41 protein-coding genes and 2 tRNA genes are annotated in these 57,671 nt (G+C 32.0%); 27 read left to right on the forward strand and 16 right to left on the reverse strand.

Annotated elements, in window-relative coordinates:
• A partial coding sequence (locus CX675_RS20055) for a glycosyl hydrolase family 8 (protein ID WP_240723549.1) occupies positions 1-684 on the forward strand: 684 nt, incomplete at its 5' end.
• Between the two features lie 34 nt (positions 685-718).
• Here the strand turns inward: CX675_RS20055 and CX675_RS00210 are convergent.
• The 3 genes from CX675_RS00210 to CX675_RS00220 form a co-directional block, all read right to left on the reverse strand.
• Positions 719-1,210, reverse strand: coding sequence for a nuclear transport factor 2 family protein (locus tag CX675_RS00210; RefSeq protein ID WP_130733200.1), 492 nt, complete (start codon positions 1,208-1,210; stop codon positions 719-721).
• Between the two features lie 211 nt (positions 1,211-1,421).
• Positions 1,422-2,759 (reverse strand): ammonium transporter, encoded by a 1,338-nt coding sequence (locus CX675_RS00215; protein WP_130733201.1) that lies wholly within the window; start codon positions 2,757-2,759, stop codon positions 1,422-1,424.
• Between the two features lie 318 nt (positions 2,760-3,077).
• On the reverse strand, positions 3,078-4,310 hold the full coding sequence (locus CX675_RS00220; protein WP_130733202.1) for a glycosyl hydrolase family 18 protein: 1,233 nt from the start codon (positions 4,308-4,310) through the stop codon (positions 3,078-3,080).
• 579 nt (positions 4,311-4,889) lie between these two features.
• Here CX675_RS00220 and CX675_RS00225 point away from each other — a divergent pair.
• The gene (locus CX675_RS00225; RefSeq protein ID WP_130733203.1) at positions 4,890-5,237 is read left to right on the forward strand and encodes a hypothetical protein; all 348 of its coding nucleotides are present in this window, start codon (positions 4,890-4,892) and stop codon (positions 5,235-5,237) included.
• Between the two features lie 61 nt (positions 5,238-5,298).
• Here the strand turns inward: CX675_RS00225 and CX675_RS00230 are convergent, their stop codons facing one another.
• Genes CX675_RS00230 through CX675_RS00255 form a run of 6 tightly spaced genes read right to left on the reverse strand, consistent with a single transcriptional unit; the run spans position 5,299 to position 12,394 of the window.
• Complete coding sequence (locus CX675_RS00230) at positions 5,299-6,069, reverse strand: HNH endonuclease (protein WP_130733204.1); 771 nt, start codon at positions 6,067-6,069, stop codon at positions 5,299-5,301.
• A 5-nt stretch (positions 6,070-6,074) separates the two neighbouring features.
• A complete protein-coding gene (locus CX675_RS00235; protein WP_130733205.1) occupies positions 6,075-7,055 on the reverse strand; it encodes a PD-(D/E)XK motif protein in 981 nt (326 codons plus the stop codon).
• Positions 7,052-9,289, reverse strand: a complete 2,238-nt coding sequence (locus tag CX675_RS00240) for a Z1 domain-containing protein (protein ID WP_130733206.1) — start codon at positions 9,287-9,289, stop codon at positions 7,052-7,054. The genes CX675_RS00235 and CX675_RS00240 overlap by 4 nt, the downstream gene beginning before the upstream one ends.
• 7 nt (positions 9,290-9,296) lie before the next feature.
• Positions 9,297-10,790, reverse strand: a complete 1,494-nt coding sequence (locus CX675_RS00245; protein WP_240723550.1) for an ATP-binding protein — start codon at positions 10,788-10,790, stop codon at positions 9,297-9,299.
• 25 nt (positions 10,791-10,815) lie between these two features.
• A complete protein-coding gene (locus CX675_RS00250; RefSeq protein WP_130733208.1) occupies positions 10,816-12,183 on the reverse strand; it encodes a DNA cytosine methyltransferase in 1,368 nt (455 codons plus the stop codon).
• On the reverse strand, positions 12,173-12,394 hold the full coding sequence (locus tag CX675_RS00255) for a helix-turn-helix domain-containing protein (protein WP_130733209.1): 222 nt from the start codon (positions 12,392-12,394) through the stop codon (positions 12,173-12,175). Before CX675_RS00255 ends, CX675_RS00250 begins: the two co-directional genes overlap by 11 nt.
• A gap of 406 nt (positions 12,395-12,800) precedes the next feature.
• Here CX675_RS00255 and CX675_RS00260 point away from each other — a divergent pair, with 406 nt between their 5' ends.
• From CX675_RS00260 to CX675_RS00350, 20 genes are all read left to right on the forward strand, one after another.
• Positions 12,801-13,400, forward strand: coding sequence for a DUF4255 domain-containing protein (locus tag CX675_RS00260; protein WP_130733210.1), 600 nt, complete (start codon positions 12,801-12,803; stop codon positions 13,398-13,400).
• Positions 13,397-14,248: a hypothetical protein gene (locus CX675_RS00265; RefSeq protein ID WP_130733211.1), complete on the forward strand. Its 852-nt coding sequence runs from the start codon at positions 13,397-13,399 to the stop codon at positions 14,246-14,248. Before CX675_RS00260 ends, CX675_RS00265 begins: the two co-directional genes overlap by 4 nt.
• A gap of 11 nt (positions 14,249-14,259) precedes the next feature.
• Complete coding sequence (locus CX675_RS00270; RefSeq protein ID WP_130733212.1) at positions 14,260-16,335, forward strand: phage tail sheath C-terminal domain-containing protein; 2,076 nt, start codon at positions 14,260-14,262, stop codon at positions 16,333-16,335.
• A gap of 41 nt (positions 16,336-16,376) precedes the next feature.
• Positions 16,377-16,805, forward strand: coding sequence for a phage tail protein (locus CX675_RS00275; protein WP_130733213.1), 429 nt, complete (start codon positions 16,377-16,379; stop codon positions 16,803-16,805).
• A gap of 2 nt (positions 16,806-16,807) precedes the next feature.
• Positions 16,808-17,278: a phage tail protein gene (locus CX675_RS00280; RefSeq protein WP_130733214.1), complete on the forward strand. Its 471-nt coding sequence runs from the start codon at positions 16,808-16,810 to the stop codon at positions 17,276-17,278.
• A complete protein-coding gene (locus CX675_RS19670) occupies positions 17,278-17,433 on the forward strand; it encodes a DUF5908 family protein (protein ID WP_165395938.1) in 156 nt (51 codons plus the stop codon). The genes CX675_RS00280 and CX675_RS19670 overlap by 1 nt, the downstream gene beginning before the upstream one ends.
• A 2-nt stretch (positions 17,434-17,435) precedes the next feature.
• Positions 17,436-18,122 (forward strand): LysM peptidoglycan-binding domain-containing protein, encoded by a 687-nt coding sequence (locus CX675_RS00285; RefSeq protein WP_130733215.1) that lies wholly within the window; start codon positions 17,436-17,438, stop codon positions 18,120-18,122.
• On the forward strand, positions 18,123-19,868 hold the full coding sequence (gene vgrG, locus CX675_RS00290) for a type VI secretion system tip protein VgrG (protein WP_130733216.1): 1,746 nt from the start codon (positions 18,123-18,125) through the stop codon (positions 19,866-19,868).
• Positions 19,869-19,871: 3 nt separating this feature from the next.
• Positions 19,872-20,162 (forward strand): PAAR domain-containing protein, encoded by a 291-nt coding sequence (locus CX675_RS00295; RefSeq protein ID WP_130733217.1) that lies wholly within the window; start codon positions 19,872-19,874, stop codon positions 20,160-20,162.
• A gap of 2 nt (positions 20,163-20,164) precedes the next feature.
• Positions 20,165-20,575, forward strand: coding sequence for a GPW/gp25 family protein (locus CX675_RS00300; RefSeq protein ID WP_130733218.1), 411 nt, complete (start codon positions 20,165-20,167; stop codon positions 20,573-20,575).
• Between the two features lie 11 nt (positions 20,576-20,586).
• Positions 20,587-23,766 carry a baseplate J/gp47 family protein gene (locus CX675_RS00305; protein ID WP_130733219.1) on the forward strand — a complete coding sequence of 1,060 codons (3,180 nt, stop codon included), beginning with the start codon at positions 20,587-20,589 and terminating at the stop codon, positions 23,764-23,766.
• Positions 23,757-26,471, forward strand: a complete 2,715-nt coding sequence (locus tag CX675_RS00310) for a hypothetical protein (protein ID WP_130733220.1) — start codon at positions 23,757-23,759, stop codon at positions 26,469-26,471. Before CX675_RS00305 ends, CX675_RS00310 begins: the two co-directional genes overlap by 10 nt.
• Positions 26,472-26,484: 13 nt before the next feature.
• Positions 26,485-29,187 carry a hypothetical protein gene (locus CX675_RS00315; protein ID WP_130733221.1) on the forward strand — a complete coding sequence of 901 codons (2,703 nt, stop codon included), beginning with the start codon at positions 26,485-26,487 and terminating at the stop codon, positions 29,185-29,187.
• A gap of 207 nt (positions 29,188-29,394) precedes the next feature.
• A complete protein-coding gene (locus CX675_RS00320; protein WP_130733222.1) occupies positions 29,395-30,921 on the forward strand; it encodes a contractile injection system tape measure protein in 1,527 nt (508 codons plus the stop codon).
• A 12-nt stretch (positions 30,922-30,933) separates the two neighbouring features.
• On the forward strand, positions 30,934-31,668 hold the full coding sequence (locus tag CX675_RS00325) for a DUF4157 domain-containing protein (protein WP_130733223.1): 735 nt from the start codon (positions 30,934-30,936) through the stop codon (positions 31,666-31,668).
• Between the two features lie 18 nt (positions 31,669-31,686).
• Positions 31,687-35,889 (forward strand): DUF4157 domain-containing protein, encoded by a 4,203-nt coding sequence (locus CX675_RS00330; RefSeq protein ID WP_240723551.1) that lies wholly within the window; start codon positions 31,687-31,689, stop codon positions 35,887-35,889.
• Positions 35,890-35,899: 10 nt separating this feature from the next.
• Complete coding sequence (locus CX675_RS00335) at positions 35,900-36,556, forward strand: hypothetical protein (RefSeq protein WP_130733224.1); 657 nt, start codon at positions 35,900-35,902, stop codon at positions 36,554-36,556.
• A 33-nt stretch (positions 36,557-36,589) separates the two neighbouring features.
• On the forward strand, positions 36,590-40,906 hold the full coding sequence (locus CX675_RS00340; protein ID WP_130733225.1) for a DUF4157 domain-containing protein: 4,317 nt from the start codon (positions 36,590-36,592) through the stop codon (positions 40,904-40,906).
• A 1-nt stretch (position 40,907) separates the two neighbouring features.
• Positions 40,908-42,221 (forward strand): SMI1/KNR4 family protein, encoded by a 1,314-nt coding sequence (locus CX675_RS00345; RefSeq protein ID WP_130733226.1) that lies wholly within the window; start codon positions 40,908-40,910, stop codon positions 42,219-42,221.
• Positions 42,222-42,315: 94 nt separating this feature from the next.
• Entirely contained in the window at positions 42,316-43,620 is a 1,305-nt protein-coding gene (locus CX675_RS00350) for an ATP-binding protein (RefSeq protein ID WP_130733227.1), read from the forward strand.
• Positions 43,621-43,682: 62 nt separating this feature from the next.
• On the opposite strand, the gene CX675_RS00355 is transcribed toward CX675_RS00350, so the two are convergent.
• The 7 genes from CX675_RS00355 to CX675_RS00385 all read right to left on the reverse strand — a co-directional run bounded on the left by CX675_RS00355 (position 43,683) and on the right by CX675_RS00385 (position 50,386).
• Positions 43,683-43,756: transfer RNA gene (locus CX675_RS00355), tRNA-Asn, on the reverse strand.
• Between the two features lie 38 nt (positions 43,757-43,794).
• Positions 43,795-43,868, reverse strand: a tRNA-Asn gene (locus CX675_RS00360).
• Between the two features lie 72 nt (positions 43,869-43,940).
• Complete coding sequence (locus CX675_RS00365; protein ID WP_130733228.1) at positions 43,941-45,521, reverse strand: site-2 protease family protein; 1,581 nt, start codon at positions 45,519-45,521, stop codon at positions 43,941-43,943.
• A 72-nt stretch (positions 45,522-45,593) separates the two neighbouring features.
• A complete protein-coding gene (locus tag CX675_RS00370) occupies positions 45,594-47,507 on the reverse strand; it encodes a M1 family aminopeptidase (RefSeq protein ID WP_130733229.1) in 1,914 nt (637 codons plus the stop codon).
• A 51-nt stretch (positions 47,508-47,558) separates the two neighbouring features.
• Positions 47,559-48,128, reverse strand: a complete 570-nt coding sequence (locus tag CX675_RS00375) for a 5-formyltetrahydrofolate cyclo-ligase (protein WP_130733230.1) — start codon at positions 48,126-48,128, stop codon at positions 47,559-47,561.
• Entirely contained in the window at positions 48,125-49,360 is a 1,236-nt protein-coding gene (locus CX675_RS00380) for an aminotransferase class I/II-fold pyridoxal phosphate-dependent enzyme (RefSeq protein ID WP_130733231.1), read from the reverse strand. The genes CX675_RS00375 and CX675_RS00380 overlap by 4 nt, the downstream gene beginning before the upstream one ends.
• Positions 49,361-49,420: 60 nt before the next feature.
• A complete protein-coding gene (locus CX675_RS00385; RefSeq protein ID WP_130733232.1) occupies positions 49,421-50,386 on the reverse strand; it encodes a succinylglutamate desuccinylase/aspartoacylase family protein in 966 nt (321 codons plus the stop codon).
• A 147-nt stretch (positions 50,387-50,533) separates the two neighbouring features.
• Between CX675_RS00385 and uvrC the strand changes: the two genes are divergently transcribed.
• The 5 genes from uvrC (at position 50,534) to hppD (ending at position 57,489) form a co-directional block, all read left to right on the forward strand.
• Positions 50,534-52,330, forward strand: coding sequence for an excinuclease ABC subunit UvrC (uvrC, locus tag CX675_RS00390; RefSeq protein WP_130733233.1), 1,797 nt, complete (start codon positions 50,534-50,536; stop codon positions 52,328-52,330).
• 7 nt (positions 52,331-52,337) lie between these two features.
• Positions 52,338-54,548, forward strand: coding sequence for a patatin-like phospholipase family protein (locus CX675_RS00395; protein ID WP_130733234.1), 2,211 nt, complete (start codon positions 52,338-52,340; stop codon positions 54,546-54,548).
• Positions 54,549-54,713: 165 nt separating this feature from the next.
• Complete coding sequence (locus CX675_RS00400; RefSeq protein WP_130733235.1) at positions 54,714-55,871, forward strand: homogentisate 1,2-dioxygenase; 1,158 nt, start codon at positions 54,714-54,716, stop codon at positions 55,869-55,871.
• A 3-nt stretch (positions 55,872-55,874) separates the two neighbouring features.
• Complete coding sequence (locus CX675_RS00405) at positions 55,875-56,321, forward strand: CCC motif membrane protein (RefSeq protein WP_130733236.1); 447 nt, start codon at positions 55,875-55,877, stop codon at positions 56,319-56,321.
• A gap of 4 nt (positions 56,322-56,325) precedes the next feature.
• Positions 56,326-57,489, forward strand: coding sequence for a 4-hydroxyphenylpyruvate dioxygenase (gene hppD, locus CX675_RS00410; RefSeq protein ID WP_130733237.1), 1,164 nt, complete (start codon positions 56,326-56,328; stop codon positions 57,487-57,489).
• Positions 57,490-57,671: the final 182 nt, after the last annotated feature.

Below are 57,671 nucleotides of genomic sequence, written 5' to 3' on the forward strand. Positions count from 1 at the left end.
GATTGGTGTGAAGCTTCTGGAGCGTATTCTTCACAAAGTAGTGGCTATCATGCGCAAGGACATACCTATTATTATGATGCGGCTAGAACACCTTGGCGAATAGTAGTGGATTACCTATGGCATGGTACGAACGACGGAAAAATATATGCTAAAAAATGTTCCGATTTTGTGCGAGTAACTCTTGGAGGAACCGCTAATATTGTAGATGGTTATAACCAAAATGGGACAGTAACTGGACAATGGCATAACGCTACTTTTGTAGGGGCTTTTGCTTGTGCAGCTATGGCGGGTGAAAATCAGGCTCATTTAGATACTTCTTACACCGATTTGAAGAACTTAAATGAACCAAACGCTTATTTCAATCAAACGTTGAAAACGTTGTACCAATTTCTGTTAACAGGTAATTTTTATTTGCCTCCTACAGCAACACTTTCAAATACGACTTTTGAAAATACTGTCCTTGAAACCGCTATATATCCGAATCCAAACAACGGTGTTTTTACTATACAAGCTCCTATTCGTTCAAGTATTTCTATTTTAGATGTTCAAGGAAAAGAGGTTTTTAAAACAGAAACAACTCAGGGTTTACATTCGGTAGATATGAGTCAGTATTCTAAAGGAATCTATTTGGTAAAAATTACCCATGAAAACCAACAAGCCTTACAAAAAATAGTATTACACTAGAACGATACCAAAGCATACAAAACACCTAAAAGGATTACTTGGTGTATTTTTCAATTAAAGCATCTTCAATAGGTGCTTTAATTTTTATGATATCATCTACATTGTCGTTTGGTATGGTCATAGATAATACATAGTGTTTTATTTTCCAAGTTTTGTTCTCTTTGACTAATACACCACTTCCTCTACAAATCTTCATTTGGGTATTTAATAATTCATCAAACCAAGCTGTTTTGCCGTCTTTTGAAAAAAAAATATGTCTTTCTAATGGGGTAAAATTCCAAGCTTTTCCTCTGTCAAAATAGGGTTTGGCAAAGGCAATAAAAGCTTTTTTATCCCAATTTTCAGTAGCGTCTGTACCAATAAAAATAGATTCGTCTGATAAAGTATTAAAATAAACATCAAATTGTGCAGCAGCAGCAGCTTTGTGCCAATTATCTAATAATGTATTTATTACTGCTTCTTCTTTAGCTGTATTTTGACCAATAACCCATGTTGTAAAGCAAAGGAAAAGTACTATTTTCTTCATGTGAGTAAAAAAATTAAGTGTAAGATACCATCATTAAACAGCATCCTATTTCTTGTTATTATTTTATAAAAATAGTAAAAAGTTGGTACGCATACCATTTTGAACTACTATTTCAAAAAAATCACTAAAAGAAGGCTCTAGTTATACTCAACTTATAGTCGGCTTTGATACGACTTAGTAGCTTTTTGTTTTTGAAGCATAGTTTCAGTAGTTAGAATTTTTCACCATGTTGTGAAAGGTCTAACCCTAATTCTTCAAACTCTTCCGTTACTCTAAGAGGGATAATTATATTGGTAAACTTAAACAACAAATAAGCACCACCAAAGGTAAAAACAGAAACCAGTACTAAAGCAATCATGTGGTGACTAAAAACGCCCCAGCCACCATGTAGTAAACTGGCATCTTCACCATGCGCAAAAATAGCAGTTAAGATCATTCCCATGATACCGCCCACACCATGACAAGCAAAAACATCGAGAGTGTCGTCTATTTGTTTTAGTTTTTTCCAATACACCATTTTGTTAGATACAATAGCACCTATAAAACCAAAGAAAATACTTTCGGGAATACTTACAAAACCAGCAGCAGGTGTTATTACAACTAAACCAACTACCGCTCCAATACAAGCTCCTAAAGCAGAAACTTTTCGCCCGTTGATACGATCAAAAAAGATCCAAGTAATCATTGCTGAAGCAGATGCTATCGTAGTTGTAGCAAAAGCCATAGCAGCAGTACCATTGGCTGCTAATGCCGAACCAGCATTAAAACCAAACCAACCAAACCAAAGTAATCCGGTTCCTAAAAGTACAAAAGGAATATTAGTAGGAATATGTTCGCTGTTTTTACGTTTCCCCAAAACAATAACTCCAGCTAAGGCTGCAAAACCAGCGCTCATGTGCACTACCGTGCCGCCAGCAAAATCTTTTACACCAAAATAACTACCTAATAACCCATTAGGATGCCAAATCATATGACATAAAGGAGCATATATTAATAAAGTAAAAAGACAGATAAATAATAAAAAAGAAATAAATCGAATACGCTCTGCTAAAGCGCCCGTAATAATTGCAGGTGTAATAACGGCAAACTTCATTTGGAACAACGCAAATAAAATAAAAGGAATGGTAGAACCCAAAGTAGCGTTTGGGAGCATTTCTACTTGATCAAAAAAGATAAAATCTAAAGGATTACCAATAATACCATACGTTTGATCTCCGATTGTAATACCAATGCTTTCTCCAAAAGACAAACTAAATCCTACAACTACCCATAATAAACTGATAACGCCCAAACAGATAAAACTTTTTAACATGGTTGAAATCACGTTTTTTCTACCTACCATACCTCCATAAAAAAAGGAAAGTCCGGGTGTCATTAATAAAACCAAACAAGATGCGGTTAGTAACCAAGCCACATCGGCAAAATTAATTGCGGTTGTGTCTAAAAAGGTATCTGATATAGCGGCAGTTTGATGCGACCATAACAAAGAAGCTAAGGCTACAATTACAATGATTATAAAAGAGGCAATCCAACGTTTTTCTAATGTCATTTTTGTTTTATTTAGTATTTAACCCTATTTTTTATAGAGTAAAAATATAAAAATTGTTATTTTAAATAAATACTACCCTGTTAAAAATAATGTTTTGTTTAAAGAATTGTTATTTTGATAAAAAAAGACTGTTATTTTGAGAAATTCTTATTTTGAAAAGCTTATAGTATACTTAAAAAGTATTTTTTATAAAATAAGAACTTGTTATTCAATGGGTTATTTCTTTTTTTACGGTGTGGTTTGGGTACAAAAAAAACATCCCAAAAATCAAAACGATAGTTGGGATGTTTTACAAATCAAATTTTAAAAGAAAATGCGTTACTGTTTCATTATTTTTAGTGTCGTCTCTTTACCTTCTGAGCTAATTTTGGCTACATAAAGACCGTTAGTACAATCTGATAAATTTAAGACTACTTCAGAATTCTGAATACCACTTATAGTTTGTACTTTTTTTCCTAAAAAGTCATAAAGAACCACACTTTCAATCGTTTTTGCATTGGTCATAGCAATAGTAAGTTGGTCATGAGTTGGATTAGGAAACATTGTATACACCACGGGTTCAAAAGCAGCGGTGTTTAGTGTAGTCAGAGTAGTTGCAATAGTTGTTAATAACGAATATTGGTTGAAAGCATCTTGCCCTAGTTCCCAGATCATAATCCCACCTAAGCCTTCATTATGAGCAAGCGTTACTTTGTTTGCTATTGTAGGGCGACCGTTATAATATTCGTTATAACCATTTGGATCATTACCAATTTGGTCCACATCTGCATTCGCTGGATTATCGGCAACAATATCGCTATAATTTCTATCTGGTCCTGCTGTTGTAGCATTAATAAATGAATGACTGTAAAAAGGCACTCCTAAATTGAGTTTGTCTGCTGTAACATGCGATTTCCAAAAAGCAATTGCGCTTTGTGCTTGTGCATACGAACTATGTTGTCCTGGACTACCTGGTTGCCAAGGTCCGGTGTAATCATAGGCCATAATATTGATAAAATCGAAAGCCGCTAAAGCTTGTGGAGTAATCACACTAAATAAAGTACCACCCGGTAAAGCAGCCGTCATGAGTTTGTTTTCAGCATCTAGCGCTGTTTTTAATTCTAGGACAAACGGACTATAATTGGTATTACTAGTAAAATCCCATTCCAAATCCACATCGATACCAGCAATAGCATTGGTAACCGTATAATTAACCAATTGCGTAATAAAAGCCGCTCGCGAACTTGGAGAAGCCAAAACCGCATTCCAGTTGGCTACATTGACTACACCACCACCAATCGACAGTAAAATACTGATGTTTGGGTTAGAAGAAGCAATAGCTGTTTTTAGAGGGGTAATATCGGTTACGACCAAATTTCCAGAAGCATCTGGGTTACCAAAGGAATAGTTCACATGAGTGATTTTGGTAAAATCGATTTGATTAACCGCATACAAGCGATAATCGGGAACATAGCCAATCACGCGTGGTGTTTGAGCGGCTAGTAAGGTGCTCCAAAAAAGGAATAAGAAAGCACCCTTTTTTTTCAAAAGTGTTACTGTAGTTTTAAGCATGTTTGTTTTTGTTTGTAAGTAGTAAGCACTACTATGTTTGTTGTTTCAAACATAAACAGAATGTAGGGATTAAAAAAATATTTTAAACCAATGACGGTTTTTATTAAACGAATAGCGTTTTTTGAGGGATGAGTGGGTGTGGAGAAAGTCTTTTCTAATTTGGTTTTATACAAATTGAGTTTTGCTTATTACTAATTAAGTTTGGTTTGATATAAATTGAATTTTACTTATTACTAATTAAGTTTGGTTTATTAGTAATTGAGTTTGGTTTAAACCAAATTAAGTTTGGCTTTATACAAATTAAATTCGGTTTAATATAAATTAAGTTAGGTTTAATACGAATTAAATTTTGCTTTATAGAAATTAAGTTAGGTTTAATACAAATTAAATTAGGTTTATTGCTAACTCTATTTTGTTTCAGTCAAATAAAGTTAGGTTTGTTGTTTGTAAAACAGTGATTTAAAAATACATATACTATTTTTTTAATAGATAATTTTTTGTTAAAAGCGATTTTTTGGCATAGCAATTGCGCTATTATTCTTACATGAAAAATAATATCTAATTTAAAAATTTACAAACATGGCTAGAAGAAAATTAGCAAGAGTTTTAGATCTAGAAAAAGGAATGACTAGATTATCGGCGGTAAAAAGTATTGATGCTTCTTTAGATTTAGGCAACGGGATTAGTGTTCCAAATTATGAGACAGAAATTAATCTGTTAACAACAAAATTGAGTGCTTACAATACAGCATTAAGTACTATTGATGATTTGTACAATGAGTGTATTACTCAAATTGAAGTTTTGAAAGATTGGAATGAAAGAATCTTAACAGGAGTAGCTACCAAATATGGTAAAAACAGTTCGCAATATGAAATGGCAGGTGGAAAAAGAAAAAGCGAACGTAAAAAGGCTACTTCTAAAAAGTAATCTCTTAAGATTGTGTATTGAAAACCATCAGGTGTAGGCTTGGTGGTTTTTTGTTTGGTGGTTATTTTAGGAAAATGGTGTCTAAATGGTATTCTAGAAATTCTTTTCTAGGTAAATAGTTTAAAGGTTCGCTAATTTTAAGTTTATCAATAGGAGCAAAATGCATTTTATAAAATGGAGTTGTTATTTTATTTTTTAATGCTGTAGATAAAATGATTTCATAGTTTTGATTAATGCCAATGATTCCTTTGTCGAAAGCTTTATCATAAAGTGCAGAAAGACAAATTCCATTTTCAGGATTAAGTCTCTCTTTTTCATTTTTAGACCAAGGAACAATATGACTGGCTAATAATAATTCTGGAATATCAATACCTGTTATGGCACATTTTGTAGCATAGTTTGCCAAAACCATTTGTCTGAAAACCGATTGGTTTACTCTTGTTTTTACTTGACGAATTGCAGTTTCTCCTTTTAAACCTTGAATATCTGAAAGTATATCTAGATATTTATTTTCAATAGTAGTGTTTTCTTTTTGTGCTAAAATTTGTTCGCTTAGAAAGACTAATTCTTCTCTATTTTTATAAAATTCATCCCAAATGGGTTGGACTTGCTTTTTTCCATTTTCAAGTCCTTTAACACCTCTTGCTTGGTGGTATGGATCAACTGCAGCATAATTACTTAACCTCATGGCAACTGCATCGGCAGTTCTTCCAATAAGTTTTGACAAATTAATTATCTCAGGTGTAGTTTTGTTAAATTTACCAAAAGGTAACTTTAAATATAAATTTAAAGCTAAAATTAGTTCTTCGCGTGTCCAGAGGTTTTTAGCCATAAATTTTATAAGAATTTAAATAATATGTGATTTTTATATGTTGAAATACTTGATATGGGATTGACATTTGTCAAATCTGATTTATATTTTACTTCTGATACATTGTTAGGAATATGAACTTTCTCTATTTTGCCAATGTCCTGATGTCTGTAAAAACGTAATGACTGTTGAGCTATCTCATAATCGAATTTTACGCCAATGGAATATTCTAAAGAACTTCCAAGCGTTCTAAAAACAATAATGTTTAGCTTTTCAACTGTATCAAAGTCGTAATCAATCTTTTCAGAAATTCTGTCAATTAAATACTGAATGTTATTCCCTGAATTGTGTTGTTTTAAAAAAACCGAAGCGATTAAAACTTGTGTATCAGAAGGAGGGTTTAATTGTTCGGCTGAGAAAATATGTTTTCTCTCAAAGTTAGAACTGCTCTTAACTTCAATTCTTTCTTTTCCTGCGTTAAAATCAAATTTCTCCTCTGGTAGATTATGCCAATAATTTATGAGTTCTTTTGGATTGGTTGAATTTTCAATTAAAAATAACTCAGCCCAAAGTCCGTTTACTGTATTTGTTGGAGAATCTGTCAAAGTTTTAAATACTTCAACAAACTTTTTGAGTGAATCAATTATTTGTTGTTGAGTTGGATTTTGTCCAACTGTTTTTACAAGAGATTCAGATATTCTAATAAAGTATTTTTGTAAGTTTCTGTCACTGCAACGAAATGTAATAACAGTGAATGTTTGAAATTTGAAGGAATCATTTTCATAAATTTTACAGTCAAGATTTTGTTCAAGTTGCAAATATTTGAGGCGAAAATTTTTAAGACTTAAATCCTTAATTCTCTTTGATACAGAAAGTAATAAAATGGCATTTCCTTCAAAGTCAATTGCTACTCGAAAATTTGGGTATTGGGGGATAGCAATTGCATTGAAAACCTTTACATCATTTTCAGGCAAACTAAGAGAATCATATAGGTCTATTAAATTCATACTTGCCTTATTAAATCAACTCCCATATGTCCAGGAATCCATATTGCTAGGGTTGGCACGTTTTGAAAATCGGTATCTCTCAAATTCAAAAGGTGAATTTGAATTGTCAAAATATTTTCATCCTTAATTTCTGAATCACCTGGATAAATTACTTCTCCTGTTCGCGGGTTACGACCTTGAAATAGCTGTTGTATTTCATCATTTCGATTTAATCTACGAGTTCTTGGAGTCCAATTATCATAGGAATTTGTACTCATCAAGTAAACCAAACATTCTTCATCTGTGTGTTCCTCAATATATCCTTTTAAAATCCCTCTAAGGCTTGAGTAAGTTGCAGAATCACTTTCCCTTGTATAACGAAGATTGTTAAGTAAATGCTCCAAACATTCTTGAATTGTAATTCTTGCAACTAAATGTTTTTGTTCTTCCGTTCTATTTGGATGTCCTTCATCTTGATTAAAAATATCTGCTCGTGATTGTAGGAAGGCTAAAAGGGCATTTCTATTAGCTTCAATCAATTCATCTGTGTCGTGTGGTGCGTTAATTCTAAACCAATCATTGCCAAAAGTATCTCTATCTAAATCGTCATAAATGATGTTTCGTCTTGTTAGGTTTAACATTTGATTAAGCACTACCACTCTGTCCAAATCGTTTAGGTGTCTATCATTCAAATGAAATTCTAAAAGTCTATTTCTTACATCTTCTTCGTGTTCTACGATAAAATTGTAAGCATCAATAGTTACTTGGTCTAAGAAAACTCGACAATAGCCTAAATACCCTCTTTTATAGCCAAAAAATCTTGCTCTCTGTTGAATTGTATCAACGTTTCCTGTGCCAATATTTCTAGGCATATATGTTACGGTCAAACCTTCAACTGTAAATCCTCTATCCATTGATTGACCGCCTACTAAAATCCAAGAATAAAAGTCATTCCAAGGAATTTGTGGAGTTGCTCCATTTCGGGAATTGACTTCAACAATTTGGGTGTAGCGTAAAGCGTGAACCAAATCATTTCCTGTTAGCGTCTCAAAACTAGGCAAATCCGAAACGGTCATTTGCAATTGATTATATGAAGTTCTGAACTCGTCAATTAGTTCTCTTCTGTCTTCGTCATCATTACCTGAAAGTAACCTTTGCCAACTATTGCAAGTGTTTCTTATCCAATTTATAAATTCATTGTGGTCTCCTTGTAATCTTGAAGGATGAACAAGCATTGTTCTGTTTCTGTGATTGTTTTGCATTTCTCCTGCAACAACACCTAAAAAGAAAATCCGCAATGCACTTTTTAAACTCTCAGGGATTTCAAAAAGCGGATTGTTTGAAGATGGAATTTCATTTGGTGGTATCTCAGAAATAAGGTTTGGATTATTTCTAAAAAAATCAATTCCGCCTGTGTAATCAGGTCCGGGAGTTAAAAGTTTTATGAAATTAGGAGAAAGCCTATCCATTATATTTATGAATAGATTTGCTTGTGGTGTAGCGGTGTATTGTAAGAATGTGTGATGAGGGAAAACATTGCGAAGTGCGTTTATTCTTCGGTAAATAGTTGAAACTTGACTTTCTGTTAAAGTTTCAATATCAAGATTTTGTCGAGCTGCCCATCTTGCTCTAGTATTTAGACTTGCTTGGTCTCCTTCATCATCAATTATCAATGTTGGTACGCCATCTAGTGCTAACCCTGATAATATATTAACCAAATTTTGTAAATGTGAAGAATATTTCATCACTGTTATAAGAACAGTTCTGCATTTTTCTTTTGGAAAAGTTAAATCTTTCCATTGGTTCAAAGTGGTTTCAATAGTATCGGAGTCTTGAATTGTGCTAGGGTTTGACAACAAAGTCCACTTTCTATCAAAGCGAGTGTTTAATCTTAAATCATCTTCTAACCTCTTTGTTGACTGATTAACAAGATTAGTTGAAACACCTGCAATTACAATTACAATCTGATAGTTGTTATCTCTTGCTAATGCAGTCAGAGTAGTGAAAGAAAGAGTTTTTCCACTTTGGACATAACCAATTACAATTCCTGTTTCATTATTGGTTTGGTCATTTGGATTACCACACACCTGCATAATTCGGTATGTTTCATCCAATATTCTTTCGCCACTTTGATTTAAACTTCTGTCAGAATTAGTAAAACCCTTACTTCGCAAAAGTTCAGTGGTTTCATCACCTACAAATGGTTGCCAATCTCCATTTTGGTTTTGATTTTGTATTTCGATTATTTCTGTCATATCTGTATTATTTTGAGAGATTGGATATTAGTTCATTAAAATTTCTCCGAACTTCTCCTTGATTTTTGTAACTGTCCTTTGCAATGATTTCAGAAAGTCCTAAAGCTGCGATAATTCTTAAAATAGGTTCAATTTTATTGTTGTCAGCACCTGCAAATTCAATCATGAATGGATGTGTTAAAGAGAGTCTTATCCCTATTTTTCTTACTCCTTTTTCAAATAAACCATCTTTAATAAATCTATCACCAACTTCAATTAATTCTGTTAGCGAAGAGTCATAAGAAAGTTCAATTGATACTTTCCAATCAACTTTATTAAACCTTATGTCAAATTCTCTATGAAGTGTTTTTTCAGTTTTGGTTAATTCTATCTTTTCTTCAGGTTCAGTTACAGAAATTGAATTTACTACTTCGGCAACCGCTTGCGGTGCTTTCTTCTGAAAGTCATTTACTGTTTCATCAAGTGCTTTTACAGCTGCTTTATATTCTTTTTCAGTCGCTCTTACTCGATATTGTTCTGCTTGTTGGAGTAATGGGAAGTTTTTAGAACTAATATCTTCTTTAAGTAGTCTTAAGAAAATGTCTAGATTTTCATCCCATTGAATTCCTTTTTTAGTAAAATTTACACTGAATCCTTCCAAGTGAAGTTCTCCAAAAACTCTTTGATATCTATAACTGTTTGGAGCGCCAAAAATGAAATCTGGTCTAAAGCCGTTGTCAAAGCTACCTTCAATGACTCTTCCTCTACGAAATAAAGCAAAACCAGCTTCTGCTGTAGATGCCTTTTCTCGAATTGCAACAAAACCTTTAACACTTAGATTTTCTTCTAATTTAAAATCAATTTCCTTTCTCCATAAAATTGGTTTATCATCAGGTTTGTCATATTGAGGGGCATTTAAGATTTTTGGATCATCAAATTTTAATTCTTCATTGTTCAAAGTTAGTTTTAAAACTCCTTTTCGAATGAACTCTCTGTAAATACTTCGTAAATGGTCTTTTACTTTACCTACACCTTTTCTTCTAGGCATTCTGTTTACATTAAACAATTCTACGATAGTGAAATGATGTTTCTTTTCACAAGAGTTAATTTCGACATCTAATTCCTCTAACTTGTCCTCAAAAATCTTTTTCATATCGAAAGAAACTTTTTTCAGTTGAGTTTCTCCTAAAGCGGTTGACGAAACACACCAATTATCAGCAAACCAACAAGCTGCGGACTTCATACCCATACCAAATTCAGAAAGGCCCGAATTATCAGGGGGAATTTCCGCGGCACGAAATGCTCTTGTATAATCTGCTTCACCAATTCCTCCGGCATTGTCTCTTATTGTAATTCTATTCTCAGGTTCGTTGATTTCAACTTTTACAACAAGAACAAAATTGTCTCCCTCAATTTCTTTTAAAAGTTCTATATTTTTTAAGTAGCTATCAATTGCATTATCAATGAATTCTGCCAATGCAAACCAAGTCTCATATTCTATATGCTTAAGAACTGAGAGCATTGTAACTTGGGGTCGAATACTAACTTTAGTTTGCTGGTTCATATGATTTAGATAATGAATTATATGATTGGGGTTGATTAACAACTTCAATTAATTTCTTTTCTTCAACCAAAAGTTCAGTAGCAATGAGCTTTACAATTTTAGAATTTACTGCATTTCCTAAAGCTTTAAAAGCTGCATTATCATTCTCAGGTAGTTTTAAACCTGTTAAAGATTGAAGTTTCAATCCTTCTTTTTTTGTAATATATCTATTTTCCCATCCTATGATTGGAATCTGTGTATTTGTACAGACTAGAGAAGGGAAAAAATCAGATTTTTTAATCCTAATTCCTGATGCTCTGAATTGCAATAGATAATTATTGATTTTTCTTTCATTGTCTCCAACATTCCATTCTAACTTTTGCCAACTTTGAGATGGTAATTTTGAAATTTGTTTAACAGCAGCTTTTATAAATTTCTTATTGTTTTCATAAAATTGTCTGTTTTGTCTAATATATCGTTGTTTCCAATCAGGAAATTTAACTTCAACTCTTGAATAACTTGGTAAATTTGCTAATTGTTCTTCTTTAGTCATTCCTTTTAATGAAACACCAAAATTTCCTCTGTATTTACCTAATTCTTCAGACGTAAGTAAATGAGGATATTTTTCTTCAAAAGGATAATTAGCACCGAATTCCATTCCCCAAATAGGAAAACCTGGAAGTTTTACTTCTTTAGGTAAGGCATCTATTAGATCTTGCCAAAGTTGTATACAGTATTGATTTGATTTAGGGAGTTTTTTTGCAGTTTCAGGGTTGTGCTCAATAAAATTTTCAAGTTTAACAACTTTCTTTTTGTATCTATCTACCTTATCAAAACTAAAATGATCTAGTGAATTTGTTCCTAATGAACCAACAATGAATATTCTTTGTCTATGCTGAGGAATACCAAAGTCGTGTGGAGAATAGTCTTTATGATCTACTTCATATCCTAGTCTTTCAAATTCAACTTTCATTGCTTTCCATGTTTCTTCATTATTATGTTTGGCAATGAAGCGAACATTTTCTAATATAAAGTATTTAGGTTTTCTTGCTTCCAGTATTTTTACAATTTCATCGAATAGAGTTCCTCTTTCATCATCTCTTCCAAGTTGTTTACCCGCTTTTGAAAAGGGTTGACATGGGAAACCTGCACATAAAATATCGTGATCTGGAATTAATTCAATATTTTCTTTGACAATTTTTCTAATATCTCCGTGAATGTTTGTTTTTTTACCCCAATTTTTTTTGTATGTGTCACGTAAAACAGGGTCTAATTCACTTGCAAATACACACTCATGTCCTAGTTCATGTAATGCTTTATGAAATCCACCGAGTCCAGCAAAAAGATCAATAAATTTTAAATTATTTTTCATTTTCAAAGAAGTATTCAATTGGTTTTTTGTAAAAATTTGCTAAAATGAATAACTGTGAAGCACTTATTTTCTTTATTCCGTTTTCAATTTTTGATAAAGTACTTTGTTTGATTATTCCGTTTTCTTCTACTTTTTTTTGGGTTAAAAGCATCTCTTCTCTCGCTTTTACTAACTGATGCGAAATAAATTGATTGATTTTTTTTTCGTTCATAGAGAAATATTTTTAATATTCCATATTGCAATATTCGAAATTTAAACTCGGTATTCCATTTTGGAATATTTCTATCTTTTGGTAGATGTTTTATTTATCTTTTCTCACACCACAAAACCCGTAATATCACCTATATTCTTTTTTAGGTAGAAACACGGTAAAAGTTTTGAAGGAGGTATACTAACTTTATACCGTATTTTCAAGAAAATGCTGCCACTTTTCCACTTATTTATTCATAAGAATAGTGTTTGTAAATTCTTTTATTTCAGTGATTTAGAATAATAAACAGGAAAAATACCCGCTTAAAATACAGGAAAAATCCCCTTTTAAAAAGGAGTTTTTGCCTTGCTAAAAAATGATTAGTTCCATCTAGCTTTGAGCAAACAAACAGATAAACTATTCCACCATGATATTTGAAGCGGTTCAAATAATTGAAGAGCAGGTAAACGCATACTTTGAAGAATGCGGTTTAACAAAATCTGTTATTGCTGAAAATATAGGTATTTTGGAAACCAGTAGCGATGCTGTTTCAAGAATTGAAGATAAAGTAGCACTTACGTTATTAAACTTAGGGGAAGAAACCACACTTAAAAACGTTCCCAATCAAACTAAAGAAGGTTCCAAAGTTGTTTATAAAAATAACATTGTAAACCTGAACCTGTATATTCTTTTTAGTGCTAATCGCAGTACTTACATTAAATCATTAAACGATATTTCTAAAATTATTGAGTTTTTCCAAGGAAAGAAATTGTTTACACAAGCCAATACGGTGTATGATAGAAACAATACTTCGATGGCAAATATTGATAATTTTAGGTTTACCGTAGAATTATACACACCTACTTTTGAAGAAATGAACTTTATATGGGGTACGCTCGGTGGCAGACAATTGCCTTCTGCCTTATACAAAGTGAGTATGATTCAAATTGAACGAAATATTGTTCAAGGAGAAGGTCAGTTGATTCATAAAATTGATGGTATAACAAATCAATATATAAGTCAATGAGTTTTTCTATAACATATAAAACCCTTTGTGAAATAACCGTACTTCATAGTTATTTTTTAAACAGCGGTATTGAAGAATTTAGTGGCATGACCGATGTAAAAAAAGGGAAAATGCTGAAAAACTATAAATACAAAAATTTTTTAGAGATTATTCCTTCCGAAGCTACGGCTAAGTTATTAAGAAATAATCATTTGGTATTTATTCCTTTACACAACAGTATTAAAATAGGCGTTAAGGCGCATCCTGATAATGAAGATGTTACCTTTGCTAGTATTTCTTTAGATACTACTTTAGATTTTATCATTCGTATCAAAGATTATCTTTTTGAAAATTATACCGCAATTTCTCCTACTTCGCAGCAGTTGTTTTACATTAGTAATATAAAACCAGTAGATGAGCCCGTTAGTTTTAAATACATTCCTTTGGCTTCAGAAGCTGTTTTTATTAATGATGATTATAAAGTCTCTGATGTTTCGACTGCTAAAATTTTGGACTCTTTTGGAACCAATGAAAAAACAGGCATTTTTGGAGTTGTCTCATTAAAAATGCAAGCGGATAATAGCAATTTAAACCTACTTTCCCCACTTCAAGAAATCATTTCCCCTACACCTACTTTTAAAATTCATTTCGATAATAGAAAAACCTTTTGGAAATATAGTAAAACGAATAGCACATTTGAAGTAGAAACTACTTTAGAAAAACCATTAACACAAAATGGTTTTGTAGAAATTACTCCAGCCGATTTTACAACAAGTCCTCCAGAAGTGAATGACTTTCAATATCCTAATCCATCGGTTAGTTCCATTCAGAAAATAGCAAGTAAAATGTACTCACAAATATTCATCTAAAAAATAAAATTATGGCAACAACGTACAAAACACCTGGTGTTTATATTGAAGAAATTGTAAAGTTTCCTCCATCTATAGCCGAAGTAGCAACTGCAATTCCTGCTTTTATTGGTTATACGGAAAAAGCAACAGATAAATCGGATGGAGATTTATTAAACGAACCAAAACGAATTACTTCCCTGTTAGATTATGAAACGTATTTTGGTTCAGCTTATCCTGAAACTTCTATTTCTGTAGACATTACAGATACTTTATTAGATGGTAATTTACAACGCGATATTGTGGTAAATCAACCGAGTAATCCAAAACCATTTTTAATGTATTATGCACTACAAGTGTATTTTGCTAATGGTGGTGGTCCTTGTTATATTATTTCTGTGGATACTTTTGAAGATGAACTAGGGAATGAAAACTTAGTGGCGTTTTCAGCATTAAACGACGGATTGGATTTGTTGAGAAGTGAAGACGAACCTACCTTAATTGTTTTTCCAGATGCAAAAGCTTTAAGTGTGGACGATTTTTATGCATTATATAACAATGCGTTAATACAGTGTAAAGAAATGCAAGATCGATTTACTATTATCGATACGTATACTTGTGTAGAAAGTTTTGCTGATGCTGAAATAGCTAGAGATAAATTAAACTTAGAAAAAGATTATCTAAAATATGGTGCGGTATATTATCCTTATATACAAACGATTTTAGATTATGTTTATGATACGGATGATATCTTAATCAATCATGTTTCTTTTGATGCAGATGCGATGCCAACTGCCTTACAACAATTAACAGATGCTAATACTGCACTAACGCCTATTATTGAGAGTTTAAGAACCATATCTGATGATGATGTAGATGCTACTGACGATTTAGTAGAAGGGTCAATTGCAAATGTATTAACGTATATAGAAGATGCAACAGGATATAACAATACTGCTCCAGGTTCTGAAACGTTTACTGTGGCAAAAACACCTGCTTTTTCTTTGCTTTTAGATGCTTTAATTGCCGATTTGGAAAGCTTGGTAGAAACGAAAAAGGAAATTGTAAATGCTGCAAATGCTGCTATTGCATCAGTAGAAGAATTAAGTACTGCCGATGATAACATTATTACTACAAGAGATGCTTTTACTACGGTATTTGAAGGCACTGGTAAAATTGAAAATGTATTGAAAAACATTAACGATTTGGCTACCAAACTGAAAAAAGCAGATACCGATGTGAAAGTGGCTAATTTGGTAAAAACCAATGTTACTAATGTGATTGCTGAAGTAAAAAAACTAGTCGATTATACGCCAATTTTAGGGTTACCAAACAATAGTCTTGTGATTAATACCGATGTGTTTGCCAACTTAAATACATTAGTAAGCAATATTATAACAGAGGTAACAGTTGTTCAGGCTGTTGATGTTAATAATGGAGCCATGAATGGAAGGTATTTAGGAGATATTGAACCCTTAGAAAACGCTACGTTTAATAGTATCAAAGCTAAAATTGCCAATCTTCCATTGACGTTGCCACCTAGCGCAGCTATAGCTGGAGTTTATGCCAGAGTGGATAACGATAGAGGAGTTTGGAAAGCACCAGCCAATGTAGGGTTGAATTATGTGATTAAACCAACCTTAAAAATTACGAACGATCAACAAGATAATTTAAATGTAGATACTGTTGCCGGTAAATCTATTAATGCAATTAGAAGTTTTACAGGAAAAGGAACTTTGGTTTGGGGAGCCAGAACGTTAGCAGGGAACGATAATGAATGGCGCTATATTCCTGTGAGAAGATTTTTCAATATGGCTGAAGAATCTATCAAAAAAGCGACAGAACAATTTGTTTTTGAACCTAATGATGCCAATACTTGGATACGAGTAAGAGCTATGATTGAAAATTTCTTAATTCTACAATGGAGAGCTGGTGCTTTAGCTGGTGCAAAACCAGAACAAGCCTTCTATGTAAGAGTAGGTTTAGGACAAACCATGACAGCCGACGATATTTTAAACGGATATATGATTATCGAAATAGGGATGGCTGTGGTGCGTCCGGCAGAATTTATAATCCTTCGTTTTTCACACAAAATGCAAGAGGCTTAATAGTTAAAAAAAACATTGTAAAAAATTAAAATACTAGTATTATGAGTTATCCATTATCAAAGTTTCACTTCACGGTAGATTGGGGAGGAACACAAATAGGTTTTACAGAAGTTTCAGGTTTAGATTTAGAAACGGAAGTTATCGAATACCGTCAGGGTGCCAGTCCAGAATATTCTAAAATAAAAATGCCTGGCATGCAAAAGTTTTCAAATATCACACTAAAAAGAGGCACTTTTAAAAGTGACAACGAGTATTACAGTTGGTGGAATACGGTAAAACTAAACACCATTGAAAGACGCGATATTACGATAAAACTATTAAATGAAGAGCACACACCAGTGGTTACTTGGAAAGTTAAAAACGCTTGGCCAACAAAAATTCAATCAACTGATTTAAAGGCAGATGGAAATGAAGTAGCTATTGAGTCTATGGAATTAGTACATGAAGGGCTTTCTATTCAAAATGATTAATCATGGCTAAAACGTTAAGTAAAACGACTGAGTATTATCCACCAGTTGGTTTTCACTTTTCTGTAAAATTCGAAGGTCTTGGAACAGATGATAAAGATCACCAATTTCAATCCGTTTCTGGATTATCAGTAGATATTGAAACTGAAGAAATAGCAGAAGGAGGTGAAAATAGATTTAAATACAAGTTACCTGTAAAAACAAAGTTTCCCAATTTGGTTTTAAAAAGAGGTTTGTTAATCGATTCTAAAGTAATTAATTGGTGTAAAGATGCTATTGAAAACTTTGAATTTAAACCTGTAAACTTAATCGTAACACTCTTAAATGGGGAACATGAACCGTTACAATATTGGAAAGTAATTCATGCATATCCTATAAAATGGGCAGTTGAAGATTTTAATGCGCAAGAAAGTAAACTGGTAGTGGAAAGTTTTGAACTCACGTATAACTATTTCATTTTAAACAGAAACGAATAATGCCAATAGAAATTAAAGAGTTACACATTAAAATTAATGTTAACGAAAGTAGTAAAGCAAGCTCAAAAGCAGATACTGCTAGCAAAGATACCGATCTTGTTGGCGAATGTGTGGAACAAGTAATGAAAGTGATAGAGCGTAAAAAAGAACGATAATTATGAGCACTGGAGAATTAAAAAAACTGAAAGTCGTTGCTTATAGCGATCCAGAATTTAGTAGTAAAGTAGCCGATGGAGAGTTTGATACCTTACTGAATCCTGAGAAATATACATTTCATTATAAAATAGAGCAAGACGAACAGCAAGCGGCAGGAACAAGTACCGTTTCTCCACGGTTTAAAAAGACATTACCAGAAAATTTAGAACTAGAGTTTGTTTTCGATAGAACAGGTGTTATAGAAGGTAAAGAAGCTTTAGAAAGTGGCATCATAGACGATATTGAGAAGTTTAAAAAAGTTATTTTAGATTACAATGGAGATGAGCATAAGCCTAATTATTTAGTTATTTCCTGGGGAAGTTTACTATTTAAAGGTTCGCTTACAGAAATGGATATCGAGTTTAAACTTTTCAAACCAGATGGTACCCCCATACGAGCTGTGGCAAAAGCAAAGTTTACAGGCTTTGTGGAAGACGATTTAAGAGCGGCAAGAGAAAATAATAAATCTCCCGATTTAACTCACATAAGAATTGTAAAGGAAGGAGATACTTTGCCTTTAATGTCTTATAAAATTTATGGGGATTCTAAATATTATTTAGAAGTAGCCAAAGCGAATAATATTATCAATTTCAGAAAATTAAAAACAGGACAGGAAATTTTTTTTCCTCCTTTACAAAAGCAATCCTAGATGAATAATAGCGGAGTCATACAAACTAGTCAAAGCGCAGATTTAGTAACTCATAAAATTTTAATTGAAGGTGAAGAACTATCAAAAACCTATCAAGTAAAAAGTATTGTGGTGCATAATGAAGTCAATCGAATTCCGATGGCTCAGCTAGTTATTATTGATGGAGAAGCAGCTACTAGAGATTTTAAATTAAGTAATGAAGAATTATTAATTCCTGGTAAAAAAATAGAAATTACAGCAGGATATCATTCTGATGAAGAAACGATTTATAAAGGAATCGTAATTAAGCATACTATTAAAATTAAAGACGGGAATTCGTGTTTAATTATCGAATGTAAGGATGAAGCTGTAAAGTTAACGGTAGGTCGTAAGAGCAACTATTTTTATGAAGTTAAAGATAGTGAGGTTTTTGAAGAAATCATTGGCAAATACAATCTTGAAAATGAAGTGGAAGCTACAAATTTCACTCACAAAGAAATGGTACAATACAACACATCCGATTGGGATTTTATCGTTACCCGAGCACAGGCAAATGGAAAACTCTGTTTTGTTGAAAATGGTAAAATAACTATAAAAAAACCAGACGTTAGTACTGCATCGGTGGAGACCATTACTTTTGGAGCGACCATGTTAGATTTTGATGCCGAAATAGACGCTAGAAATCAATTTTCAAAAGTATCTTCTTATAGTTGGAATTATATCAATCAAGAATTAGTAGAAACAGAAGCCACTCATCCCAATATTTCTTTAAACGGGAATTTGGGCACTTCAGATTTGGCGGAAACAATCGCTTTGGAAAATTTTGAATTAAGACACGGTGGTGCCGTTTCTGATGTTGGTTTACAAGATTGGGCTGATGCAAAATTATTATTTCAAGAACTAGCAAAAGTAAGAGGAAGAGTTAAATTTCAAGGTATTTCAACGGTAAAACCAAATACCATTATCACTTTAGAAGGTGTAGGAGATCGTTTTAATGGTAGCGCTTATGTTACTGGTGTTTTTCATGAAATTTCAGAAGGAAATTGGACAATAGATGCGCAATTTGGTCTTAATCCTGAATGGTTTTCCGAAACGTATGATATTCACTCACCAGACGCATCAGGAATTATACCAGCGATTAAAGGGTTGCATATTGGGATTGTCTCACAACTACAGGATGATCCCGATGGAGAGGATCGCATTTTAGTGAAAATTCCTATTATCAATAATGAAGAGCAAGGTATTTGGTGTAGAGTAGCTTCCTTGGATGCAGGAGAAAACAGAGGGGCCTTTTTTAGACCAGAAATAGAAGATGAGGTAATTATTGGATTTATTAACGAAGATCCTAATCATGCAGTAGTCTTAGGAATGCTAAATAGTAGTGGAAAACCAGCACCTATTGTTGCCAGTGATGATAACAACGAAAAAGGTTTTGTAACCAGAAGTGAAATGAAGCTTTTATTCGATGATGATAAAAAAATAGTTTCTATTACCACTCCAGCGGGAAAGAAAATAGCACTAGACGAAGATGCTGGTACTATTGTTATTGAAGATGAGAATGCCAATGTTATTACGATGGATAGTAATGGAATTAAAATGGAAAGTGCAGGTAACATAGAGTTATTAGCTTCAGGAGATGTTACTATTGAAGGAACAAATGTTAATCTTACAGCGAATGCCCAATTAAAAGCTGAAGGAAGCGCAGGTATCGAAGTGTCTTCAAGTGCTACAGCAGTTTTAAAAGGAAGTATCGTACAAATAAATTAAAAAATGGGAGCACCAGCCGCTAGAATAACAGATATGCATGTTTGCTCAATGGTAACAGGAACAGTACCTCATGTAGGCGGGCCTATCATGCCAGCTGGAGAATCTACGGTTTTAATTGGAGGTTTACCAGCAGCACGCGTAGGTGATATGGCCATATGTACAGGACCACCAGATACTATTGCTGCAGGTTCTGGAACCGTTTTAATAGGTGGAAAACCAGCTGCAAGAATGGGCGATTCGATGGCGCATGGAGGTACAATTGTAGCTGGATTACCTACCGTTTTAATAGGATAATTATGGAAGATAGAAAAGCATTTTTAGGAACAGGATGGAGCTTTCCTCCAGAATTTAAAAAGACAACCCGAGCTGTTGTTATGATTTCTGATGAAGAGGATATTAAAAGTAGTTTGGAAATTTTATTGTCTACTAAAATAGGTGAACGTATCATGCAACCTAAATATGGTTGTAATATGGACGAATTGCTATTTGGATCTTTAGACCTAACGCTAAAAACCTATGTCTCTGAATTAATTCGAACAGCCATTCTATACCACGAACCTAGAATTGATGTGGAAAAAATTGATATTACGCAAGGAGATGATTTAAAAGGGGAGCTATTAGTGATTATTGACTATAAAATAAGAGCTACTAATTCTAGAATTAATATGGTGTATCCTTTCTATAAAGCTGAAGGAACCGATTTATAAAAACAGAAAGAATGAGTACTAATTGTAATACTATTGTAAGCGTTTTAACAAAAAATGGCACAGACCAAAAACAACGTTATATAGCAGCTTTACAGCCAAATAATACCCAATTATTAGATTTTGATATCTCTGATTGGATTTTATTTGCCTACAATTTTGCTTCTCATATTAATTATTTTGAAACCAATAATCCATCACAAAGTATAGACGATTGGACTTCTTTCTTTAATCAGTTGCAATTAGAAGGGAAAGATCCATCTTTTACCAAAAGTTTCGAATTGCAACGTATCAAAGAGGCACTCATAACCTTATTGGAAGATTATAAAAAAGAAGGAGCACTTACACCACATTTAACTCTTTTTGTTACGTTCTTACTATTATTGGAACAAAGTAAAAAAAGATTTAATGCGTTAACTAAGAGACATCTCGATTTTTACTATAAGGATATTCTCCATATTGAAAAATTACCAGCCAAACCAGATAAAGTGTATCTGCTATTTGAGTTAGCTAAAAATGCAACCCAACAAAGAATAGCTAAAGGGACTAGTTTTGATGGTGGTAAAGATGCAAACGGTAAAACTAGAATTTATAAATCTACCGATGAATTAATTGCAAATAAAGCAACGGTTAGTCTTCTAAAAAATATATATCACGATAAGGAACATAAAAAAATAGTGGTAAGTCCTATTGCCAATTCTTTGGATGGAATAGGCGGACAGTTTTCTACAGAAAACACTCAATATTGGCCTTTTGGACATGTAGATGCCTCGTATCCAGAATTACCAAATGCCACTTTAGGATTTGCTATTGCTTCTCCTATTTTAGTATTAAAAGAAGGCAAACGAAGTATAGAATTTGTATTTACTTTTAAAAACAATATTACAAACACGACTATAAATCAAGTAATAAATAACACTACGATTTACTTAACAACTCAAAAAGGGTGGTTTCAAGTGCCAGTAATATCGTCATCAGTAACTGTAAAAACAGGTTCTCCTTTTGTAACTTCTGTACAAAATAAAACTTTAAAAATAGCTTTTCAATTAGATGAAAATGTAGATGCCATTACTAATTATAATAGTAAAATTTTTGGAACAGGCTTTAATGATGAACTCCCTTTGGCTAAATTTATTATAAATACAGCTACTATTGATGGTTATGAATTGTATCGTTCTTTAGTCGTAAACACCTTAAAAGAAGTTACCATTAATGTAGATGTACAAAATATAAAAAGTGTAGTTCTTGAGAACGATAATAGTACTATAAATGAATCAAAACCATTTTTTCCGTTTACTACTATTCCTTTAGCAGGATCTAATTTTTATGTTCAATATGAAGAAGCCTTTTTAAAGCATTGGGAAAAAATTAATTTTACGATTACTTGGAAAAATACACCAAATAGTTTTTCCGAACATTATAAAGCCTATAAACAAGGAGCTGTAAATACAATTAGTACAAAAGGGTTTATTGATCTTTTATTAAAAGATGAAAGCTCATTTATAACGGATGGAGCTATTGTTACTGGCGATGATTATTTTAAATATGATTTAGAAATTTTATCTAGTAACATTTGGACTAAATTAAACTCGCAACCAGCAACATTATTTACTAAGAGTGGTACTAGTTTTAAAACAGAGGTTAGTGTAACCAATTCAAAATATGAAACTGCTAAAAAAGGAAAAATAAGAATCCTTTCTAAACACTCTTTTTTACATCAGTTGTATCCCAAAATTTATGCGTTAGCCTTAGCAAGTAAAAAAACAAATATTGTTATACCAAATGAGCCTTATACTCCTTTAGCAGAAAATATAGTATTGCATTACAATGCTTCTGAAACCAGCTATTTTGTAAAACAAGACTCTGAATCATTGGAAGAAACGTATAAAAAAAATAAAACGACTTTGTTTCATATTCATCCGTTTGGTTTTTCAGAAGAACATTCTTATTTAAAATCAAATTTAGATTTTGTTACCGATAAGAACACGAGTCTTTTACCAATCTATTGTGCGGGTGGTGAATTGTTTATTGGTTTGGGAAACACCAAAGAATTAGAACAAATTACCTTATTGTTTCAGATTTTAGAAGGAAGTGAAAATCCATTAACGCCTTCTTTTACTGGAAATCAAAAAATAGAATGGTCTGTATTAGGGAATAACCAATGGAAGACATTAGATTATGCTGAGATTCTTTTAAATGAAACGGATAATCTTTTACGATCTGGGATTTTAAAATTTAATTTACCGAAAGAAGCGACTCAAAATAATACCGTTTTACCCGAAAATTACATTTGGCTTAAAGGTAAAATGCATAAAAAATATGATGCCGTTTGTAAAATAATAGGAATTCATGCTCAAGTAGTTCTCGCTGTGTTTGAAGATAATGTTAATGAATTAGCCCATTTAAAAACAGGTCTTGAGGCCGAAACAATTTCTAAATTAACACAGCGAGTAAGTATGGTAAAGTCGGTAAAACAACCGTACAATAGTTTCGATTACAGAACTACAGAATCAAATGAAGATTATTACAGAAGAGTTAGTGAAAGACTCAGACACAAAAACAGAGCCATTACTATGTGGGATTATGAGCACATCATTTTACAAGAATTTCCAGAATTATACAAAGTAAAATGTCTTAATCATACTTCTGAAACTTCTTTTCAGGCACCTGGAAATGTAACATTGGTAGTTGTACCAGATACCGTAAATAAAAATGTATTCGACATTTATCAGCCAAGAGTAAGTACAGCCACATTAAATAAAGTGCAAAATCATATTGATCAGTTACATACAATGCATACGAATACTTTTGTTATTAATCCTAATTATGAAGTAGTTACGGTAAGTTTGGCGGTCAAATTTAAAACTGGTTTTGATGTTAATTTTTATACGAAAGAACTAGGAAAAGATATCACTAAATTCTTATCTCCTTGGGCGTATGATAAAACAATTCCAATCACTTTTGGAGTGAGCGTTCATATTAGTGTTTTGATAGATTATTTAGAAAAACTAGGCTATGTAGATTATTTAGAAAATGTAAGATTGATAAAAAATGGAGGCAGTCCACAAAAAATGGTTACACCTTCTAACCCAAAATCAATTTTAGTTTCTGCCAAAGAAACAGAGCATCTTATTTCGACAAACATTAAAGGCTGTAAAATAATAACTATAGAAGAAAACGAAACATGTCAGTGATAACTAAAAATAATAGTATTCCTAAAAACGTAAGTTCAAACGATGATTTAAGCTTTGAATTTTTACGTAAAAAAGGAATGGAATATATCGAATCATTTGGAACAACGTTTTGGACAGACTACAACACTCACGATCCTGGAATAACCATTTTGGAAGTCTTATGCTACGCTATTACCGATTTAGGAATGCGAATTAATCTTCCAATTGAAGATTTGTTAAGTAATACAACCACTAATCCTATTGAAAATCAATTTTTTAAAGCTTCTGAAATATTGCCAAATAAAGCGGTAACAGCATTCGATTATCGAAAAATACTGTTAGACATTGACCCTCTATTAATTAAAAATTGTTGGTTACAAAAACATAATAAAACAATTTTTATCAATTGTAAAGAAGCCAAAATTTCTTATCATAAAGAAGACTTTAATGGTGTTTCAGATGATTTTATAAAACAGACTACTATTAAAGGCTTGTATACCGTTTTAGTAGATATTGACGAAGAAGACGCAAGTGTAAAAGCAACTATAAAACAACAAATTCGTGAGAAATTTCATGCGAATAGAAACCTTTGTGAAGATATAGCAGAAATAAAAGAAGTAGAAACGCAGCCCATTGCCGTTTGTGCACAAATTGAAATTGATCCAGAAGCAGATGAAGAATATGTACAAGCACTTATTGTTTTAGCTTTGGAAAATTATTTATCTCCCTCAATTACTTTTTATTCACTTGCTCAAATGATTGAAAAAGGGTACACTAGCGACGCTATTTTTGAAGGCCCTTTGTTAGATAATGGATTTATAGATACGGTTGAATTAGCTAATTCTTCCTTACGAACAGATGTTCGCCTTTCTGATATCATGCAAATCATTATGAATATTGATGGCGTAAAACTCATTAAAGATATTTCTATTAATTATTGCAATAAAATTGACGAAAATGTAAAAGAATGGGTTTTATGTATCGATGAAGGTAAAAAACCACAATTGTGTCATAAAAGTACGTTTAGCTTTAGTAAAGGCGTGTTGCCAGTCAATGTAAATAAAGCCAAAGTTACTCAGTATATAAATGAACTTAAAAAGAATATAACTTTAACACAAAAAGAAGCTAAAAAAGAGAAAGAATTACCGATTCCAAAAGGAAGAATAACCGATACTAATTTTTATACTAGTGTAACCAATGATTTTCCAGAAACTTATGGTATTGGATCAATAGGACTTTCCGATTCGGCTACTCCTCAAAGGAAAGCAAAAGCCAAACAATTAAAAGGTTATTTGCTCTTTTTTGATCAAATTTTAGCCAGTTATTTTAAACATTTAGGCAATGTTAAGCAGTTACTTTCTATTAATAATACGCTAACCAAAACCTATTTTACCCAAGTAGTTTCCGATATAGATGGTTTTGAAGAATTAGTTTCTGATTATGATACTGATTCAGAGGTGCTTTCCGAAACCCTTTTTGGTCATTTGGACGATGCAGTAAAGAGGAACAACATTTTAAAAGACCATCTTATTGCTCGATTTGCAGAACGTTTTTCAGAATATGCTTTTTTAATGAAATCGTTGTATGGTAGTGTTTCAGACGAAATTGTACTTCAAAATAAAGCCGATTTTTTAGGTAGCTATAATACGATAAGTAGTCATAGAGGATGCGGTTTTAATTATTATAAACAACCTATAAATAATCTTTGGAACACTTTTAATGTTACAGGTTTAGAAAATAGGATTGCCGGACTTTTAGGAATTAAAGGAGATAGTAATCCATTAACAGGGAAAAGAGGTGTTAAAAGAAAAAATATTTCTAATTTATTCATTCAAATTTATGACCCTACACCACTTACACCAGCGGATAATTTTAGATGGCGTATCAAAAATGCATCCAATCAAATTATACTTTCTGCCACAGACGATTATACCACAGAAACGGAGGCAGCAAATGAAATGTATTTTGCCATTTTAAAAATATTGGAAACTAGTGAAACAGAAATTAAAGAAGGTTTTACTTCAAATTTCACGCATAAAGTAATCCATACATTTGAAATTCATCAAGCAGAAAGTGGAAAGTTTTCTTTTCATATTATTAACCCTGAAATAGAAACGGTAAGTGATCCAGATAGAATTATAGCCAAACAATATAAATTTTATGATACGCTTGAAGAAGTAAAAACCGCTATTCTTGAGTTGATTACTTTCTTTAAAGAAGAATTTACAGAAGAAGGAATTTTTTTAGTAGAGCATGTTTTATTACTTCCAAAAGATGATGAAACAACAACTGAGAATCATTTCATGCCAATATGTATCGATGACTGTAACGAAGCATGCTGTATTCCAGATCCTTATTCTTTTAAAATAAGTGTGGTGTTACCAGGCTACACCTACCGATTTTCTAATATCGATTTTAGAAATTATGCTGAAGATGTAATAAGACAGGAAATCCCAGCTCATATTCTTGGAAAAATATGCTGGATAGGATACCGAAAAAACCATGTCAATACAGTTGATAATGATTTACTCGATTTTGAAAGAGATTTTAAAAACTTTCTAATTGATAAGAGCAAAAATAAACAAGACGCTTTACCCGATTTTGTGCATTCGTTAAGCAAGTTAAATTCAATTTTCCCTACAGGAACATTATTCAATTGCGAAGATGAAAATGAAGACTTAACAGGTAAAGTAATTTTAGGAAAAACAAATTTAGGAACAATATAAAACAATTAAGGTCATGGCAACTAAACTAGATAATATAACTGGGCAATATCATAGTTATGTGGAAGATCAAGTATTAACACATTATCAATTAAACGAAACAATTGACTATTTTACAGATCAAGATCGTTTAAGTAGGGTGTTCTTAACAGGAACAGGTATTGCTTGTGGTTTTGTAATTTCAATTACCAATGCTAATGATGCCATAACGATTACCCAAGGAACAGGAATAACGACAGATGGAGATTTAATCAAATTACAAAAAAAAGCAACAGGTGAATTATCTTTAGCCACGAAACAAAAATTAGTTAGTGTCGATTTTGGCACTATTACTTATAAATCGTACAAACCTTTTACTGAAGACAAAGGGAATTATCCGTTTTTTAAAAATAGCCCTACTACGCTTGTTCCTTTGTTTGAATTACTTCCAGAAAAATCGGAAGGTTCAGTATTAGAGCCAGGCGAGCAATTAGTAACTGCCTTTCCAGATTTGGCAAACATTAGAAACTATGTAGTCATTTTATATTTGGAAAGTTATCCGAAAGAAGCTTCTTTGTGTAGTCAGATAGATTGTTCAAATCAAGGCGGTGAAGAAGTATTTAATGTAAGAGTGCTTATTACAACGCAGTCTAATGCTGATATTATCCAAGCAAAAGACAGTTTGTATACAAAATATGATTTTTTTAATACATATGAAGCACTACCCGAATTAGCGGTTAAAAAAGTAATTCCTACGTATACTACCATGCAATCTGCACTTCAAATTAGACAACTTTTTAATGGAATTGTGAGCGATAGTACATTTAAAACGAGTTTAAAAAATAGTATCACTACATTACTGTCTAATTTAGGTTTTAATGCACAAGCAACAATAATTAATAATCATATTACCACTATTTTCGATATTGTACCTACTGCTATTCCAAGCGATATTCATTATCGTTATGATCTTTTAAAAGATATCGTAGCAACCTATAAAGAATTGAAAGATTTATTCATTCAGCAAGCGGCAGAATGCAATCCTCTAATTAGTTCTTTTCCAAAACATCTCTTATTGGGAAAAGTTGTTGATAATCAAATGTATAAAGCGTATCGTCATCAATTTTATAAAGCGCCTATTTTAGATGATCAAAACAGAAGGTTTAAAAACTTTCAAATTTTAATCCAAAGATTATTAGAAATAACTCAAAAATTTGGACTTCAGGAAACAGCCGACCAAGTGAAAATTATTCCCTCTAAAAGTATAGGAAAACTAGGACATAAATCGATTCCTTATTATTACAATGTAGATAATTCTTTAATTAATGCTTGGGATTTTGATAGAAGTAACCTGTTTATTCCCAAAGCTAATTTTAGTTATCATACTACAAACTTATTAGCTAACGATTTTATTCAATCACCACTTAAATATGCTTTAGAAAATTATGACTTTTATAGAGTTGAAGGCTACTTAAATGATGATGTTGATGAGGTTAATAATAGGCTTACAAATCAAAAATTACAGCATGGATTAGATTTTGATTTTCAAATTTTGGATGTTGTTGAAAATAAAGACCAATTAAAAACCCTATTAAAAAATAATCCGTCATTTGAACATAAAGCAGGGGTTCAAAAAGGAGGTACATTATTATTGTTAAAAGATGGAGACGAGTTTATTGCCGATTTTGCAGTAGATTATAAAATCACTGATGAGGATAGTTTAGATTGCTGTACAATTATAGCATGTATGTATCCTTGGATTAGCTCACTAAAATACATTAACAATCTGGCAAGAAGTCTTAAAGGAACAAAAAGTAACGTAAAAGCAATGCCAACTCATTATGTTTTGAATATTAGAAAATACAGTATCAACGGTGTTAACTTAATTAATAGACCTGTAGTTTTAAGAGTTCCTTTAGATAATGATGTTTTTCTTAGAAGGTTACATGTTGTAATGGAGCGAATTAATCAAAGATTTCCTTCAGGATTAGTGTTTGATTTTATTGAAGAACAAAAAAAATTAAAAATAACCCGATTAGAGAAAGACAATTTTGTTTTTGAAGTACAAGATATTACGTTAACTAATTCTAGTCCGGTATACACTTTTACCGATAAAGGTGTTACAAGAAATAATAGAAAATACCTAACAAAAGACATCAGTTGTTCTATTGTAAATGCATATAAAGAAGAGGTTTACAAAAAATTACAAAGTAATTATGCTCCAATCAATAAAGACGATGATAACTTTGGAAGATTTGATGAAGATTGGAGAAAATGGGAAGCTCTAAGAAGAAAATTAATAGATCATTCCGTTACGGCACCCTACAGAAGATTTATTACTGAAATGATTCATTTTAATAATATACCAACAAGTATCGCTACAACAACGGTTCGTCAGGAATTGGTTCAAATTGCAAGTGCCATTCGTAATACAAGTCCGTCTTTTGCGAATTTAGAAATATCTATTGGAGGAGATTGGACAAACGGAAATTGGGTCAATACAACCATGTTGAATTATTATGCACAACATCAAAATGATACAAATGACGATGTGGCTTTATTTATTCGATTGAGAAAAAAATTACATAATGAAAATGGAGTAAGTAAGTATATCATTCATATTAATAATACAAGTAATATAAACTTAGATGCTTTAGTACCTGTTTTTAATCGATATGCAAATAAGGCAGAATTTTATTTACAAAAACCAACAAATGGACTGTTTATACCTATCAGCTAGCTTAATTAATAGAAATAAAAAAGCTTCAGACCTAATAAAGCTAGCTGATCTGAAGCTCGATGGGGGGAAGGAAATGAATAAATCGAAATCGAAAACCGAAGTGAAAATTACACTAAGATAACAACAACAAAATAACAGAACACAAAACCCAGTATTCCTCGAAAGGCTGATTCAAATATACAAAAAAAAATATACAAACCAAATAAAATGAATAAAAATAAACATATAATCGAAAAAGTTTTTTTAGAAATAGACACAAACTCAATGAATGTGGCTAATAGACTAAAAAATAATACGACTATGTTTGTTGAAAATGAATTATTAGCCTTAATAGAACAGGAATTAAATCGGTTTTCAATACCTGAAGATGTTGTTTTGCAAATAGATACCCTAACGTTAACGATTGGAAATAATAGTTTAGATTCAAATAGTATTTCCAACCCTACCTTATTAAGTAACGAAATCTATAAAAGAGAGATAGAAAATCAGATTCGACAAAAGATTGAAGCTATTTTGCAACAAACTAAAAAGAATGATTTTTTTCAATCCAAAGACAACAATAAAGGACTCATTAATACATCCATTTTATCTCTTTCCGATAAAAAAAGCAATACCTTATTATATTATTTACAATATGGAAAATTACCTTGGTGGTGTGTCCAAGAAGTTCAAAATAAAGAACAAAAAACAGCTGTTTTTCACGAAGAAAATATCCAAGAAATGATAAAAAACAAAGCTTTTACAACAAAGTTTAAAGCAATTATCATTCAAAAAAAAGTACAACAAAGAATTATTTATCAATTTACAAACAAGCAAATTAGCTTATTAATAACCCTTTTTAATAATTCTAAGCATCTTGATTATTATGAAATTACGCGTGAAAATGGTGTTTTAAATATCGTGTTTACCCATGCTAATTTTGCATTGAAAAAATCTTTTTGGGAAGCTTTATTCACTTATTTTGTCGAACAAAAATTAGATAAGATATACTCTTTTTATCTTACAAATGAAACACTCTTTAAAAGCAAAAAGTGGTCGTTTACACACTATATAAAAGAACTGGAAAAAATAATTTCTTTTTCACCTTCAGAAACGAAAAACCTATTGAAAATAGCCGAAGAAATTAATCTGTTTGAAAAAAAAACAGGAATCAATAAAAAAGAAGAAAACCAACTTCAAAAAGAAGAAAACAACACGTTACATGAAAAGGAATTTTATACAGAAACGCTATATGGTGATGAAAACAGCTATATCCAAAATGCAGGGTTAATCTTATTGCATCCATTTATTAAAGAATTTTTCAAAAATTGTCAGCTTTTAGAGGAAAATAATAAAACAATAAACGATAAAGAATTAGCCGTACATCTGCTACATTATTTAGCAACAGAAGAAGAAAATGACTACGAATATAATATGTTGTTTGAAAAGTTTTTATGTGGTTTAACAATGGATTTTCCAATAAAAAGAGAGGTAGTCATTCCATTACAGATTAAAGAAGAAGCTGAAAAAATGTTAGCATCCGTTTTAAGTCATTGGACAGCTCTAAAGAGTTCTTCAGTTGCTATACTTAGAAACGAATTCTTGCAAAGAGAGGGAAAAATAGATTTTAAAGATGGCAATCCCAAGATTTTTATAGAAAGGAAAACACAAGACATATTATTAGAACGTCTCCCTTGGAATATAAGCATTATAAAAATTCCTTGGTTGGAAAAATTAATTTACACCGAATGGTAAAAATAAGAAAGTATGAGATCATTTGAAAAAAGAAAAAAAGAAGGACACGCTTCAGCTACTTTTTTTGATCCAAAAATTCAAAAAAAGATAAAAACAGGAACACCTGGAGATAAATTTGAGGTTGAAGCGGACCAAGTAGCTAGTAAAGTGGTAACCCATTCTAATAAAAGTGGAGGGTTGCTTCAAGCCAAAGAAGAAGAAGTGCAACAAAAACCTATTTCTGATACCATTTCCCAAGTACAAAAGAAGGAAATGAAAGAAGAGGAACCTGTTCAAAAAAAGGAAGAAGAACAAGTGCAAAAGAAAGAGGGTGAAGACGAAGTACAACAAAAAGAGGAAGAAGAACAAGTACAAGCTAAAGAAGAAACGGTTCAAAAGAAAGAGGAAGAGCAAGAGGTTCAAAAAAAGGCAGAGGAGAAAGAAGAAATGGTTCAAAAAAAAAGCAGTAGTGTTCAGCCAAGCACACAAACCAAACTGAAAAGCACTAAAGGAGGAGGATATGCCATGAACAAGTCTGTTTTAATGGAAATGAATGCCGCTTTTCAAGCAGATTTTAGTGAAGTAAGGATTCATACTGATGCTGATGCTATTGCACTTTGTCAGGAAATGGGAGCTCAAGCATTTACAAACGGCAAGGATATTTATTTTAATAAAGGTAAATACAACCCAACATCTAAATCGGGAAAAGAACTTTTAGCGCATGAATTAACACATACTATTCAACAAGGAGTTGTCTCAAAAAAATAACATATAAACTCACCATTTATGAGTGCTTTTTCAACAAAAAGTAATGCAAAGCCCAAAAATACTACTTTTAGTACAAAGAGTAGTAATGAGACTTTTTTTGGAGTTCAAGCAAAACTTGCAATTGGAAAATCAAATGATAAATATGAGGTAGAAGCTGATAGAACTGCCGATAAAATTGTTGAAAAAAGCCAAAACCAAAATACAAAGAATAAGCAGGAAAGTTTTTTTGCTCCTTCTCCTTTGGTTCAGAAAAAAGAAACTAACGAAGTTCAAAAGTTAGAAGAAAATCAACTGGAAAATCAACAAAAACCACTTGCCGATTCTATTGCTCCTGTAGTGCAATTAGACAAAGAAGAAACCCTTCAAAATAAATTGGATAATCCAAAAAATGAAGAAACAAAAACAAGCGAAATTTTTGCATCTTCAAAACCACTTATTCAAAATAAACCCGAAGAAGAAGTTCAGAAAAAAACCGAACAAACGACAGAAATAACCCCTAAAAGTGAAATTGAAACGACTCCTGTAGAAGTTCAGTCTAAAAAGGAAACACTACAGCAAAAAACAGAAACGAGTAAAATTGATAATACGTCAACTCCAAAGCTTCCAATTGTTCCAAAACCAATAATTCAGTCAAAACCTGAAGAAGAAGTACAACAGAAAAAAGAAGAAGAGTCTCAAACTACAGAAGAAGAGAGTAGTCTACAAATGAGTGCGTCAGGTGATGCGAATACAAATAATAATACAGATTTAGAAACGAGTATAAATACCAGTAAAGGAGGCGGTTCTCCATTACCTCAAAATACGAAAAGAGAAATGGAATCTGGGTTTGGTGCCGATTTTAGTAATGTTAGAATCCATAACGATGCAAACGCTACCAAAATGAATCAACAACTAGGTTCGCAAGCATTTGCAACTGGGAATAATATTTATTTCAATGAAGGGAAGTTTAATCCATCATCTACCAGTGGGAAACATTTGTTGGCTCACGAACTAACACACACAATCCAGCAAGGCGTTTCTGTAAGAATGAAACCTGAAATTTCTGCCGCACCAGAAATGATTCAAGGTTCCTTCCTAGATTATGTGCCAGATTGGATTATCAATCAAGCAAGACACATTCCAGGATATACACTATTTACAGTAATTATTGAATATGATCCTCTAAAAGAAGTTCGTGTTGCTAGAACACCGATCAATCTTATTGAAGGATTAATGGGATTAATTCCTTTTGGTACGGCTATTTTTGATAAGTTGCAAGAGTATGGCATTTTACAAAAGGTTTTCGATTGGGTAGAAGGAAAGCTAAGCGAAGTAGGCTTAACTATAGATAGTATTTTAGATTTAGTCGAAGAAGTTTGGGACGAAGTTTCTTTCCCGTATACAGATATAATTGATTTAATTACTGAAAAATTTGAAGATTTAGTCGACCGTATTACCACTTTTGTAAGTGCAACTGTAGATCAAGTAATCACTTGGATAAAAGAAGCTTTAATAGAAGTGGCAGAACCTTTATTAGAGGAAAATAAAGCATGGTCATTACTAAAAAAAATAATTAAATATGATCCGTTAAGAGACGAAGAAGTTAGCGCAACTACTGTTGAAATATTAGAAGATTTCTTAATTCTAATAGACAAACAAACCGAGTTGGAACAAATGAAAGAAAAAGGCACGCTTCAAGAAACAGCAGATTGGCTTGATACGCAAGTAGGTACTTTTACTTCTTTATTAGGAGAGCTTAGAGGTTTAATTACCATGGCTTGGGATGCTATCCAACCTCAAAATTTAGTTCATATTTCTGAAAATCTGACGAATCTAGTAGCACAAGCTGGTGGATTTTTACAACGTGTTTGGGATTTTGCTTCAGGAGTAGCTTTAAAAGTATTAGAACTAGTCAAAGATTCATTATTAAGTTGGTTGTCAGAGCAAGCTGCTGGTGTTAGAGGATATTCTTTGGTTAAAGTTATTATAGGAAAAGATCCTTTTACACAGGAAACAGTTCCTAGAACAGTTCCAAATTTAATCCGAGGTTTTATGAGCCTAATGGATGGTGGTGAAGAACAATATGCTCAAATGGAACAATCTGGTGCTATAGCTAGAATAGTTGGAGAAATAGAAGCTGCAGTTGCCACACTGAATATGACACCCGCTTCAATCATTCAATTATTTACAGATATTTGGGATTCCATGACCATTGACGATCTCATTCATCCAATAGATGCTTTCATGCGAATTATTGAAAAATTTGGAGAACCAATAGGAAGATTAATTGCTTTTGTGGCTGAGATAATTAGAATAGTAATAGTAGCTATTTTAGAAATTATGAACTTCCCGTTTGATCTTATTGGAAATATCATTACCAGAGCTTTTGAAGCAATAGAAGATATTAAAAGGGATCCAATTGGGTTCTTAAAAAACATACTAAAAGCTTTAAAACAAGGATTTGTACAATTCTTTGATCATATTGTAACTCACTTAATTGGTGGTGTAACTGGTTGGTTAATGAGTGAATTAAGAGATGCAGGAATTCCAGAACTTACCGATTTTTCGCTACAAGGAGTGATTAGTTGGGTATTAGAAGTGCTAGGTATTTCCATGGAAAAAATTTGGGAGAAATTAGCCGCACATCCAAGAATTGGTCCAGAAAGAGTTGCTCGAATTAGAGGAATGATAAATACATTAGAAGGAATATGGACTTTCATTAAAGATGTACAAGAAAGAGGGATGGCTGCTATTTGGGATAAGATTCAAGAACAGCTTAGTAATTTATGGAATACAGTTTTAGATGCTGTGAAAAACTTTGTCATGGAGCGTATCATAACCAGAATAACAGCTAGGTTAATAAGTATGTTAGATCCTACTGGTATTATGGCAGTTATTAATGGTGCTATGGCCTTTTTTAACGCTATACAGAGTTTTATTAAGTATCTACGAGAAATGCTGGAAGTGGTTAATTCTTTTGTAAACGGTGTGGCAGATATAGCTAGAGGAAATGTAGCAACAGCAGCTGATTATTTAGAAAGAACTATGGGACAAGCGATGCCAGTGGTTATTGGTTTCTTAGCAAACCAAGTGGGATTGTCTGGTATAGGAGCTAGAATAGCAGAAATTATTGGTGCAGTAAGAGAAATGATAGACCAAGCTTTAACGTGGTTAGTAAACAAAGCAGTAGATACAGGAATGGCTTTATTAGATAGAGTAATGGGTAGAAATGAACCCGAAACAGCAACCGAAGAAACCACAAGTGGACCTATATCGGGAGCTTTAGCTGAAATCGATTCGGAAAGTGAAAAAGAAAAAGATGGTGGGGAAATTACTGCTGAAGAAGCCCAAGGTATTAAAAATAAAGTGAATACAGACCATGCTTCAGCGATTGATATTTCGTCAGTAACAGATGGCGACGATACTTGGGATTATAATTACATTCAGAAAGCTACCAAAAAAGTTCCTAAAAAAACAGTGCAGCCTACTATTATATCACCTACTCCAGATTCTAATGGAAGACCTCACAAAGTGGTCGCTAATCCATTAACCAGTAAGCAACCAGCTGATGGACCAGGAGTAGAAACAGGTAGCAGAGCTATTATTGTAGGACAAAGTGTGGTAGATCAATTTGCTGCTAAAACAGGTAACAAACATCCTCAATCTACTGTCCTAGGAGTACATATTATTGCACATCATTTATTTGGTAAATGGAATGCATCAAATATTGTTTTTGGTATTAAAAGCTTAAATGAACAAATGAAAAGACCTGAGGGTATTGCAAATACTAATAAAGAATTTACATTAGAATATGATATGACAGTAGCATATCATGAAGATACAAAAGTTGATGCTACTGAAGCATCATCAGAAGAAGATAAAAAGAAAGCAATAGGATTTTATATTGCCAAATCGATTACGGGTCCAATTAATAAAATTAATGATGATGGTACTAAAACAAAAATTGGTGAAGCAAATGCAGAAGCTGGTTTGCCTGATATTGGAGAAAATATTGATATTGGAATATTGATTATGGACAAATTTAAAAATAGTTTAACTACTCAAACAACAATTATTGATGGTAAAACTTATACAGCAACCACATACACAAGTTATACAACTTTAGCAGCAGATATAAGCAAACAAGTTGAAGCAACAAGAACAAAACTTACAGCTTTAACAACTGCAAAAAAAATAACTAGAGTAGGTCATGTATTTTATGTAGACGCTAATGCAAGTTAAAAATTTAAATATGGAAAGAACGATAGAATTAGTAAAAAAATTGGAAGAAATTGGAGAAACATCATTTGATCGAAGATGGCCAAATTATGTTAAAAGATTAAATTTAAAAAAGAAAGATTCTAAAATATTAATAGAAATAATTTCATCATCAAATCTAAGTTTGATTACAGATGGTGCTTTGAAAGAACAATTTGCACCTATGCATGCTTGGCGTGCTTTAGGACAATTACAAGCAAAGGACACAATAAAAACATTATTAGCCGCATTAATTGATTTAAAAAATGAAGAGGCCTTTTGGTTTAGAATAGAATTGCCAAAGGTCATGAAATTGATAGGTAACGAATCCATAAAGCCATTAACTGTCTTTTTAAAAAATAATAAAAATAGATGGGATGACAAACTAATAGTTGTGAAAGGGTTGATTGAAATTGCTATTCAATACCCCGAAAGTAAAAATTCAATAGAAACTATAATTAATGCACTTTTAAAAAAGTATAAGAGTAATGATTTTTCTTTCAATGCTTGTTTACTTAATGAATTTTTTAAATTGAAACCTTATAAAAACGAATTGATAAAAGAAATAATTAATCAAGACCAGTTTGATTATGATTTTATTAATAGAGAAGAGCTCAATAAGTTTATTGTAAAAGCTAAAATGTATACATAAAAACAAATCCTAAAAGCTTAAACTGAAATTTATATGACCTTATTTTCAAAAAAATCAAAAACACCACAAACACAGCAAAAAAGCAGTGAAGATTTCTTTGGTGTACAAGCAAAGTTGAATATAGGGAAGTCAAATGATAAATATGAATTGGAAGCAGACCGTGTGGCTGATCAAGTAGTTACAAGGAAACAAAATAATAAAAACGATAGCTTCTTTGCTCCTGCTCCAATTATTCAAAAAAAACCCATTTCAGAAATACAAAAACAAGTAGAAAACAACGAAACCATTCAAACCAAAGAAGGGAATGAAAAAGCTACTCTTGCATTAGAATCGAAACTAAAAAGTAGTCAATATGGTGGTTCAACGCTATCTAATTCTACTAAAAATGAAATGGAATCTGGTTTTGGTACCGATTTTAGTCAGGTAAAAATTCACACTGATACTACAGCTGTTCAAATGAATCAAGAATTAGGTTCACAAGCTTTTGCTAATGGAAATAATATTTATTTTAATGAAGGAAAGTATAATCCTAATTCACAAGAAGGGAAACATCTTTTAGCTCATGAATTAACCCATACAGTACAACAAGGAGCTAGCAAACCGGCTATTCAAAAAAAAGAAGACCCTGAAACAACAGAAACAAATGAACAAACAAATGTTCCTGAAGAAACCAATATAAATGAATCTAGTAATATAACTTTAGCTTCAGAAGGTGAGTCAGACAATCAAGCTACACTAAGTGTCTCCGATAAAAAAGACAATCAAGAAGAAAATTCTGTTAAGGAAGAGAAACCAAGTGTAGACAAAGAAGAGAAAAAGGATGTAGATATTGAAAAAGGAAAAGATAAAAAACAAGTTAAAGAAGCGAAAGGAGAAAAGCAAATAGCCAAAACCACACCTAGAAGTGCGAAAGAAGATCCTAATTTTAAAAAAGTTACCGAAAGAGTAGATACTACTGCTAAAGGGCAACAAGAACATGAAACTTCTCAAAATGCATCTGGTGCTGCACAAAGTGCCGCTTTGGCACCTGAAAATGAAAGAGAAAGTCAGGCACAAGCAGGACAAGTAGATGAAATGGAAAGCACTGAAGCTGGTGAATTTAATGCCATTACTTTCAAAACGCAATTGATGGATCGAATAAAAAGTATGCAATTACCATCAAATCAAGAGCAAGCAAGTAATTTTGAAGAGAACAATAATATTCAGGAAGTAAGTAATGCCGCTACTCAAGATGTTCAAAATGAAAAAGAAAAAGCAGCAGGACCAGTAGAACAAACTTCTCAGAAAGACCCTAATGTAGAAGCAATACCGAGTAGAGAAGTACTTCCAATGCCAGAAGCTCCCATTGGTGAAAAGCCTACTAATGTTGATCCAAGTAAAGGAATGCCTCCTAAAAGAGGAGAACAAGAGGTGAGTCAACCTTTACAAGATAATATGGCTGAGGTAGACCAAAAAATGGCTGAAAATGAAATTACGGATGAACAACTTGCAAAATCAAATGAGCCTTCTTTCTTGAAAGGTCTTGACCAAAAAGCCAAAGCCAAAGAGAATACTGAAACAGCTCCGCAAGAATTAAGAATTAAGGAAAATAGTATCTTAAACAGCACACAACAAAATGCGGAAAATACGGGTCAATTGGCTGTTGATGCAATGCATCAGGATAGAGAGATGTCTTTAAATCAGGTTGTTGCAAACCAAGGGGAAACAGCCACTACTGATACTGCGGAAAGAGATAGAATAGGCCAGGAAATAAATACAATTTACGAAAACACAAAAACGGATGTAGAGAAAATATTATCTGACCTAGATACTAAAGTTAGTTCTCTTTTTACAGCAGGCGCTGCTGTAGCAAAAATTCGTTTTGAAAATTACGTTGCCAGAAAAATGAGCGCTTATAAAAGTGAACGCTATAGTGGAGCAAGAGGGAAATTAAGATGGATTCGGGATAAATTCAAAGGATTACCAGATACAGTTAATCAATTTTTTGTAGATGGACGTCAAGTATATATAGATTACATGGATGGAGTAATTACTGAAATTGCTCAATTAGTAGCCAATAAACTAACTGAAGCCAAAAAAAGAATTACAACAGGGAAGCAAGAAGTTCAAGATTATGTCTTAGCCCTACCAAATAATTTGCAAAAAATAGGTCAAGATGCAGCGGAAACTATTGAGACAAAGTTTGATGAATTAGAAGAAACGGTAAAAGGAAAACAAGACGAACTAATAGATAGTCTTGCGCAACAATATAATGAAGGACTTCAAGAGGTAGATGCTCGTATTGAAGAGATGAAAGCGGCTAATAGAGGGCTAATAGATATGGTTCTAGACGCTGTTGTAGGGATTGTTAAAACTATTATTGCTATCAAAGACATGTTAACGAATTTATTGGTAGCGGCACTTAGCGCTATAGGTGCAATCATTTCGGATCCAATAGGTTTTTTAAGTAATTTAATTAGCGGTATCAAACAAGGCTTTGAAAATTTTGGTGCAAATATCATGACGCATCTTACCTCTGGATTAGTAGGATGGTTAACTGGTTCATTAGGTCCTATGGGAATAAAAATTCCAGACGATTTGTTTAGCTTATCTGGTATTTTTGACTTAGTAGGTCAAATTTTAGGATTGAGCTGGGATTATATTAGACAAAAAGCAGTGAAGCATTTAGGTGAACCAGTAGTACAAGCTCTGGAAACTGGTTTCGAAGTTTTTATGATTATTAAAAATGAAGGTATTGCAGGACTTTGGAAATACATTAAAGATGAATTTAATGATCTACAACAAACGGTTATGGAAGCCATTAAAGAAATGGTAATAACCAAAGTTATTCAAGCTGGAATTAAGTGGGTGTTAGGATTAATGAGTCCTGCCGGTGCATTTGTAAAAGCAGCCATGATGATTATTGATATTGTAAAATTCTTCGTGGAAAAAGCCAGTCAAATCATGGAATTAGTAAATGCCTTTATAGAAGGTATAAAAGCTGTTGCTAGTGGTTCTGTGGGCGCTGTTGCGAAAGCCATTGAAAATGCCTTGGCTAAAGCTATTCCAGTTATTATAGGGTTTTTAGCTTCTCTACTTGGAGTGACTGGTTTAACTGAAAAAATTCAGAAAATTATTGGCAAAATTAGAAAAAGAGTAGATAAAGCTATTGATAAAATCATTTTAAAAGCTAAAAAATCGTTTAAAGGATTGCTTAAAAAAGGGAAAGTAAAAGTCAAAGGTGCTATCGCTGCTGTATTACAATGGTGGAAAAAGAAGAAAAAATTCAAAAATAAAGGAGGGGAAGATCACGAACTTAGTTTTAGAGGTACTGAAGAAAATGCAACCTTATATATTGCAAGTGCAAATCCTCAACCTGTAAAAGACTATATCGCTAAGCAAAAAGCAAATCCTAGTTCAGATAAAGTTGCTCTTGCTAAAGCAGAAGGAATATTGGATACAAAATTAAAAGTGATTATAAAAGGTTCTACTAAAGCTGCTGACGAAGCTGCCGAAAAGAAAAGAATGAAAGAAGTAACAGCTGCACTTAATGAAATAAGCGAAGCATTGAAGAAACTTTCTGGGGATCAATCTAAACCAGATATCGCACAATATAGTTATTCTGGTAATAAGCCTTCTAATGTTTCAGTTACAGAACTGCATAATACTTCCAAAAATAAAAAGGGTAGTATTCCTAAGAATGGACCAGGAACAGGTACTACGGGATGGAAAGAAATTCATGATAATGGATTGTCAAAAATTTCAGATAAATGGGTTCAAATGCATATTTTAAATAAAAATTTTGGAGGACCTGGTCTGCCCGAGAATCTTATTCCAGGACCAAATAGTGTGAATAAAGGAGCAAAACAGGAAAGATTTGATACCTCTGTGAGTTCGTTACTTAAAAAAGATTCAAGTGTAATTTGGATTAATGCAACTATTGATTATCACAATGGTACCGCATCAGATAAAAAAGGAAATGCTGTAGATTTAAGTATGTATGCTAAAAACTTAAAATTGGAAGCAGGACTTAATGTTCCAGATGGGTCAAAATGGGATAAAAAATCAGCGACTAAAATAAAAACGACTATTTCATTACCTAAACCAAATTTTACAGCAAAAGATAAAATTTCACTTAATAACTCTACAGGAACTAATATGAAAGAATCGGGACTAAGTATTTTTAATGAGTCCTACTCTAATTCATTAATAAAATTCATAAAAAGAGAGAGAAAATTCTTATCTTTTGCAGACTTTGAAGTAAAGTTAGATGCTTTCGCACAAAATAAAAATAGTCATATTCCACCGTCAAAAGTAATTTATATTGTCAATTTTATGAAAACCAATAAAAAAGATATAAAACTCAATTAACATGAAGCAGCAATTGAAAGAAAGAGAAAAAAAATTGAAAAGTATTTTCGATACCTTTCAAACCGATGGAATAACGGTTATTCCTCCAAAACCGATAGCTGTCATTGAAAAAGTTGAAAAAACATTAAATCTAAAACTAGATGATGCACTAAAATCATTTTATTTAACTTGTGATAGATTTTCATTTAGTTGGAAAGGTGTTTTGAATGGTTTCTGTATTTCAGGAAATACGGCCATTATACCTGTTTCATTACTAGATTCTCGCGATGCAGGAAACTATGAGATTTCATTTTCTGAAGTAGATAATATAGCAAATCAAGATACTAGTAAATGGTTCGTTTTTCATAGAATAGATACTTTGGGAAATTATGTTCTCCTGCAAATTTCAGAAAATGTAACCACTCTTTTTTTATTTACATATAATAAAAAAATAAACAAACTTAACCTTACTATACAATCGTATCTTGAAAAAATAATCCTTTATTATGGAGTAGAACTATGGCAACAATTTTATATTGATACTCCTTCCAGTATTTCTAATTTTTATCTTTATGATAATCGATATACTTTGTTTTTGGAACGCTTCCTAAACGAAGAAAAAGAAACCTTCAAACAAATTGATAATCCATTGCAGAAATTAGTAAAAAACAATTCTTTTCCTAATGTAATTTTTTCATTTAAAGCACAGTTACAAAAAAGTATAGATTTTTTGAAGACTCAAAAAGGATGTAAAATAAAAAAACCAACTATAGGATATAATGCAAGTGTAAATGTGATTATGAAAGCACAAGAAGCCTTACAACAGCGATTACCTGAAGCTGTTACAAGCTTTTATCTTCAACATAATGGGTTGTGTGTAGAATGGAATATCGGAAATGAAATACAGGGGCAAATAAATCTTTTGCCATTGGAAGAAGTTTTTGGCGGAGATGAGTGGTTTGCCAATAATGATTGGTCAAAAACGAATCCATATAAGAAGACTGTTATTTGTAGTGGTGAAGAAGAGGAAGAGTATATTGCTATTGCTCGTCAATTAAGACCTCTTGAAATATTTGATGGAAGTTCGGGCTTTGTAGGGTTTCTTATTAATGAAAATAATGACTTTGAATTGTATTATTCGGCGAGTAGAGGCGATTTGTTAAAATTACCTATTTCATTTGAACATTATTTACAACTAAATATCAAATTAGTAGGTATAGCAGGTTGGTTGGAATTTTATAGAGATGGTACTGAAGCTACAATAGGAGACAAAAAAGTGATGGAACAAATAACTATGGTTTTTCCAGATTTTAGAGATGAAACATTTTTCAATTAGAATAAAAAACAGGCTTTTTCCCCTAAAGCAAACAAAAAAATAGAATTAATTTTATAGATTCAACAAACATGATCTGACATTACGACAATAAAATATGGAAAATGTACTTCAATTTTTAAAAAATCAATTTGTTTACCAACTGAATAAGGTTTTTTTGGTTGAACAACCTACAGAACAACCTTCTTTTGAAGTTGGTTCATCCATTAGCCCATTACATCAGTTAATACAACAATTTGAATTGTCGGAAAAAGACATTTTAACGATAACCTTGGCCTTGGTACCTCATATTCAACCAAATTTTCTAAGTAGTATAATGGCTGAATATTTACCAAATGGCGGAGAATTACCTGAATTTGGTGGTTTAAAATCAAAAAATCATAGAGGAATTCTTCCTACTGGAGAAACGCTACAATTTTTGATTGCAGGAAACGACTTAGAAGACCGTCTTTCTTTTTATAATTATTTGCATGACGATTCGGTCTTATTCAAAAATAACATTGTTAAGCTAGAATTAGTACCTCAAGGAGAACCCAAAATGAGTGGGTTGCTTGTTTTAGATGAAGAGTATGTAGAACTTTGTTTATCAGGTAAAATTTTAAAACCACAATTAAGTAGTAATTTTCCAGCTAAATTAATTGAGACTGATTTAGTATGGGAAGATTTAGTACTTAATACAACTACATTAAAGCAAATCAAAGAAATAGAAACTTGGTTACAGTTTAATGATATTCTGTTACACGACTGGGACATGAAAAGTAAAATAAAACCAGGGTATAGGGTTATGTTTTATGGCGCTCCAGGAACAGGTAAAACACTTACGGCATCTTTATTAGGAAAATATACAGGGAAAGACGTATACCGAATTGATTTATCTATGATTATTTCTAAATACATTGGAGAAACAGAGAAAAATTTATCTGCCTTGTTTGATAAAGCAATCAATAAAGATTGGATTTTGTTTTTTGATGAAGCGGATGCAGTTTTTGGTAAAAGAACCAATGTAAGAGATGCACATGATAAATATGCCAATCAGGAAGTTTCCTATCTGTTACAACGAATCGAAAATCATCCCGGTCTAGTTATTCTGGCTTCTAATTTTAAAAGCAATATTGATACGGCTTTTACCAGGCGTTTTCAATCGATTATTGAATTTGAAATGCCTTTATATAGTGAAAGAATGCAACTGTGGGAAAATAATTTACCAAAAGGAATTAAAGTTTCAGAGGAAGTATGTATCAAAGAACTTTCTAAAAAGTACGATATTACTGGAGCAAATATTGTAAATATTATACAGTATGCGTGTTTAAAAACCATTGAAGAAGCAAATGAAAGCATTCAGTTAGAACATTTAATTCAAGGAATTAAGAAGGAATATTTAAAAGAAGGAAAAATGATGTAAAGAATATTTCTCTTTTAAATTGTGAGCATAAAAAAGCCTAACAATTTTGTTAGGCTTTTTTGCTCCCCCTCTTGGGCTCGAACCAAGGACCCTCTGATTAACAGTCAGATGCTCTAACCAACTGAGCTAAGGAGGAATAACCATATAGGTTATAGTATGTTTACAAAAAAGTTGCTCCCCCTCTTGGGCTCGAACCAAGGACCCTCTGATTAACAGTCAGATGCTCTAACCAACTGAGCTAAGGAGGAAGGTGTTTACCTTTTTTGCGAGTGCAAATATAACTTGAAATTTTATTTACACAAACTATTTTTTAAAAAATATTAGAAAAATTTATCAATTACAAGTTGAACAATGTCTTTTCCAAAGGTTAAAGCCATTAAAGTCAGTAAAATAACCATTCCAGCAGTCTGAACATAACCAGCAGCTTTATCACTTAAAGTTTTACCTGTAATCATTTCTGCAATAGTAAAAAGTGCATGTCCGCCATCTAAACCAGGAATTGGCAATAAATTCATAAAGGCTAAACCTATAGAGAATAGTGCTGTAAAATTCCAGATAAATTCCCAGTTCCAAGTATCTGGTAAACGTCTAGCAATACCAATCGGACTTTGAACTTGGGTATATGCACCTGTTTTTGGTCTTGCAATTAATTTTAAACTTTGTACATTGTATTTAAATAAGGACCAAGATTGTTTTACCGCTTCTGGAAAGGCATCTGCAAACCCTAATTTTTCTACAACAGTATACTTTTCTTCTTCTTCTTTATCGTCAAATGCAATGCCTAATTTTCCTGTTTTGTCTAAAGTTACAGGAAATGTTTCTTCTTTCCCTTTTCGTAACACTGTTATAGTAACTTCTTTTCCTTGGTTTTTAGATAAAATTTGACTCAACTCTTTCTGTGTATTCACAGTAGTGTTGTTAACACGAAGCATTTTATCATTAAATGTTAAACCATATTTTTCTCCAATCGAATTTTCAGTAAAACCACTTATTATTGCTTTTTTTAAATTATAATTATATGGTAAGTTATAATTTTTAATATTAGTTAAAGAAGTATCAACTGCAACTTTTACATAAATTTCTGTATTGTTGCGATTTATTATGAAAGTTGCCGAGTCCTTTTTTATTTCTTTTAAAGCATCAACAAACTCATCCGCGTAAGTAAAGTGAGTAGCATCAATACCAACAATCTCATCGTATTTTTTTAACCCGTTTTGCTTTCCTTTAAATGAATCGAAGAAATAGCGATTTATTTCTGATCTTGCATGAACAAAACCTCTTCCTTCTTTTTTAATAATTTCCCCTTTTTGTTCATCAGATAATAATAACTCAATCTTTTTTCCTTGACGATCTATTTCAATTTTATCTCCAAAAAGAACACCCATGGTCATAAATTTGAAATCATCATAGAATTTTCCATCGATACCAACAATTTTATCTCCGTTTTTAAATCCTACATTTCGACCAACCTCTCCAAAAGACAATCCATTTTTTTGAAGTTCATCAGTTGAAACTACTTTTTTACCAACTGTCGTGTACATAATAGTAAAAATGAACCAAGCTAATAAGATATTAACAACAATTCCACCAAGCATGATGATTAATCTTTGCCATGCTGGTTTAGAACGAAATTCCCAAGGTTGTGGCTCTTGTTTCATCTGCTCAGTATCCATACTTTCATCTATCATCCCTGAAAGTTTAACGTAACCACCTAAGGGTAACCAACCAATACCCCACTCTGTTTCTCCTATTTTCTTTTTTAATACTGAAAAACCAGCATCCATAAAGAGGTAGAATTTTTCAACTCTAACTTTAAACATTTTTGCTGTGATGTAATGACCAAATTCATGAAGAATAACTAATACTGAAAGTATAAATAGAATTTGAGCGACTTGAATCATGTGTTTCTTTTTTTATTTGAAGAGCAAAAGTAAGGTTTTCACCTTACTTTTTAGTATTATTTTTAAAAGGGACTATTTTTTTATAAAATTTTTATGAATTATGCCTTCAGATGTAGTGATTTTTACATAATGAGCACCATCAGACAAACTTTCTACAGAAAAATCTTTAGTATATTTTGTTAAAACCAATTGTCCTAAAGCATTATAAAATTCGGCTTTATGAAGGGTTACTGTATTTGGTAATTGAACATGGATATTATCACTAGAAGGATTTGGATATAAAGCAATAGTTTCTACTAATCCAAAACTTTCATTGCCTAAGGTTGCTGTGTTGTTTTTAGAAATAATATGTTTGTTTGGGTCAAATTCAACATCAGTTACTACAAAAGGAACAGAAACAATAAATTCTTGACCTTCTGTTTGATGATCCACTACAACATCATAGGTTTGACCAGAGTTGCCTGTAAGTCTTATTTCTAAAGGCATTTCAAAATAAGAAACACTTGCGTCTGATTGCGTCTGATTTATGGTAATTTTAGCTTGACCAGCGCCCCAGTTTTGAGCTGTTACACTATATGTTGGGTAACCTTGACCATATAGCCAATCATTAAAAAATTCATCTAAATTAGCGCCATAAACAGTTTCTAAATGAGATTTTAAGTCAGTTGTAATGGCATATTTGTACGCTAAATTAGAATCGGCTAAATAATTTTTTAAAGCTTGAAAAAAAGCAACATCACCCATTTTCCATCGTAGCATATGAAGTACCATAGCCCCTTTGTTGTAAGACAATCGACCACTAAAAATTCGATTCACATTAAGTGCTTCTGTATCGGTTAAATAGACAGCACCATTAGTGGCTGATGTAATACTGTTTATCTTGGAATTTTTCCAAGACACAAATGAGGGGTCACCATCAAGATTTTCGACTACTAATCCTGATAAATATTCAGCAAAACCTTCATTTAACCAAATATCTTTCCATGTACCACAAGTAATTTTATCTCCAAACCATTGATGTGCTAATTCATGAGCTATTAAATTTCGACCAAAACTATTCATAAATGAAACAGTAGTGTGCTCCATTCCGCCACCCCAGCCAAATTGTGCGTGACCATATTTTTCGTTGTGAAAAGGATAAGGTTCAAATAAAGTTTCATATAAGTCCATTATAGGTAACGTCTGCGCCAATTGCGTTTGAGCCGATGCGAAATTTTCGGGATAGATGTAATTTACAATTGGAAAATCATTAGGTGCTGTGCCCGCTGTTTGAGTAAATATTTGATAATTTGTAACTGCGATAGCTACTAAATAGGCAGGAATAGGGTAACTATGATGAAAATGAGTGGTTTTGGTTCCATTTCCGTTATCTGTTGCGCTTTGTTCTAAACCATTAGAAACACTTACATACGTATTTGGAGCCGTAATATAAACATCAATACTTTCAACTTTATCGTTTAAGTCTTGTTTGCATGGCCACCAATCTCTAGCGCCAAATGGTTCTGAAAGCGTGTAAATTACTGGGGTACCATTGTGAGTTGAAGCAGTAAAAGCTTGCTCTCCAGTTGCAGGAGCACCAGAATACATAATTACTACAGTAGCATTATTGCCAGTTAATAGTGTTGTAGGTAATGTAATCACGATTTCATTTGACGCATTTTGTACAAAACTCAAAGGATTACTATTCATAGTTACGCTGCTAACCGTTAATTGATTAGTTAAATCAAGAGTAATTGTATTCATATCTGATAAAGCAGTAAACGTAGTCGTAACTTGGCCTGCAATATTATACACAGCAGGGTCAACAGTAAAACGCAATTCTTGATAGGTTACATCATAATTTTGAGTATTAGGATTAACCTGTATATTTTGTAAAGAAGCAGCCGATTTCATTTCTGCTTCTACCATTCTATTAAATTCTTCGGTATCATTTTGCGAATAACTTACGAAAGAAAATAGTATAAAAAAGAATATAATTTTTTTCATGTTTTTTAAAAACGTTAATTTAGGTTTGGTTTAGTTCGTAAATGTAAAAAATTAATCCTTAAAATAGAAACTTTCATAAGGTGTTACACAACTAGTTAGCTTAACGTCATTTTCAAAAACAGGTTCTATTTTATCTTCAGGAGAAAAAAACGATAGACCAATTTTTACCACGTCTTTTTTACAGGAAGCCAAAAAATTATCATAAAAGCCTTTGCCATAACCTACTCTGTTTCCTTTTTTGTCATAAGCCAAAAGAGGAACAAATACAACATCAATTTTGTTTACAGGAACTTCTAATCCATCTACTGGTTCAGGAATATTGTACTCGTTTTTTTTAATTTTGGTATTATCAGTAAGTAAAAAATGGGTCATTGTTATGTTTTCAAAATTAGATTTAGAAATTACAATTTCTTTGTCTTTTCCAGCTAAAATTTGTAAAAGATACTCCGTATTTATTTCTTTTTGTTCGGTTATGGGAAGAAAAAGATGATAATAAGTTTTATCCCAAATGTCCATTTTTATAAGTTGGTTTGCAATAGCAAGACTGTAATTTTCAAGATCATTATTTGAAAGTTGGTTTCGTAGTTTTTTGTATTTTAATCGTAGTTCTTTTTTGTTCATTCCAGAGTGTTTCTTAATTCTTCTATAAAAGTAGTTAAATGTTCTATTTCTACATGATCCATAAGCACTATTTTATACCATTTGTTTTCTGAATTGTGTTGTTGAGGAACTAAATTGTATTTTTCTACGAATACATCTGGGATGAATTTGGAAGAAATGGTTACGATATTCATGAAGGGTTCTCTAAAATACTCGATATTGAGTTTATCTAGTTCACTGCATAGAAAAGCGGTTCTCATTTGAAGAATACTTATTTTTTCAAACCAACCAAAAGGGCCATAGGTAAAAAGAATCATCCAAACTGCAACTGCATTAGCTCCTGACCGACTTCCGCATAAGGTTAAGTCCATTCCTTCTACATATTCGGCCTCTTTAGTTAATACCTGTTCAATTAAATTTTTTCTACAAATGAAAACGCCTGTGCCATAAGGAGCTTGAAGCATTTTATGAGCATCGATTGTAATAGAACTTATATTTGGGTTGGAAAAATTTATGGTCGAATTTTTGTTACTAAAAGGATAAACAAAGCCACCATAAGCCCCATCAATATGTAATTTATAATGTAGCTGATGTTTTTCCATTATTTTAATATAATTTTCAGGATTATCTATAGAGCCAAACATCGTGGTACCTAAATTAGAGATAACGATAAAATATTTTTTAGTCTTGGTTTTCGCTTCCATTAATAGCGTTTCTAATTTCTCTAAATCAATATTTCTATTTTTAAAATCTACAGGGACTTTAAGCCATTCTATTTGTAATAAATTAGCTGCTTTTGGAATAGAATAATGAGTATCTTCAGAAGCAACAATGGCTATTTCGTTTAAACTAGCTTCAAAACGATTCATAAAGTAATTTCTAAAAATCCAAATAGCTTGTATGTTTGCTTCAGTTCCTCCAGGTGCAATATAACCGTCGAAATAATCTTCTTTGGCTTTAAAAATATCAACAGCAAGTACATTAAGAACTTCTTTTTCTATTTTTTGAGTACCGCTAAATGCTTTTTCCGAAGTTCCAAAAGTATGACAACCAATATTGTTAGGGTTTGCTACATAAGTTTGTAAAGTAGGCGCCTCTTTTAAAAAAGGAGCATCATCATAGAAAACTTTACTGTCTAATTTTGAAGCTGGATAACCTAACGAGGCATCGTTAGAAAAATTTACATTTTCTAATAGAGCTTCTTTTATTCTGTTTTTTAATTGTTCTTGTTTTAATTTTTTCCAAAATTTCATGGTTCTATTTTTCTACAAAATAAAACATAGGCAATAAAAGAAAATATGATATTTGTTAGGTTATTCTTCTAATTGGGTGGAAATATGAAAAATAGCATCACCTTGATAAATAATAGCTGCGTCATTAGCATTAATAATGTAACCGCTATTAGGAGCTTTTACTTTGTGTTCAATTTTACCAAATGGATCTGAAATGGTAGCCAAAATAGCCCCTTTGGTCACATAACTTCCTGTTTTGGTTAATCCAATAAACATCCCCGAATATTGTGCTCTTATCCAATTAGATTTTTCTATAAAAAGAGTTGGGTCAACAGTAAAATCGGCATCTTTTTTAGGATTTAGCATGTCTAAATGAAATAAAAAGCGTTTTGCACCATCAAGTCCTTGTTGTGTTATTTCAGCATTTAAATCTAATGATTTTCCTCCTTCAAATAATAGCATTTTAACACCCAGTTTTGTGCATGCTCCTCTAAATGATCCAGGAATGTTTTTAGAATATAAAGTAAAAGGAGCTTTAAAAACATTTGCTAGCTCTTTTAATTCTGGGTTATTGGGAACAATTCTAATTTGAGGAGCATTAAAACGACTGGCACCACCCGCATGAAAATCTACAGCATAGTCAATTATGGGAATAATTTCTTTTACTAAAAAATGTGCAAATCTACTGGCTAATGATCCTGTTTTACTACCGGGGAAAACCCGATTTAAATCGCGACCATCAGGAAATTGTCTGCTTTGATTTACAAAACCAAAAATATTGATTATAGGGATACAAATGATTGTTCCACATTTAGGTTTATTGATTTTACGTCTAATAATTTGGCGTACAATTTCTGTTCCGTTTATTTCATCACCATGTAAACCTGCACTAAATAATACTACAGGGCCATCTACTTTTGAACGCTCTATAATAATTGGAATTTTAAGTTTATTCATTGTATGAAGTTTTGCAATTTCTACTTCTACAATTTTACTTTCACCTGGAAAAATACGTTCTCCTAATAAATAGATAGCTCTGTCTTTCATTGTCTTGTAATAAGGGGCTAAATGTAGACAATCTATTTAAAAAATTATATAATCACTTCAATTAAATAAACTGTAGCAATTTTAGTAACTTTGTTTAATCGTTACATACTAATTCGTTTTTAACTCTTTTTATTAAAATAAGACCCAATGCAATCCTCTTTAGAACTTCAAATACAAACATTGCCAGATAATCCTGGAGTGTATCAATATTTTGATAAAGATGATAAAATCTTATATGTTGGTAAAGCCAAAAATTTGAAAAAAAGAGTATCCAGTTATTTTACAAAAAACCACGACAATTACAAAACTAGTGTTTTAGTAAAAAAAATAGTTTCCATAAAGCATATTGTAGTGGCTTCTGAATCTGATGCTTTATTATTAGAAAACAACCTCATAAAAAAACTACAACCAAGATATAATATTCTTTTAAAAGACGACAAAAGTTATCCTTGGATTTGTATCAAAAACGAGCCGTTTTCTAGAATTTTTCCCACGAGGAGAATGGTAAAAGACGGATCAGAATATTATGGTCCGTATACCAATTTTAAAATTGTGAATACCCTATTAGAAATGATTAAAGAATTGTATCCCTTGCGAACATGTACTTATGATTTATCTGCTTCAAATATTAATTCTGGTAAATATAAAGTATGTTTAGAGTATCACATTGGAAATTGTAAAGGCCCTTGTGAAGGACTGGAAACCTTGGAAGATTACCAAAAACAAGTAGAAGCGATACGTCAAATTTTAAAAGGTAATTTTAAAGAAAGTTTAAAAGATTTTAAAAAGCAGATGATGCATTTTGCTGAAAACATGCAATTTGAATACGCTCAAAAAATCAAAGAAAAAATAGAGGTTTTAGAAAATTATCAAGCAAAATCGACTGTTTTAAATCCTAAACTTTCTAATATAGATGTGTTCTCAATTGTTTCTGATGAAACGATGGCTTATGTAAATTTTTTACAAATTTCGCATGGTGCTATTGTACGTTCGCATACGATGGAACTGAAAAAAAAGCTAGAAGAAACAGACGAAGAATTACTAGAATTAGCAGTGGTAGAGTTAAGAGAACGTTTTAAATTGAGATCAAAAGAAATTATCTTGCCCTTTCCTTTGTCTTTAGGAGAAGATCTAAAAATTACCGTTCCACAGTTAGGAGATAAAAGACAGGTTTTAGATTTATCATTGCGAAATGCCAAGTATTACAGAATGGATCAATTAAAGCAAATAAAAATTGTGGATCCAGACAGGCATACCAATCGGATTATGGCACAAATGAAGAAAGATTTGCGCCTTGCTGTAGAGCCAAGACATATTGAATGTTTTGATAATTCTAACATACAAGGAACAAATCCAGTTTCAGCTTGTGTTGTTTTTAAAGATGGAAAACCAAGTAAAAAAGAGTACCGTCATTTTAATATAAAAACAGTAGAAGGTCCAGATGATTTTGCGTCTATGGAAGAAGTGGTTTACAGAAGGTACAAGCGATTATTAGATGAAAATGAGCCTTTACCTCAGTTAATTATCATCGATGGAGGAAAAGGACAATTATCTTCAGCTTTAAAAAGTATTGATGCTTTGGGGTTGAGAGGTAAAATTGCAATTATAGGAATCGCAAAACGGTTAGAAGAGTTGTTTTATCCAGGTGATTCGGTTCCTTTGTATTTAGATAAAAAATCAGAAACTTTAAAAGTTATTCAATATTTGAGAAATGAAGCCCATCGATTTGGAATTACACATCATAGAGACAAAAGAAGTAAGGCCGCTTTAACGAATAGTTTAGAGTCTATTCCTGGAATTGGTGAAAAAACGATGATTACATTAATGAAATATTTTAAAAGTGTTAAAAGATTGCAAAATGCAACTGAAAAAGAAATTTCTGAGGTTGTAGGACTTTCAAAAGCCAAAAAAATTACCGAATTTTACAAGACCATTTCACACTAGTTCTATTATGAAAAAACTACTGTTCTTATTTGCTTTTCTTTGGGTTACTTTTATGAGTTACGGTCAGGATTCATTAGTGGATAATAAACCTAAAATTGGATTAGTACTTAGTGGTGGTGGAGCTAAAGGATTGGCACATATTGGTGTTTTAAAAGTAATTGACTCATTAGGAATCAAAATAGACTATGTGGCTGGAACCAGTATGGGAGCCATAATTGGAGGGTTGTATGCATCAGGATATTCAGGTGAAGAATTAGATTCCATATTTAAAGAAGTTGACACCGATGCCCTTCTACAAGATTATACACCTAGAGAATCTAAAACATTTTATGAAAAGAGGAACGATGAAATTTATGCGTTTTCGCTTCCTTTTAATCATTTTAAATTAGAATTACCCAAAGCACTTTCTAAAGGTTTGTACAATTATCATTTGATGTCAAAGCTCACGAAACATGTGTCAACGATTACTGATTTTGACAAATTGCCTATTCCTTTTTTATGTATTGCTACTGATGTTGAAACAGGGAAAGAAGTTGTGTTAAGACAAGGAACACTTCCAAAAGCGTTATTGGCTAGTGGTGCTATTCCTACTTTGTACAATCCTATTGAAATAGATGGAAAAATGCTAATTGATGGTGGTGTAGTCAATAACTACCCTGTTGAAGAATTAATAAAAAAAGGAGCTGATATTATTATTGGCGTTGATGTTCAAGATGGATTAAAAAAATTAGCTGATATAAAAGGCGCAACAGGAATTTTGTCTCAGGTAACCAATTATTCTATGATTGAAAAAATGAGCAAAAAAATAGAATTAACTTCCATTTACATTAAACCTAATATAAAAGGATATACTGTGGTTTCTTTTGAAAAAGGAACTGAAATTGTTATAAAAGGAGAAACAGAAGCCAAAAAACATTTAAAAGAATTACTGCCTTTAAAAAGTAATTATAAAAAACCGGTTATTGAAAAGCAATTAGTGGACACACTTTATATAACTGATTTGGAAATTAATAATCTGGATAAATTTACTAGAGCTTATGTCGTAGGGAAACTTAAATTCAATACAAATTCTAAAATTGAATATAGTGTAGTAGAAAGAGGCATTAATAATTTGAATGCAACGCAAAATTTTGAATCTATTTTCTATTATTTTAAAAAGAATAATGTGGGGGAACGATTGGTAATTGATTTAACTGAGAGTAAAAAAAATACTTTTTTAAAACTAGGATTACATTATGACGGACTTTTAAAAAGCGCTTTATTGCTTAATGTTACTAAGAAAAATTTGATTGCAAAAAACGATGTTTTTTCTTTAGATGTTGGTTTAGGAGATAATTTTAGATATAATTTAAACTATTATGTAGATAATGGTTTTTATGTTAGTTATGGATTTAGTTCAAAATATATAGTGTTAAATCGAAACCTAAGAAACGACTTTTCGGGAAATATGATTCTCGAAAACAGTGGACTATCGTCTTTAAGTATCGATTTTTCAGATTTTTCAAATCAAGCGTATATACAAACTATTTTTGCACAAAAATTTTCAATAGGAGCGGGTGTCGAATTAAAACATTTAAAAATTGAATCCGCTACGATTTTAAATAATGTGGATCCAATTATAGATAATAGTGATTATTTTTCTTTAATTGGTTACTTGAAATATGACTCTTTTGATAATAAGTATTTTCCCAAAAAAGGATGGTTTTTTGTTGGAGATTTAAAACCCGTACTGTATTCTTCAGATAGAGCCGATAATTTTGAGAAATTTACTATTGCAAAAGCAGATGGAGCCATAGCTTTTACCGTGCATAAAAAATTTACTTTTAAAGTGCAATCTGAAGGCGGTTTTTCTATTGGAGAAAACAGAGTTCCTTATTTAGATTTTGCTTTGGGAGGTTATGGTTTTACCCAAATTAATAATTTAAGGCCTTTTCTAGGGTATGATTTTGTCGCACTAAGTGGTAATAGTTATGTTAAGGGAAGTGTGGTTTTAGATTATGAATTTTTCAGAAAAAACCATCTTAATTTTACAGCAAATTACGCTAATATTGGAAATAATATTTTTGATGATGGTACTTGGATCAAAAGACCTATGTATAGTGGTTACGGTTTTGGATATGGATTAGAATCATTAATTGGTCCAATTGAAATAAAGCATTCTTGGTCTCCAGAAACAAAGGACCATCATACTTGGTTTAGTATAGGTTTTACATTTTAATTTTTTTTCCGATATTTGTATAGATGAAACAATGGGACAACTTATTAATCCATTTAAAATTCCTCATCAAGAGAAATCCTGAGTGAGCTGGTTAGTTATGGTTATTTTTTAAAGTTATTTTTAGCTTTAATGTTTTACATGTTCAACTTTTAAACTAGCAACAAAATGCCAATATATCATAAACTGGGATCAATTCCTCCAAAAAGACATACACAATTTCGTAAAGAAAATGGCGATTTATACTACGAGCAATTATTTGGTACCATAGGCTTTGATGGGATGTCTACCAATATGTATCATGAACACAGACCTACGCAGGTTAAAGAAATTAAACAACAATATAGCGTAGCTCCAAAAATTGCAAAAGCAAACAATATTCAGTCCTATCGATTAAGAGGATTTCAGGTGACACCTCAAAACGATTATCTTGAAAGTAGAAAAATTGTTTTAACTAATTCAGATTGCCATATTGTTTTAGCAGCTCCAAAACAATCAACGACTACTTATTTTTATAAAAATACCGATTCCGATGAAGTACTCTTTATTCATAGAGGTACGGGTAAATTAAGAACCATGCTAGGAAATCTAGATTTTAAATATGGTGATTATTTGGTTATCCCAAGAGGAATGATTTATAAGATAGATTTTGATACTGAAGATAACAGATTATTTATAGTAGAATCTAGAAGACCTGTATATACTCCTAAAAGATATAGAAACTGGTTTGGTCAATTACTAGAACATGCTCCTTTTTGCGAGCGAGACATTCGTAGACCAGAAGAATTAGAAACTCATAATGAAAAAGGAGACTTTGTAATAAAAGTAAAAAAGAAAGACGAAATTTTTGATATGGTTTATGCTACACATCCTTTTGATGTAGTAGGCTATGATGGCTATAACTATCCCTATGCCTTTTCAATTCATGATTTTGAACCCATAACAGGAAGAATTCATCAACCACCACCTGTACATCAAACCTTTGAAACGGATGCTTTTGTAATTTGTTCTTTTGTACCGAGACTTTATGATTATCATCCTTTAGCTATTCCTGCACCTTACAATCACAGTAATATTGACAGTGATGAAGTGTTGTATTATGTTGATGGTGATTTTATGAGTCGTAATGATATTGAAGCAGGACATATTTCATTGCATCCAGCTGGAATTCCTCATGGACCACATCCTGGTGCTGTTGAAAGAAGTATCGGTAAAACAGAAACACAAGAACTTGCAGTTATGGTAGATACATTTAAACCATTAATGGTTACAGAAGAAGCCATGAAAATAGCAGACGAAAAATACTATCAATCTTGGTTAGAATAAACAATGAATTATAATAAATTATCTGCCGATCCTATTGCATTAATTTTAGCCATTGTATCGTTAGTTTTAGGTTTTTTAGGTTGTTGTTGCTATGGTATACTTGCTTTTATACCGCTAATATTAAGTATAATAGGATTAGTTCTTGCAAATAATAGTTTAAAAGAATACTATCAAAATCAGGAAGTCTTTTCCTTACAAAGTAAGAATAACGTAGATTTGGCCAAAATTTTAAATATAGTTTCTATAGTTATAAATGGAATCATTTTTTTATTTGGAATTATAGTTTTACTTTTTTATGGAACTATTATTACAAGTAGTGTATTAAATGGGATTCAACAAAAAGATAATTTTGAAAATTTAGAGTACCAATTGGATTCAGTAAACACTACTCATGAATTTCAAGAGGAAAAAAATAATAAAATAGACACAACACAAATTAAATATAGGTAAAATCATGTCAAAAGAAATAAAATCAGTAAACTACGGTTTAGAAAAAATATTTGAAGGAGCTCAAGATTTCCTTCCACTGTTAGGAACAGATTATGTTGAATTTTATGTAGGGAATGCAAAACAAGCGGCTCATTTTTATAAAACAGCATTTGGTTTTCAATCCTTAGCATATGCAGGTTTAGAAACTGGAGTAAAAGACAAAGCTTCCTATGTATTAAAACAAGACAAGATTCGTTTAGTATTAACTACAGCATTAAATAGTAATTCACCTATTGGTGAACATGTTAAAAAACATGGAGATGGAGTAAAAGTTATAGCACTTTGGGTAGAAGACGCTCGTAAATCATACGAAGAAACAACAACTCGTGGCGCAAAATCTTATTTTGAACCTATGGTTGAAAGTGATGAGCATGGAGAAGTGGTTCGTGCAGGAATTTATGGAGCTTATGGAGAAACAGTTTTTATTTTTGTAGAGCGTAAAAATTATAATGGAATCTTTATGCCAGGGTATAAAGAGTGGAAATCAGATTATAATCCAGAGCCTGTAGGGTTAAAGTTTATTGATCACATGGTAGGTAATACAGGATGGAATAGAATGAATGAAGCCGTGAAATGGTTTGAAGATGTGATGGGGTTTGTGAATTTTCTTTCGTTTGATGATAAGCAGATTACTACCGAATATTCAGCCTTGATGAGTAAAGTAATGAGTAATGGAAACGGTAGAATCAAATTTCCAATCAACGAACCAGCTAATGGTAAAAAACGTTCACAGATTGAAGAATATCTAGATTTTTATGAAGATGAAGGAGTACAACATATAGCTGTTGCAACTGATGATATCCTAAAAACAGTTTCGAGTATGCGAGCTAGAGGGGTAGAATTTTTAAGTACACCTCCACAAGCTTATTATGATGCAATACCTGAAAGGCTAAAAGACCATATGGCTAATTTTAAAGAAGATATTTCTGAATTGCAAAAATTAGGTATTATGATTGATGCTGATGAAGAAGGGTATTTGTTACAAATTTTTACGAAACCAGTTGAAGATAGACCAACCTTATTTTTTGAAATTATTCAAAGAATGGGTGCAAAAGGGTTTGGAGCAGGTAACTTTAAAGCGTTATTTGAGTCTATCGAAAGAGAACAAGCATTACGAGGTACATTATAAAATGTGAAAAATATTTAATATTATTAAAAAATACTATTAAATATTAAAAATAATTCTGTTAAAAGAGTTAAAGTTAATATTTCGATGAATAATCTTCAAAAAACTATATACATTTGCACTCGCAAAAAAGGAAATAATTTTTATCTCCAATTTTGCTAGTAAGTTTTCATAATTTATAGTTT

Origin of the sequence: Flavobacterium sp. J27 (assembly GCF_004303025.1) — a bacterium.
In the GTDB taxonomy this organism is placed as follows: Bacteria; Bacteroidota; Bacteroidia; order Flavobacteriales; family Flavobacteriaceae; genus Flavobacterium.

What these genes read in the sequence shown, in the direction of transcription:
- CX675_RS00210 (WP_130733200.1), bottom strand. Translation starts at nt 1,210, where the DNA reads ATGAAGAAAATAGTACTTTTCCTTTGCTTTACAACATGGGTTATTGGT.
- CX675_RS00215 (WP_130733201.1), bottom strand. Translation starts at nt 2,759, where the DNA reads ATGACATTAGAAAAACGTTGGATTGCCTCTTTTATAATCATTGTAATT.
- CX675_RS00220 (WP_130733202.1), bottom strand. Translation starts at nt 4,310, where the DNA reads ATGCTTAAAACTACAGTAACACTTTTGAAAAAAAAGGGTGCTTTCTTA.
- CX675_RS00225 (WP_130733203.1), top strand. Translation starts at nt 4,890, where the DNA reads ATGGCTAGAAGAAAATTAGCAAGAGTTTTAGATCTAGAAAAAGGAATG.
- CX675_RS00230 (WP_130733204.1), bottom strand. Translation starts at nt 6,069, where the DNA reads ATGGCTAAAAACCTCTGGACACGCGAAGAACTAATTTTAGCTTTAAAT.
- CX675_RS00235 (WP_130733205.1), bottom strand. Translation starts at nt 7,055, where the DNA reads ATGAATTTAATAGACCTATATGATTCTCTTAGTTTGCCTGAAAATGAT.
- CX675_RS00240 (WP_130733206.1), bottom strand. Translation starts at nt 9,289, where the DNA reads ATGACAGAAATAATCGAAATACAAAATCAAAACCAAAATGGAGATTGG.
- CX675_RS00245 (WP_240723550.1), bottom strand. Translation starts at nt 10,790, where the DNA reads ATGCTCTCAGTTCTTAAGCATATAGAATATGAGACTTGGTTTGCATTG.
- CX675_RS00250 (WP_130733208.1), bottom strand. Translation starts at nt 12,183, where the DNA reads ATGAAAAATAATTTAAAATTTATTGATCTTTTTGCTGGACTCGGTGGA.
- CX675_RS00255 (WP_130733209.1), bottom strand. Translation starts at nt 12,394, where the DNA reads ATGAACGAAAAAAAAATCAATCAATTTATTTCGCATCAGTTAGTAAAA.
- CX675_RS00260 (WP_130733210.1), top strand. Translation starts at nt 12,801, where the DNA reads ATGATATTTGAAGCGGTTCAAATAATTGAAGAGCAGGTAAACGCATAC.
- CX675_RS00265 (WP_130733211.1), top strand. Translation starts at nt 13,397, where the DNA reads ATGAGTTTTTCTATAACATATAAAACCCTTTGTGAAATAACCGTACTT.
- CX675_RS00270 (WP_130733212.1), top strand. Translation starts at nt 14,260, where the DNA reads ATGGCAACAACGTACAAAACACCTGGTGTTTATATTGAAGAAATTGTA.
- CX675_RS00275 (WP_130733213.1), top strand. Translation starts at nt 16,377, where the DNA reads ATGAGTTATCCATTATCAAAGTTTCACTTCACGGTAGATTGGGGAGGA.
- CX675_RS00280 (WP_130733214.1), top strand. Translation starts at nt 16,808, where the DNA reads ATGGCTAAAACGTTAAGTAAAACGACTGAGTATTATCCACCAGTTGGT.
- CX675_RS19670 (WP_165395938.1), top strand. Translation starts at nt 17,278, where the DNA reads ATGCCAATAGAAATTAAAGAGTTACACATTAAAATTAATGTTAACGAA.
- CX675_RS00285 (WP_130733215.1), top strand. Translation starts at nt 17,436, where the DNA reads ATGAGCACTGGAGAATTAAAAAAACTGAAAGTCGTTGCTTATAGCGAT.
- vgrG (WP_130733216.1), top strand. Translation starts at nt 18,123, where the DNA reads ATGAATAATAGCGGAGTCATACAAACTAGTCAAAGCGCAGATTTAGTA.
- CX675_RS00295 (WP_130733217.1), top strand. Translation starts at nt 19,872, where the DNA reads ATGGGAGCACCAGCCGCTAGAATAACAGATATGCATGTTTGCTCAATG.
- CX675_RS00300 (WP_130733218.1), top strand. Translation starts at nt 20,165, where the DNA reads ATGGAAGATAGAAAAGCATTTTTAGGAACAGGATGGAGCTTTCCTCCA.
- CX675_RS00305 (WP_130733219.1), top strand. Translation starts at nt 20,587, where the DNA reads ATGAGTACTAATTGTAATACTATTGTAAGCGTTTTAACAAAAAATGGC.
- CX675_RS00310 (WP_130733220.1), top strand. Translation starts at nt 23,757, where the DNA reads ATGTCAGTGATAACTAAAAATAATAGTATTCCTAAAAACGTAAGTTCA.
- CX675_RS00315 (WP_130733221.1), top strand. Translation starts at nt 26,485, where the DNA reads ATGGCAACTAAACTAGATAATATAACTGGGCAATATCATAGTTATGTG.
- CX675_RS00320 (WP_130733222.1), top strand. Translation starts at nt 29,395, where the DNA reads ATGAATAAAAATAAACATATAATCGAAAAAGTTTTTTTAGAAATAGAC.
- CX675_RS00325 (WP_130733223.1), top strand. Translation starts at nt 30,934, where the DNA reads ATGAGATCATTTGAAAAAAGAAAAAAAGAAGGACACGCTTCAGCTACT.
- CX675_RS00330 (WP_240723551.1), top strand. Translation starts at nt 31,687, where the DNA reads ATGAGTGCTTTTTCAACAAAAAGTAATGCAAAGCCCAAAAATACTACT.
- CX675_RS00335 (WP_130733224.1), top strand. Translation starts at nt 35,900, where the DNA reads ATGGAAAGAACGATAGAATTAGTAAAAAAATTGGAAGAAATTGGAGAA.
- CX675_RS00340 (WP_130733225.1), top strand. Translation starts at nt 36,590, where the DNA reads ATGACCTTATTTTCAAAAAAATCAAAAACACCACAAACACAGCAAAAA.
- CX675_RS00345 (WP_130733226.1), top strand. Translation starts at nt 40,908, where the DNA reads ATGAAGCAGCAATTGAAAGAAAGAGAAAAAAAATTGAAAAGTATTTTC.
- CX675_RS00350 (WP_130733227.1), top strand. Translation starts at nt 42,316, where the DNA reads ATGGAAAATGTACTTCAATTTTTAAAAAATCAATTTGTTTACCAACTG.
- CX675_RS00365 (WP_130733228.1), bottom strand. Translation starts at nt 45,521, where the DNA reads ATGATTCAAGTCGCTCAAATTCTATTTATACTTTCAGTATTAGTTATT.
- CX675_RS00370 (WP_130733229.1), bottom strand. Translation starts at nt 47,507, where the DNA reads ATGAAAAAAATTATATTCTTTTTTATACTATTTTCTTTCGTAAGTTAT.
- CX675_RS00375 (WP_130733230.1), bottom strand. Translation starts at nt 48,128, where the DNA reads ATGAACAAAAAAGAACTACGATTAAAATACAAAAAACTACGAAACCAA.
- CX675_RS00380 (WP_130733231.1), bottom strand. Translation starts at nt 49,360, where the DNA reads ATGAAATTTTGGAAAAAATTAAAACAAGAACAATTAAAAAACAGAATA.
- CX675_RS00385 (WP_130733232.1), bottom strand. Translation starts at nt 50,386, where the DNA reads ATGAAAGACAGAGCTATCTATTTATTAGGAGAACGTATTTTTCCAGGT.
- uvrC (WP_130733233.1), top strand. Translation starts at nt 50,534, where the DNA reads ATGCAATCCTCTTTAGAACTTCAAATACAAACATTGCCAGATAATCCT.
- CX675_RS00395 (WP_130733234.1), top strand. Translation starts at nt 52,338, where the DNA reads ATGAAAAAACTACTGTTCTTATTTGCTTTTCTTTGGGTTACTTTTATG.
- CX675_RS00400 (WP_130733235.1), top strand. Translation starts at nt 54,714, where the DNA reads ATGCCAATATATCATAAACTGGGATCAATTCCTCCAAAAAGACATACA.
- CX675_RS00405 (WP_130733236.1), top strand. Translation starts at nt 55,875, where the DNA reads ATGAATTATAATAAATTATCTGCCGATCCTATTGCATTAATTTTAGCC.
- hppD (WP_130733237.1), top strand. Translation starts at nt 56,326, where the DNA reads ATGTCAAAAGAAATAAAATCAGTAAACTACGGTTTAGAAAAAATATTT.